Here is a 57,671-nt window from a genome sequence, read left to right as displayed (position 1 = left end):
GTGGTGGGAAGCGCTGCCGCGCGCGCGCCGCGTGGTGCTGTTCGAGGCCGTGCTGCGGGAAGTCCACCTCGACCATCCGCACGCCGCGCCACGTACCGCCCACGGCTGAAGGCCTGGTCCTTGTGCTAATGTAGCGGGCGCCGCCCACGACACGCCCAAGGATATCGATGACGTCATTCCCAGTCCGCCTCGCGCCGCTCATCGGTGCAGTGGCGCTCGCCGGTTTCGCGCACGCGCAGACGGCGCCGCAGTATGCGGAACTCCCTTCCGAGACCCCGGCCGAATTCAGGGCGCCCGACGCCGGCTTCAACTACGTGAAGCGCACCGTGATGATCGCGATGCGCGACGGGACGAAGCTGAACACCATCATCATCGTGCCGAAGGGCGTGCAGAACGCACCCATCCTGCTCACGCGCACGCCCTACGATGCGTCCAGCCTCGTGAACCACGCGGACAGCGCCGACCTGGAGACGATCCTGACCGGCTACGACAACGCGGCCGACGTCATCGCCGGAGAAGGCTATATCCGCGTCGTGCAGGACGTGCGCGGCAAATACGGTTCCGAAGGCGACTACGTGATGAACCGCCCGCTGCATGGCCCGCTGAACCCGACGCCCGTCGACCACTCGACCGACACGTACGACACGATCGAGTGGCTGACGAAGAACGTCCCCGAGACGAACGGCCGCGTGGGCATCATCGGCATTTCGTACGACGGCTTCCTGCCGCTGATGGCGCTCGTGAATCCGCACCCGGCGCTGAAGGTCGCGGTGCCGATGAATCCGATGGTGGACGGCTGGAAGGGCGACGACTGGTTCCACAACGGCGCCTTCCGGCAGATCAATATGTCGTACATGCTAGAACAGGTCGTCACGCGCGCGAACACGGCCAAGTGGCCCGTCACGAACTACGACGACTACGACATGTACCTGCGCGCCGGTTCCGCGGGCGCGCTGGGCCGCGAACGGGGCCTGGAACAGAGCGGTTTCTGGAACAAGGTCGTCGCGCATCCGGCGTACGACGCGTTCTGGCAGCAGCAGGCGATGGATACTATCCTCGCGCGCCAGCCCGTCACGGTGCCGACGCTCCTCGTGCACAGTTACTGGGACGCGGAAGACATCTACGGCGCCGTCGCCGTGTGGAAGGCGATCAAGCCGCACGACACGGAGAACAAGGTGTTCCTGTCGCTGGGCCCGTGGTCGCACGGCGGCGCGATCGGCGACGGCGCGACGCTCGGCACCCTGAAATTCGGCAGCGACACGGCGTTGTACTGGCGCCAGCAGGTCTTGAAACCGTTCCTCGCGCGTTACCTGAAAGGCGATGGGAGTGTACCCGCGATCCCGACGGTGACCGCGTTCGAGACCGGAACGAACAAGTGGCGCAACCTGGCCGCGTGGCCGAGCGGCGCCGTCGAACCCGTCGCGCTGCGCCTGGCCGCGAACCAGAAGGCCCAGCTGGGCGGCGCGGCCGATGCGAAGGGCTACGACGAATACGTGTCCGACCCGGCCAAGCCCGTGCCCTTCCGCCAGCGTCCGATTCCGCCGTACGGCTACGACGAAGCGAAGGGGCAGACGTGGCCGCGCTGGCTCGTCGACGACCAGCGCGAGGCGTCGGGCCGCACGGACGTCGCGACGTTCGTGTCCGACCTGCTGACGGCGCCCGTGAAGATCAGCGGCGAGCCGGTCGCGCACCTCGTCGCGTCGACGAGCGGCACGGACTCCGACTGGGTCGTGAAGCTGATCGACGTGTACCCGGACCAGGTGGGATCGCAGCCGGCGCTGGGCGGCTACCAGCTGATGGTCGCGGGCGACATCTTCCGCGGCCGCTACCGCGAAGGCTTCGACAAGCCGAAGGCGCTGGCGCCGAACAAGGCGCTGGCGTACCGCATCAAGCTGCCGACGGCGAACCACGTGTTCCTGCCCGGCCACCGCATCATGGTGCAGGTGCAATCGAGCTGGTTCCCGCTGTACGACCGCAATCCGCAGACGTTCGTGCCGAACATCTTCTTCGCCCAGCCGGGCGACTACCGCAAGGCCACGCAGCGCATCTACCACAGCAGCTATGTCGAACTGCCGCTCGTGAAAGCGGCGCAATGACGGGCGGCGTGCGCACCTGGCACGGCAGCTGCCATTGCGGCGCCGTGCGCTTCGCGGCCGACATCGACCTCGATCGGGGCACGATCGTCTGCAATTGCAGTCTCTGCACCAAGCAGCGCAACTGGGCGGCGATCGTGCCCGCGGCCGCGTTCCGCCTTCTGCATGGCGCCGGCGCGCTGACGGAATACCGCTGCAACACGCGCACGGAACGCCACCTGTTCTGCGCCACGTGCGGCATCCGGCCGTTCGGCACGGGCACGTCGCCGCGCTGGGGAGAGTATGTGGCGGTCAGCGTACACTGCCTGGACGACCTGGCGGCCGACGCACGCGCCGCGCTGCCCGTCACGTACCTGAACGGCCGCGATGACGACTGGGACAACCCGCCCGTCGACGTGCGTCAGTTATAATTCCATTTTTTCGAAGAAATCCTTCTGTTTACTTCGCTTTTCCAAGATGCCTCCTTGTCCTATCCTTCGCCTTGACCACGGCCGCTTGCGCCGCGATTCTTGTTATTGATGAGAGATACGACCATGAAACGCATCCTGCTTTTCCTTGCCACCAACCTCGCCATCATGCTCGTGCTTGGCATCACGGCGAGCCTGCTGGGCGTTAACCAATACCTGACGGCCAAGGGCCTGAACCTGGGCGCCCTGCTCGTCTTCGCCGGCCTGATGGGCTTCGGCGGCGCCTTCATTTCGCTGTGGCTGTCGAAGCCCATCGCGAAATGGTCGACCGGTGCGCGCGTGATCGCGCAGCCGTCCAACCCCACCGAGCGCTGGCTGCTCGACACCGTCGCGCGCCAGGCGCAGAAGGCCGGCATCGCGCTGCCGGAAGTCGCGATCTACGAAGGCGCGCCGAACGCATTCGCGACCGGCGCGACGAAGAACGCGTCGCTCGTCGCCGTGTCGACCGGCCTGCTCACGTCGATGACGCACGATGAAGTGGAAGCGGTGCTCGCGCACGAAGTGGCGCACGTCGCGAACGGCGACATGGTGACGCTTACGCTGATCCAGGGCGTCGTGAACACGTTCGTGATCTTCCTGGCGCGCGTCGTCGCGTACTTTGTCGACCAGTTCCTGCGCCGCGACGGCGAGGAGCGCGGTCCCGGCATCGCGTTCACGATCACGTCGGTCGTGTGCGACCTGCTGTTCGGCCTCGTGGCCAGCATCATCGTGGCCTGGTTCTCGCGCCAGCGCGAATACCGCGCCGACCGCGGCGCCGCCCGGATCATGGGCACGCCGCGCCCGATGATCGCCGCGCTCCGTCGCCTGGGCGGCCTGGATCACGCCGACCTGCCGAAGAACCTGGCCGCAGCGGGTATCGCCGGCGGCGGCATGCTGGCCCTGTTCAGCAGCCACCCGTCGTGCGAGGACCGCATCGCGGCCTTGCAGCAGGCATGACGGACCGGCGCGCCCCCAGACTTCTCGTGCCGGCGCTGTTCGCGCTGGCGCTGGCCGTCCTCCTGCAGCACTTCCTCGGCGCGCTGGCCTGGGCCGGCCTGCTCGCCGTGATCACCTGGCCCGCGCACGTCCACCTGCAGCGCCGCGGCTGGCCGCCGGCCGCCAGCGCGGCCTGCCTCGTGGGCCTGCTGATCCTCGGTTTCGTCGGTCCATCCATCCTGTTGCTGAATACGCTGGGCGGCGAACTGGCCGGCGTGCAGCGCCTCCTGGCCCGCGCCAACGAGACGGGCATCCCCGTCCCCGTCTGGATCGCGCACCTGCCGATGGTGGCCGAACACGCGGTCCAGTGGTGGAACGAACACCTTGCCCTGCCCGGCGGCTTGAACCGCCTCGTCGGCAGCGCGGCCGGCGATTTCGCCCCGCACCTGACGGGCGCCGCGCGCCTGTGGGGCTCGACGATCCTCGCGAATGCGCTGTACCTGTTCCTCGCCCTGCTCACCCTGTTCGTCCTGTACCTGCACGGCCCCGCCGCCATCCACCACGTCGACACGGCCGGCATGCGCGCGCTGCCGCGCCAGTATCCGATGCTGCGCCGCGTGTTCCCCCTGTCCGTGCGCGGCACGGCGCTGGGCCTCGTCTCCGTCGCCATCCTCGAGGGCTGCGTGCTCGGCGCCGCCTACGCCATCGCGGGCGCGCCGGCGCCGGCGCTGCTGGGCGTGCTCACGGGGTATTTCGCGCTCGTGCCGGGCGGCGCGCCGCTGTCGTTCTCGCTCGTCTCGCTGCTGCTGCTGGGCCAGGGCCATTCCGGCGCCGCGCTGGGCCTGTTCTGCTGGGGCGCGTTCGAACTGTTCCTCGTCGATAAATTCATCCGCCCGAAGCTGATCGGCCGGCGCGTCAACCTGCCGTTCCTCGCCGTGCTGTTCGGCCTTCTCGGCGGTGTCTCGACCCTGGGTGTGATCGGCCTGTTCGTCGGTCCGTTCATGATGGCGATCCTGTTCGAATGGCTGCGCGACAATACCGCCTTCAATACCAATTCATCAGTCAACATGGATGTCTACAGCAGCACGGACGAGACCAATTCCGCCTCTGCCGACCGGACCGACAATACCAATTAAATACCTGTTGACAAGCCTATCAGTGCTGCCTATAGTGCCCTGACCTTCCCGGCACAGCACTCATATGATCGACTATCTCATCGGCGTCGACGGCGGCGGCACCGGCACCCGCGTGCGCCTTGCGCGGATTTCTCCCCACGGTGTCGTCGAACTGGCCCAGGGCGCCAGCGGCCCGTCCGGCCTCGGCCTGGGCATCGCCCGCGCCTGGGCTTCCGTCCAGGACGCCGCCGCCCAGGCCTTCGCCGCGGCCGGCATCGAACAACCTTCGCTTGACCGCATCGCCATCGGCCTCGGCCTCGCCGGCGTGCACAATCGCCAGTGGGCGCAGGCGTTCGTGGACGCCGATCCCGGCTACGCCGCGCTGCGCCTCGAAACCGATGCTTTTTCTACCCTTTTGGGCGCGCACGGCGGCCGTCCCGGCGCCATCGTCGCCATCGGCACGGGCAGCGTCGGCGAAGTGCTGCAGCCCGACGGCACGCGGCGCGAAGTGGGCGGCTGGGGCTTCCCCGCCGGCGACGAAGCGAGCGGGGGCTGGATCGGCCTCGCCGCCATCAACCATATCGAACAGGTGCTCGACGGACGCCGGCCCGGCAGCGCGTTCGCCGACGCCGTTATCGACGCCTGCGGCGGCAACCGCGCCGCGATCCAGGTCTGGCTCGGCCAGGCCACGCAGACGACGTACGCCACGCTCGCGCCGCTCGTGCTGCAGCACGCGGACGATCCGGCCGCGCGCGCCATCCTGGTGAAGGCCGGCGAGGAAGCGGCCGCCATCGCCCGCGCGCTCGACCCGGACGAGCGTCTCCCCCTCGCGCTGTGCGGCGGCCTGGGGAGCGCCCTGCGCGACTGGCTCCCGCCCGCGCTCGCGGCCCGCGCCCGCGCGCCGGAAGGCGATTCCGCGCGCGGCGCATTACGGATGATCGAGCTGCACGTCGCGGCATGAAAGGACCCACCATGCAAGGCAATATCCTGACTCCGGACGGCTGGATCCGCGGCCGCATCGTCATCGAAGACGGCACGACGACGATCGCCGCCATCGAAGGCGACGCGGCCGATCCGGCATCGAACAAGGACGACTACATCCTGCCCGGCTTCATCGACCTGCACGTGCACGGCGGCGCGGGACGCGACATGATGGAAGGCGGCGACGCGCCGCACGTGATCGCCCGCTTGCATGCGCGGCACGGCACGACGAGCCTGCTGGCCACGACGATGACGGCGCCGCTGGACGACATCGACCGCGCGCTCGCCGCCATCGGCACCGCGTGCGAGCAGCGCGGCAAGGACGAAGCGCGCATCCTCGGCGTGCACCTGGAAGGTCCGTACATCAACTCGGGCAAGCTGGGCGCGCAGCCGCCGTTCGCACGCGAAGCGACGATGGCGGAAGTGGAGCGATTCAACGCGCAGGCACCGATGCGGCTGATCACCGTGGCGCCCGAGATCGACGGCCACCTGCCTCTCGTGCGGCAGCTGGCGGACGCCGGCATCCGCGTGCAGATCGGCCACACGAACGGCAACTACGACGACGGCGTGCGCGCGCTGGAGCACGGCGCGGCCGGCTTCACGCATTTGTTCAACGCGATGCCGGGCCTGCACCACCGCGATCCCGGCATGGTGGGCGCCGCGCTCGCGCATGCGCAGTACGCGGAGATCATTCCCGACCTGTTGCACGTGCATCCGGGCGCGATCCGCACGGCGCTGCGCTGCATCCCGCACCTGTACTGCGTGACGGATTCCACGGCCGCCGCGGGCATGCCCGATGGCCAGTACATGCTGGGCCGCCAGGTCGTCCACAAATGCATGGGCGGCGTGCGCCTCGCGGACGGCACACTGGCAGGCAGCACGCTGACGATGGACCAGGCGCTGCGCAACCTCGTCTCGATCGGCCTCGATCTCGCCGACGCCGCGCGCCGCGTGTCGACGAACGCCGCCGACTACCTGGGCGAAACGCGCCGCGGCCGCATCGCGCCGGGCTGCTTCGCCGACCTCGTCGTGCTCGACCGCGACCTGAACCTGAAAACCGTTCATATCGAAGGAGAACAGTGTGACCTCGCTGATGCTTGAAGAAGCCGTGTCCGCGGCCGACTGCGTCGCCCTGCAGCTGGCCAACGACGCCGACCGCTACGCCGCGCTGGGCCACCACCTGCGGGGCGCCTCCTTCCATAACGCGGTGACGGTGGCGCGCGGCAGTTCGGACCACGCGTCCAGCTACCTCGCCTACCTGATCATGGCGCGCATGGGCCGTCTCGTGACGTCGCTGCCGATGTCGCTCGTCACGTTGTACAAGGCGCCGCTGCAGGCGTCCGGCACACTGGCCATATCGATCTCGCAATCGGGCCAGAGCCCGGACGTCGTCGAACCGATCCGCTACTTCCGCCAGGGCGGCGCGACGACCGTGGCGCTCGTGAACGACATCGATTCGCCGCTCGCACGCGCGGCCGAATGGGCGCTGCCGCTTCGGGCCGGGAAGGAGCACAGCGTCGCCGCGACGAAGAGTTTCATCACGAGCCTGACGGCCGGCGCGCGCCTCGTCGCGGAATGGCAGCAGGATGCAGAGTTGAAGGACGGCCTGGCCGCCCTGCCGGACGCGCTGCGCCAGGCCGCGCGGACCGACTGGTCGGCGGCACTCGAGGTGTTGGCGCCGGCGCGCAACATCATGGTCGTGGGCCGCGGCATCAGCTTCCCGATCGCGCTGGAAGCGGCGCTGAAATTCAAGGAGACGTCGGCGCTGCAGGCGGAAGCGTTCTCCGGCGCGGAAATCAAGCATGGCCCGATGGCGCTGATCGACGAGGGCTATCCGCTGCTGATCTTCGCGACGCGGGGCCCGGCGCAAGCGGGTCTCGTCGCGCTGGCCGACGAGATGCGCGGCCGCGGCGCCCGCGTGCTGCTCGCGGCGCCGGCCGACATCGCCTCGCGCGACCTCGACCTGCCCGTGTCGACCTGCGCGGACCTCGACCCGATCGTCGCGATCAACGCGTTCTACGTGATGGCGGCGCACCTGTCGAAAGCGCGCGGACTCGATCCGGACAAGCCGCGCCACCTGAACAAAGTCACGAAAACACACTGAGCCGCACTGATGCCCACGAACGACCTTCGCCAGCTGGCCGGCCGCCTGATCATGATCCGGCTGTTCGGCACGGCACTCGACGCCGACACGGCCGACTTCATCCGCGCCAACCGCATCCGCGGCGCGTGCCTGTTCCGCCAGAACATGACGGACGCCGCGCAGCTCACGCGTTTCACGAGCGACTTGAAAGATGCGATGGGCGAGCACGCGCTGATCGCGCTCGACCAGGAAGGCGGCGCCGTCGTGCGCGCGCTGTGGGTGCCGCCGCCGCCGTCCGCGATGGCGCTCGGCGCGGCGGGCGACGAACCGCTCGCGCGCGACGTGGGCGCGGCCGTCGCGCGCGCGATCCGCGCGCTGGGCTTCAACTGGAACTTCGCGCCCGTGCTGGACCTGAACAACAACCCGCGCAATCCCGTCATCGCGGAGCGCTCGTTCGGCGCCGATCCGGATCGCGCCACGGCCCTCGCGCTCGCGTGGATGGCCGGCAGCGACAGCGAAGGCGTGGCCTGCTGCGTCAAGCACTTCCCCGGCCACGGCGACACGCACGTCGATTCGCACCGCGACCTGCCGACGGTCGACAAACCCTTGCAGGAACTGGAGCGCTTCGAATTCGCGCCGTTCCGCACGGCCGCGCCGCACGCGCCGGCCGTGATGACGGCGCACATCGTCTACCCCGCCCTCGACGCCGACAATCCGGCCACGATGTCGCGCGCGATCCTGCACGACCTGCTGCGCACCGAGTGGCGCTACGACGGCGTGATCATCACGGACGGCATGGACATGCACGCGATCGCGCACCGGTACGATGCCGGCGACGCCGCCGTGAACGCGCTGAGGGCCGGCGCGGACATGGTGATGGCCATCGGCAGCCGCGACACACAGGAACGCACGATCGCGGCGATCGCGGCCGCCATCGGGGACGGCCGCCTGCCGCTGGCCGACGTGCATGCGCGCCTGGCACGCCTGGACCGCCTCGCGCGCGCCCATCCGGCCGGCGCCGTGCAGTACGCGACCGAAGACGCCGACCGCGCGCTGATGGCGGACGCGTGGCGCCGGGCGCTCACGGCGCGTGGCAATCCACAGCGTCCCGCACCGGGCAGCAAGGTGCGCCTCGTCGCGCGCCAGGACGTGGTCAGCGACGGCGTGTCGGAAGCGGGCGTGCCGGCCAGCGCCATCGCGGCGATGCTGGCGACGCTGTTCGACGTGGACCTCGTGACGTTCGCGGATGCGGAAACGTTCGACTGGCATGCGCTGCCGGACGACGGCCGCTTCACGATCCTCGCGTCGACGTCGCGCCGCCGCTACGGCGCGCACGCGCGAGCCACGTGGACGCCGGATCTGCACCTCGCGCTGTGGAATCCGTACCAGGCGCTCGACGTCGCGGCGCCCGCGCTGATGACTTATGGCTTCGCACCGCCCGCGCTGGACGCGGTCCGGTCCTGGCTGGCCGGCGACATCGAGGCGACGGGGCAGTGTCCGGTGCCCGGCTTTTGACCGCGTCGGGTAACCACTTGTAACGCCGCATACCGACGTCGCACGGCTGGGGCACAATTGCCACGCCCGTCAGCAGTTTGTGGGACAATGCACGCTTTGTCCGAGATCGGCACCAGCACCGTCGGCGTATGCATTTGAAGCCATTACAGCCACTGAGCGGTGCAATTTTATCGTCATTAAGAGAGGATTTTTCAATGTCCCAATTCCGTTTCGCCCGCCTTGCCATGATGCTGGCCGCCCTTGGCCTGAACGCCGCGCCGGCCCTGATGCACAGCGCGTCGGCGCAGGACAAGAAAGCCGAGGCGCCCGCGCCGAAGCCTGACTCCGTCCGCCCGGAACTGTACAAGCTGCTCGACCCGGCGCAGATCAAGCCGCTGATGGACGCGAAGAACTATGGCGAGGTGAAGAACCGCATCACCCAGGCCGAAGCGTTCCCGGACAAGACGCCGTACGAGACCTATGTGCTGAACCGTATGAAGTTGTCGCTGGGCACGTCGACGGGCGACGACCAGATGGCGATCGGCGCGCTGGAAGCGATCCTGGCGTCGGGCAAGCTGCCGGACGCGGACAAGGGCAACTTCACGCAGGCGCTGGCCACGATGTATTACAACGCCAAGAATTATCCGAAGGCGATCGAGCTGTACAAGCAGATCCAGGCATCGGGCAAGTCGACGGACCAGATCAACTCGGCGCTGATCCGCTCGTACTACCTGAGCGGCGACTACGCGTCGGCGCTGAAAGCCCAGGAACCGGTGCTGCAGGCAGCGGAACAGGCCGGCAAGACCCCGACCCAGGAAGACCTGCGCCTGTACGCGTCGGCCGCGAACAAGGTCAAGGATGACGCCGCCTACCTGCGCGGCCTGGAAAAACTGGCCGCCTACTACCCGACCGACGATTTCTGGACCGACCTGATCAGCCGCGGCATCGTGCGCAAGCCGGGCTTCCAGGACGCCAACATTCCTGACGTGCTGCGTCTCGAATTCGCGGCCGTCAAGCAGATGTCGTCGGACGCCTACACGGAACTGGCCGAGCTGGCCATGAAGGATGGCTTCCCGACCGAAGCGAAGAAGGTCGTCGACGCGGGCTTCGCCGCCGGCGTGCTGGGCACGGGCAGCGGCGCCGCCAAGGACCGCCAGCTGCGCGACCGCGCCACCAAGGAAGCCGCAAGCGATGCGAAAAACATCGCCGCGGGCGAAGCGGGCGCCGCCAAGGCCAAGACCGGTGCTGGTCTCGTCAACCTGGGCTGGGCGTACGTCACGATGGACCAGTTCGACAAGGGCATCCCGTTCATCCAGCAAGGTATCGCCAAGGGCGGCCTGAAGTCGCCGGACGAAGCCAAGCTGCGCCTGGGCATGGCCTACGCGAAAGCCGGCCAGAAGGACAAGGCCATCGAGACCTTCCAGCAAGTGAAAGCGGGCGGCGGCCTGTCCGACACGGCCAAGTACTGGATCCTGCTGCTGAACCACCCGACGGGTGCGATGGCGGCCAAGTAATCCCGGCCGGATCACCGGCAGACAAGGCGGCGCGAACTACGGTTCGCGCCGCTTTTTTTCGTCTGTGTGAATTACCGTACGGGCAGAGCCGGAGCATGCGGCCGATAATCGCCGCAACTCTACTGAAAAGGGCGGCCATGACGACCGTACGCAAGGGCCAGGCGCCCGCGAAGCTCACCCGCGACGAGTTCCACGTCGTTTTTTCACGCGACTTCTACGATCCCGCCTACCAGGCCGTCGCCAAGGAACTGGCAGCCGTCGAAGAGGTCGCGTGGCGGGCCTACGTCGATTCGCACAAGGCGCCGATCACGGTGAAGGCCGGCCCCGGGTTCGCCGACCCGGACTACGATTTATCCGTCGAATGGAAAGAGGCGCACGACCGCCTGCTGGCCGCCGAGGCCCGCCAGAAAGATCCCGCGACGCCGAGCCGCATCCTCTTGATTAATGGCGCGGCGCGCAACGACGGCAGCTGCCCGGGCGAGATCTCGAAGACGTGGCGGCTCGCGACGCTGTGCGAGGCCGCCATCGCGGCCGAGGGCATGGAGACGGACCTGCTCGACCTGTCGCGCCTCATTTCCGACTACGACCGCCACATCCACCCGTGCAAGGCCTGCGTGTCGACGGCGATGCCGCTGTGCCATTGGCCGTGCAGCTGCTACCCGAACCATTCGCTGAACCAGGAAAACGACTGGATGAACGAGATCTACGAGCGCTGGGTGGCCGCGCACGGGGTCATCATCCTCACGCCGACGTACTGGTACCAGTCACCCTCCGTGCTGAAGCTGATGATCGACCGCCTCGTGTGCGCCGACGGCGGCAACCCCGATCCCACCTCCACGCACGGCAAGAAGGCGGAAGAAGCGAAGGCGCTGGAGCAGGACTGGCACTATCCGAAGCATCTCGCGGGACGCGTCTACGGTCTCGTCGTGCATGGCGACGTGGCCGGCATCGAATCGACGCGGCGCTCGCTGTCCGACTGGCTCGACTGGATGGGCCTGATCGACGCGGGCCCCACCGCCCTGCTCGACCGCTACGTCGGCTATTACGAAGCGTATGCGGACAGCCACGCCACGCTCGACAAGGACACGGCGTTCCAGGACGAGGTGCGCAACGTGGCGCGCTCGGTGTCGGCGGCCGTCGCCGCGGTGCGCTCGGGCAAGCTGTTGCAGCCGGACCGGAAGCTGGCCAATCCCCGGCCGAAGTGACGGGCGGTCTTTTTTTGGTATCATCCGGGGATCGCTTGCCAATGAACCCCGCCGCATGTCCCACCTCGCGCAGCTGATGCACCAGCTCTCCGCCACCAGCAACCTGCCGCTCTACCAGCAATTGCAGCGCGCCCTGCGCGACGCGATCGACCGGGGCGTCTACGGCCCGGCGGAAGCCTTGCCGGCCGAGCGCCAGCTCGCGGCCGAACTGGACGTCTCGCGCATCACGGTGCGCAAGGCGATCGACGGCCTCGTCGAGGAAGGCCTGCTCGTGCGCCGCGCGGGGTCAGGCAATTTCATCAACACGCGCATCGAAAAGAATTTCGCGAAGCTGACGTCGTTTTCGGAAGACATGCGCTCGCGCGGCCGTACGCCGCGCAGCGTCTGGCTCAAGCGCTCGGAAGGATTGGTGACGCCGGAAGAAGCGCTGCGTCTCGGTCTCTCGCCGGGCGCCGCCGTCTATCGCTTCAACCGCATCCGCTACGCCGACGACATGCCGATGTGCCTGGAATACGCGACCATTGCCGCGTCCGCCCTGCCCTCGCTGGATGCGGTGGACGTGTCGATGTACGAAGCGCTGGAAGCGAACGGCAAGCGCCCCGTGCGCGCGCTGCAGCGCCTGTCCGCGCTGCTGCTGAACGCCGAGCAGGCGAAGCTGCTGCAATCGCGGGAAGGCGATGCGGGCCTGTGCGTGGAACGGCTGGGCTTTCTGCCAGACGGCCAGGCCGTGGAATTCTGCCGCTCCTATTTTCGGGGCGACATGTACGACTTCGTGGCCGAGCTGAGCGCCGGCTGATCAACTTTTACAACAACAACGCCATGACCAACCTGACCTACGAAGCCTATCTCGACGAAGTCGCCACCCTGCTGACCGAGCTGTACGACCTCGACGACGCCACCGCCATCAAGCTCGTCGTCGACGCGCAGGCGGCCGAGTATTTTTCGCCGCACGACGACCATCCGGACATGCGGACGCTCACGCGTGCGCGCGAGGATGCCGTGGCGTTATACAAGGCACGCCAGGCCCGGGTGAGCACGCAAGCGAAGCAACAGCGCGCCACCCACAAGAAACGGTAGGCAAACGCCCGTCAGATCGCCGTCAGGCCGCCATCGATGGCCAGTTGGTGGCCGGTGACGAACGACGCCTGCTCCGAGCATAGCCACAGCGCCGCGTTGGCGATTTCGGACGGGTCGGCGATGCGTCCCATCGGATGCGCCGCCTTGAGCCTCTTGTCGCGCCCCGGCTCGCGCTCGAGCATGCGCGCCAGCATCGGGGTCTTGACGGCGCCCGGGCACACGCTGTTGACGCGGATGCCGTCCTTGGCATATTCGACGGCCGCGCTCTTCGTCAGGCCGACGACGGCGTGCTTGGACGCCGAGTAGATCGCGCGGTGCGGTGCCGCCACGAGGCCGCCGGCGTCCGCGATGTTGACGATCACGCCGCCGCCTTCCTGCTTGAGCATCTGGCGCAGCTGGCTCTTCATGCACAGCCAGACACCCTTGACGTTGACGCCCATGATGCGGTCGAACTGGTCGTCCTCGCCTTCGGCCAGCGGCAGGTATTCTTCCTCGACAGCGGCGCCATTGACGGCGCAGTCGATGCGGCCGTAATGGCCGACCGCCTTGTCCATCAAGGCCTCGACGTCCGCCGCGACCGTGACATTGGATTTCACAAACAGCGCCTTGCCGCCCGCTTCGACGATCAGGGCCGCAGTCATGTGGCCGCCGTCGACCGACGTGTCGGCGATGACGACACAGGCGCCCGCGCGTCCGAATGCCAGCGCCGTCGCCCGGCCGATGCCGCTGGCGCCCCCGGTTACCAGCACTACCTTGCCTGCATACGAAATGCCGCTCGGAGTCTGCTTGGTCATGCCCTTCATCATGCTTCCTTTTCAATATCCCGACGCAAGCTTTGCTTCCTACAAGCAATACTGCGCTCAGGCAACATGATAGCGCCCGTCCCGGGCATTGACCAAGTTTCTCAGCCATTCTGCAAGTTAATGAACGGCCGAGTGTTGCAATCAGGGTGCAGGTTTCACTTTTGCCTTGTCTCCAGCCATGACGACGGACATCTTCGCGGGGTCGACCGCCTTGCGGAATGCTGCGTTCAGCTGGGGCAAGGTGACGGCCATCAAACGCTGCTCGAACTCGGCCGACCACTCGAACGTGCGGCCGCGATACATGTACGACGTCCAGCCGGCGGCCAGCGCGCCGTCGTCGGCACGGTTCTGGATCCTCTGTTGCATCAGACCCGACTTGGCGCCGGCGAGTTCCGCCGTCGTGAAGCCATCCTTGAGCACGCGCAGGAGTTCCTCGCGCACGGCGGCGTCCACCTTGGCCAGGTTCTGCGGCGCGGCGATGGCGCTGATCGCGAACATGCCGGCACGGTCGAGGTCGCCGGGGACAAGGTTCGAACCACCGCCATACGACAGCCCCTCTTTCTGGCGGATGCGGTCCATCAGGCGCGAGCGCATGCCGCCCCCGCCGAAGATGTAATCGGCCAGCATCAGCGCCGGATAATCCGGATCCTCGACGTTGAGATCGACGTTGATCCGCGCCGTATAAAAACCGTTTTCCTTGTCGGGCGTATTCAGGAACGTATGGATGGGCGCGATGTCGCCGTTCTTGCGCAGCACGGGCGCCACGTGCATCGGGGCCTTCCACCCGCCGAACAGCTGGTCGACGAGCGGCGCGATCGCCTGCGCATCGAAATCGCCCACGATGGCCATCTCGGCCGGCACGGTGCCGTAGTAGTCGCGGTGGAAGGCCTTGACCTGGTCCAGCGTCGCGCCCTTGAGGTCCGCAAGATCTTCCTCGAGCGTCGTTTCGTGGCGGATATCGCCCTTGGGATAAACATCAAAATGCTCGTTCAGCGCGCGCGATGCCACGTTGGTCGGCTCGCTGCGGCTCGCTTCCAGCCCGACGATCGATTGCTGGCGCAATTGTTCGAATTCGGCAGCCGGAAAGCTCGGTTCGCGCAGCACGTGGGCGACGAGTTTCAGCGCTTCGGGCAGGTTGTCGCGCGTCGTCTGGAAGTGCGTGAGGCTGCCGGAAATCTTGAGCTTGTCGAAGGCGTCGGCCAGCTGCACGCGGTCGTACTTCGTCGTGCCGCGCATCAGCATCGCGTTCGTCAGCCCCGGCAGTGCCGCCTTGCCGAACAGGTTCTGCTCGTCGCCGATGTGCTGGCGCAGGTCGACGGTGACCGTCTGGCCGCGGTTCTTCTTCGGCAGCAAGGCCAGTTTCACCCCGCCCGCCGTCGTCAGCGTCGTGCGTTTCATGATGTTGGCCTGGCTCGGATCGAAGTCCTCGGCGCTCAGGGTGGATGCCTGCGGCTTGAAATCCTTGAGCAGGCTTTGCACGCTGGGCGCGGGCGGGATGACGGCGCGTTGTGGATTGTCGTCCGGGATGAACTCGCCCGTGACGCGGTTATCGCGCTTGAAATAGCGCCCCGCTGCCGCGGCAACCTGTTCCGACGTAATCTTGTTGACGCGGTCGCGGCCGACGAAGAACAGGCGCCAGTCGCCCAGCGCAATCACTTCCGACAGTGCGACGCCGACCTGCTGCGGATCGTTCAGGCTGCGCTCGAATTCGTTCAGGAAGGTGCGCTTCGTGCGCTCCATTTCTTCCGGCGTCGGCGGGTTCTTGGCAAACTCTTCCACGGCCTGCGTGAGGGCGGCGCGCACGGGTTCGAGCGGCGCGTCCTTCTTCACCACGGCGCCGAAGTATTGCAGGCCGGGCGCATAGCCCGTCTGGCCATAGGCGAATACCTGGCTCGCCTTGCCCGTCTCGACGAGCAGCTTGTGGAGGCGGCCCGTCGGCGAATCGCCGAGGATGGTCGAGGCGAAACTCAGCACGTCGCTGTCGTCGTGCAGGCCGGACGGCACCTTGTAGCCGAGCGCGACGATCTGCACGTCGCCCTGGCGCCGCACGGTGAACGTACGGTCGCCGTCCTGCGTGGGCTCGACCGTCCAGAATTCCGGCAACGTGCGTTTCGGCTTCGGGATCGCGCCGAACAGGCGGTTGATCGACAGCAGGGTTTTCGCGGGATCGAACTTGCCCGCGACGAGCAGCACGGCATTGTCCGGCTGGTAATACGTGTGATAAAAATTCTGCAGGTTCGAGATCCCGACGTTCTCGATGTCGCTCTTGTTGCCGATCGTCGAGCGGCCATACGAATGCCAGTCGTAGGCCACGCTCTGCATGCGCTTCATGAGGACGGCACCCGGCGAGTTCTCGCCGTTTTCGTACTCGTTGCGCACGACCGTCATTTCGGAATCGAGGTCCTTCTTCGCGATGCTGGAATGCGTCATGCGGTCCGCTTCCATGCCCAGCGCCCAGTTGAGGTTATCGTCCGACGCCTGGAACACTTCGTAGTAATTCGTGCGGTCGAGCGACGTCGTGCCGTTGAACTGCATGCCGCGGTCCTGGAACTGGCGCGTGATGTCGGGGTGCTTCGGGCTCCCCTTGAACATCAGGTGTTCCAGCAGGTGGGCCATGCCCGTCTCGCCATAATTCTCGTGGCGCGAGCCGACGAGGTACGTGACGTTGACGGTGACGGTGGGTCGCGACGAATCGGGGAACAGCAGCACTTTCAGGCCGTTCGGCAGGCGGTACTCCGTGATGCCTTCGACGGACGGGCCTTGCACGACGCCCTTGGGCAGGTCGAAAGCGAAGGCGCTGCCGGCCGCGATGAACGTCAGGCCGCCCGCGACCGTATAAGCGGCCAGGCCGCGCTGGAAAAACGTCAAGCTCATGTCACTCCGTCAGTTACTGTTGTCCTCGGGACATGGTAACAGACGGGTACTTAGGCCAGGCTTACCATTATTGCCGCACCCGGCGTTCGTGCTGTTGCTGGTAAGGGCTGATGCGGGCGAGGTCTTCCATTTCCTCGGCCAGGAAGCCGAGCAGGTCGTCCGCGCTGACGATGCCCGCGAGGCGCCCGCCCTCGCCCACGACGGGCACGCGCCGGATGCCGCGCAGGCGCATGCGTTCGATGGTGACGGAGACGTCGTCGTGCTCGTCGGCCGTGAGCAGGTCGTCCGTCATGATGTCGCCGACCTGCAGGCCGGCCGGATCGAGGCCGAGGGCGACGACGGAGACGACGATGTCGCGGTCCGTGACGATGCCGGCGGGCGTGCGTTCGCCATCGACGTCGTCGACGACGACGATGTCGCCCACGTGATGTTTGCGCATGAGTAAGGCCGCACCCTGCACGCTTTCATCGCGGGCGCAGCAGACGGTGTCGACCGTGCAGAGTTTTCCGACTTCCATGGCGAGCTCCAACGTCAAACGTTCAAGCTACCCATGGTGCATCGATGAGGGTTTGAGGTAGATCAGGACTTCTTTTTTTCGTCCGCCGGCGGGACGAAGCACGCCTCGACGACTTGCAGGTCGTTGTCTTTGGCGAAATTGCACACGAAGTGGTAGGCCAGCGGTTCGATGCTTTTGAGGGCATTGTTCACGACGACCGCCTTGACACCGTTCACGACGGTCGGGTGCACGTAGGGCGAGAACTTCAGGTGGGCGTTCGGGCCACCGCTGCCGGCCGGCCGGAAACACGACATGACGCCGCACAGACGCTCGGCCCAGTCACTCGGGCGGAATTGCCTGCCCTTACTTGTCACGCCGAGAATGAAGAATTCGTCGGCGCCTTTCCCGGTTTGCGGTGAGTCGGCCATAGTGCGGCTTCTGAAACAAAGGCGTGGATGAGAACAACCCGACTATTATATCTTATAGAAGACCTGCGGACGAGCCCCATGTGCCGGCTCTTGTCGAACCGGCACGATGGACATCAACCGAGCAGGACTGCGCCCGACAGCAACAGCAGGAGCAGCATCCATAATAACAGCGCGCGCCAGACCAGGCCGACCGTACTTTGCAGTGCGCGCACGCTCGGCTCGTCGCCGGGCAGCATGTCGTCCTCGCTGGCGGTGCTGTCGACCGTCGCCGCGTCGGCCGGCAGGACGTGCGGCGCGTTCTCGGCCGGGCTGCCGAGGCGCACGCCCATCGCGCCGCCGCCCGCGGCCAGGATGATGCCTTTCGATTCGTCGGTCCAACGATTGGCGAAATTGCGCCACGCATAGATCGCATCCTCGAAATTGCCGACCACGGCAAACGCGATCGCCGTCAGGCGCACTGGGATCCAGTCGATCCAGTAGAACGCACGGGCCGCGAACTGGCCGAATGCCTCGTTGCGCATATGATCCGGTTCGTTCCACGCGCGCGCGAGGTATTCGGACACGCGGTACATGACGGCGCAGGCCGGGCCCAGCGGCATCAGGAACCAGAAGAACACGCCGAACACGTTGCGGTGCGTCGTGATCAGGGATTTTTCGACGGCGATGCGGGCGATCTCGGCGGTATCCATGCCGACCGTGTCGATCCTGGCCCACTCGGCCAGGAGTGTCCGCGCCGTCGCCTCGTCGCCCGCGTTGAGGGCGAACTGGATCGACGTGAAGTAATGGCTGTAGTGGCGGAAACCGAGCGTCAGGTAGACGATCAGCACGTTCCAGGCGAACGCGGCGAACACGAAGCGGTAGTACACGAGGACGCCGTAGATGACGGCCGTCGGCACCATCAGCGCGGCCATCATCAGGAACCAGCCCAGCCGGCCATGACTGACCTGGCCGGCATTGAACCAGCTCTCGATCTTCATGGCAAAGCGCTTGATCTCGGCGTAGATCTGGTTATCCGCGCGCAGCGGCTTCAGCTGTTCGATGAGCAGCGCGCACAGAATGGAGAAAAAAGTCATGCACGGTCCTTTGTACGTTGTTGCCTTACTTCATTTGCCCGCTAGGGTAGCGCAGAGACCGACCGGAGTCTATGCCCATTAAGGCACCTCGAAAAACCGTCACGAGCGGCAGCAGATTTGGCCGAGAAGCGCAGCTGTACGAAAGTACAGTGAGCATCGCAGGGCTAGGCGCCCCCGCCAATATGCAACGCGCAGCAGGTTTTTCGACGTGCCTGGTCAGGCGCGTAACAAATGAAACAAATTCCGGAGCATACCTGCTGTCGCTCCCCAGATGAAGAAGCGTTCGTACGGCATCGCATAAAAACTGCGGCGGCCGGCGCCGTCCGGCAGGTCGAACGACATGATCTGGTGGTTCATGCCGTCCATGAGGAACCGCAAGGGCACTTCGAAGATGTCGGCCACTTCGTTCGATTCGGCCGTGAGGTCGAACGGCGGCGTGACGAGGCCCACGACGGGCGTGACGATGTAGGCGGACGCGGTGACGTGGTCGGGCAGCACGCCGACGATCTCGACGTGGCGGCGCGTGAGGCCGATCTCTTCCTCCGTCTCGCGCAGCGCGGTCTCGATGGGCGACGAGTCGTCCTCTTCCGCACGGCCGCCGGGGAAGCTGACCTGGCCGGCGTGGTTGCTCAGGTGTTCGGTGCGCTGCGTCAACAAGACCGTGAGGCCGTCCGGCCGGCGCACGAGGGGCACGAGGACGGCCGCGCGGCGCAGCGTGGGGAAGCGCTCGCGCATGTCCTCGGGCAATTCCGGCACCCACGACGACGGATGGGCGAGGCGCTCGCGCAGCCAGGCCACCTCCAGGCGCTCGGCCGGCAACGCGGGCTCGCCGGCGATCGCGTCGACGGGCAGGCGCTTGGGATCGATATGCAATTTTGCCAAAGGCTGTCTCCAAAAGAAAAAGGCATCCGACCGGATGCCTTTTCCCTAGCACAGACGCTATTACTTCGCAGCAGCGGTCGTAGCGACTTTGCGAGTCGGCAGTTTCTCTTTGATACGTGCCGATTTGCCCGAACGCTCGCGCAGGTAGTACAGCTTCGCACGACGCACGTCACCACGACGCTTCACTTCGATCGAAGCGATCAGCGGCGAGTACAGCTGGAACGTACGCTCGACGCCTTCGCCCGACGAGATCTTGCGAACGATGAAGTTCGAGTTCAGGCCGCGGTTACGACGCGAGATGACGACGCCTTCGTATGCCTGGGCGCGCTTGCGGTTGCCTTCGACGACGTTGACGCTGACGACAACGGTGTCGCCCGGTGCGAAATCAGGGATGTTGCGGCCGAGGCGCGCAATCTCTTCTTGCTCGAGTTGCTGGATCAGATCCATTTGTATGACTCCTATTACCATCTTGCCGGCGCGTTCGATGCCCGGTAGAGGATGGGATTAAAACACGCGATACCCCGATGGGCACCGCCTTTATTCCGCGACCTTTTGCAAGGTTGCGAGAAACTGCTCGTCGGCCTTCGTCAGCAGACCGGCGTCACGCGTCTTGTCCAGCAGATCCGGCCGTTTCTTCGCGGTCGCCTCCAGCATACGCTGGCGGCGCCACTTCATGATCTCGGCGTGGTTGCCACCCATCAGCACGGGCGGCACGGCCACGCCTTCATAGACTTCCGGACGCGTGTAATGCGGCGAATCCAGCAGGCCGTTGACAAAACTGTCTTCGACCGCGGACGCGTCGTCACCCAGCACACCGGGCAACTGCCGCACCACGGCATCCATCAGCGCCATCGCAGGGAGTTCTCCGCCGGACAGCACGAAATCGCCGAGGGAGACTTCCTCGTCGACGACACGGTCCAGCAAACGCTGGTCGACCGCTTCGTAGCGTCCGCACAGCACGACGAGACCGGGCTCGTGCTTCAAGCCCATCACACGTTCGTGCGTCAGCGGTTTGCCTTGCGGCGACATGAACACGACGCGCGGTGCGGGCAAGCCCATGTCGATCTGGCGCTGCTTCGCCGCGTTGATCGTCGCTTCGAGCGGCCTGGCCAGCATCACCATGCCGGGACCGCCGCCATACGGGCGATCGTCCACGGTGCGGTGGCGGTCCGTCGTGAAATCGCGCGGATTCCAGATCGACAGGTTCCACAGGCCCTGCTCGTGCGCGCGCCGGGTCACGCCCGACTGCGTCAATGCGGCAAACATTTCGGGAAACAAGCTCACGACGTCAAACTGCATCGGGACCTCGCTTCAGGTGGACGGGATCAATAATCCAGGCCCCAGTCCAGGGTAATCACTTTGGCTTGCAAGTCGACCGTCTTGACGTACTGGTCCACGAACGGCACCAGCCGCTCCGGCGCTTTCGCATCGGGAGCGGCGTTCGGATCGGGCACGGGCGTGATCCGCAGGATGGACTGCGCGCCATTGTGCATCATGTCGGAGACCTTGCCGAGCGCTTCGCCCTGCAAGTTGACCGTATCCAAGCCGATCAGGTCGGTCCAGTAATACTCGTCTTCCGGGAGTTCCGGAAAGTCCGATCGCGAGACCTGCACCGTGGCACCCTTGAGCGCCTCGGCCGCTTCGCGGTCGTTCACATCGACCAGCGTGGCCGTCACGTCGCCGCTGTGGTACTTCGCGTTCCGCATTTGCACGGGACGCAGCGACGGCTTGTCGATCCACCAGGTTTTGACGCTCAGCAGCGCATCCGCATCCATCGAATAGGGCGTCACGCGGACGCCGCCCCGGAGCCCGTAGGCGCCGGTGATGTGGCCGACCTGGATCAGGTCGTCAGGCACCGCTTGCGCGGATGCCGATGTCGAATGTGCTGCAGAATCGGTCAAACCGTAAAACCTTCGCTGTATTAGGCAGCAGCCTTTTGCGTAGCCACCAGGCGAGCAACAGCCGGCGACAGCTGTGCGCCCACGCCTTGCCAGTACGACAGGCGGTCAGCGGTGACGTTCAGGGCGACTTCTTTGCCCGAAGCCATCGGGTTGTAGTAACCGATGCGCTCGATGAAACGGCCGTCGCGGCGATTGCGCGAGTCGGTTGCAACGATGTTGTAGAACGGGCGCTTCTTGGCACCACCACGAGCTAAACGAATAACGACCATAATATTTCCAAAAGTAAGCTGGACGGAGAAAGCCGACGATTATAGCGCGCTCTATCCTGCATCAGCAAGCATTTACATAAAAACCAAGAACGCTGGCGCGCAGTCCCGGCCGAATCCAAGATTATCGCCGATTTCGCGACACTCCGCCACTATGGAGGCCGCTTTTGGACGATACTGATGACTTTCCTTTCAACATTTATTCGATGTCGCAACACAAGAACAAGACATTCGCCACCGCCCTCGCCTTCCTGCTCGGCGGACTCGGCGCGCACCGCTTCTATCTCAAGGGCAGCGTCGACCGCCTCGGCCTGCTCCACATCTGCAGCCTGCCGGCCGCCGGCCTCGTGTACGGCCTCGGCCACGCGCCGAATCCGTTCTGGGTCCTGCTGCCCCTGATCCTGTCCTGGCTCGTCGGCTTCGGCGAAGCACTGATCCTCGGCCTCACGCCGGACGAGAAATGGGATGCCCGCTACAACCGCAACTCCGGCCGCCGCTCCGCGTCGCACTGGTTCGTGATCCTGCTCGTCGTGGTCACGATGCTGGTGGGCACGACGGCGCTCATCGCCACCATCTCGCGGCTGTTCGACCTGCTCTACACGGGCGGCGCGTACGGCTGACACGTTCGGCATCAGCGTCACAAGCCGGTCGCACCCCAGTCATACCGCGGCACCTGCGCTGGCGGCGTACCGGTCACGATCACGATCTCGCGGTGCGCATTCAGCGCGATCGTGGCCGGATCACCCGTGAAGCGCGTCACCGTTTCCTTGTCGATCACGTAATAGGTCGGCGTGCCGGGCAGCCCTGCCACCGCCGCGGTGCCGAGCGGCTGTCCCCATAACGCAAAGAACTGCCCCAGCGTGAACACCTTGGGCACATCCGTCTCGACGTGCAGGATGCCCGTGATGTCGTGGGTGTGCATTTCGTACGAACAGCCGCTGCCGCGCCCGATCGAATCCGGCAAGCCAAGCCGTATGCCGTCCTGGTAGATCGAGAGGAGCGCGTGGATGTGGTAATCCTCGTTCTTCGCGCACCCCACGCCATCGACGACGGCCGTGCCCGCATGGCTCCATGCCGGCCACTGCGGCCTGCTGTTCAGCGTCGTATAGAGCTTGGTATAGCCCGGCTCCAGCACGATGTCCTTCGGCGGCGCGGGATCGCCGGGCGGCTGCGGCGCCGGGGCGGGTGTCGGCGCGGGCGCGGGTGCCGGCGCAGGCGTGGGACTCGGCACCGCCGGCGGATCGTTCGCGACCGTCGTGGGGGTGGCGTCGCTGCCGCCGCCGCAGGCCACCAGCGCGGACAATGCGGCACAGGCGACGGCGATCGGTAATACCTTGCCAGGCTTCGGGGGATTCATGGGGCGCTCCTTCGATTGTGGATGCGACGAATCGATTCTAGGAGCGCCGCTTACCCGCCACGCATGACGGGCATCAAATGCAGAGCAGCGGTCGGCAGCACGCAACAAATCGCCTGCTGCGGCCCATGAAAAAAGCGGCCCGCAGGCCGCTTCGACAACACCTCCAGCCGTCAGAACTGCTCGACGTCCAGCGCCAGCACGCCGGCGGCACCGTCCACGATCGCGTGGCGCAGTCCGTCCGCCTGCGCCAGCATGTGGTCCGCGAAGAAGCGCGCGGTGGCGATCTTGGCGCGGTAGAACGCCGCGTCGCCGGCGCCGGCATCCAGCTTCTGGCGCGCGACGATGGCCGCGCGCGCCATCTGCCAGCCGCCCAGCACGATGCCTGCCAGCTTCAGGTACAGCACGCTGCCCGCGAACACGGCGCGCGGGTCGGCTTTCGTGTTCGTCACGACGTAGTCGACAACGGCTTCCAGCGCCGCGCTGCCCGCGACCAGCTGGCTGCGAATCGCCGTGAAGTCCGCATCCCGCACCTCCGCCAGCTGCGCCTCGGTCGCGCGCACCTGGGCCAGGATCGCCTTCGCCACGGCGCCGCCGTCGCGCACGGTCTTGCGGCCCACGAGGTCATTGGCCTGGATCGCCGTCGTGCCTTCGTAGATCGTGAGGATCTTGGCGTCGCGGTAGTGCTGCGCGGCGCCCGTCTCCTCGATGAAGCCCATGCCGCCATGCACCTGCACGCCGTCGCGGGCGACGTTCTCGCTCATCTCCGTCGACCAGCCCTTGATCACCGGGACGAGGTATTCGTACACGGCCAGGTTGGCCTTGCGGGTCGCTTCGTCCGGATGGCTGTGCGCCAGGTCCGAGAGGCCGGCGCCGACGTAGGCCAGCGCGCGCGCCGCTTCGGTCTGCGCGCGCATCGACATCAGCATGCGGCGCACGTCCGGGTGGTGGATGATGGCGACGGGGCCGGCGGAACCTTCGACGGCGCGCGACTGGACGCGCTCCTTCGCGAACGCGACGGCCTGCTGGTACGCGCGCTCGGCCAGGCCGATGCCCTGCATGCCGACGCCGAAGCGGGCCGCGTTCATCATGATGAACATGTATTCGAGGCCGCGGTTCTCTTCGCCGACGAGCGTGCCGATCGCGCCGCCATGGTCGCCGAACTGCAGCACCGCGGTCGGGCTCGCCTTGATGCCCAGCTTGTGCTCGATCGACACACAGTGCACGTCGTTGCGCTCGCCCAGCGAACCGTCATCACCCACCATGAACTTCGGCACGATGAACAGCGAGATCCCCTTCACGCCCGGGGGCGCGTCCGGCGTGCGCGCGAGCACGAGGTGGATGATGTTCTCGGCCATGTCGTGCTCACCGTAGGTGATGAAGATCTTGGTGCCGAAGATTTTATAGGTGCCGTCGCCCTGCGGCACGGCGCGCGTGCGCACGGCGGCGAGGTCGGAACCGGCCTGCGGTTCCGTCAGGTTCATCGTGCCGGTCCACTTGCCGTTGATCAGGGGCTCGATGAAGCGGGTCTTCTGCTCGGCGCTGCCGGCCGTCAGCAGCGCTTCGATGGCGCCGTCCGTCAGCAGGCCGACGAGGGCGAACGCGATGTTCGCGCTGTTGAGCATCTCGATGCACGGCGTGGCGACGAGCTTCGGCAGGCCCTGGCCGCCGAATTCGGCCGGGTGCTGCACGCCCTGCCAGCCGGCATCCGCGAAGCCGCGGAACGCTTCCTTGAAACCCTTCGACGTCGTGACCTGGCCGTCGTGCCAGTAGCTCGGCTCCTTGTCGCCCGATTGATTCAGCGGGGCGACGACTTCGCCGCAGAACTTCGCGTTCTCTTCCAGTACGGCTTCGACGGTATCGGGCGTCGCGTCTTCGCAGCCGGGCAGTTGGTTGATCTCGGACAGGTTGGCCAGTTCGTTCACGACGAACAGCATGTCCTTCAGGGGGGCGTTGTAGGTCACCGCAGTCTCCTAGTTTCTCTTTACGTTACGTAAACGTCAATCGCCGACCGCAAAAAAGGCGGGAACCCAATCGCCGGCGTGCCTGCTACGGCCAACGCCGGTCGTACGCTACGCAAATTGGGTTCCCGCCTGCGCGGGAACGACGGTTTTTATGCTGCCGCGATCAGCCCAGTTCCTTGACCAGCGCCGGCACGACCTCGAACAGGTCGCCGACGATGCCGTAGTCGGCCACCGAGAAGATCGGCGCTTCCGGATCCTTGTTGATGGCGACGATGGTCTTGGAATCCTTCATGCCGGCCAGGTGCTGGATCGCGCCCGAGATACCGACGGCGATGTACAGCTGCGGCGCGACGATCTTGCCGGTCTGGCCCACCTGCCAGTCGTTCGGCACGTAGCCCGCGTCGACCGCGGCGCGCGATGCGCCCATCGCGGCGCCCAGCTTGTCGGCCAGCGGTTCCAGGATCTTGAAGTTGTCGCCCGAGCCCATGCCGCGGCCGCCAGAGACGACGACCTTGGCGCCGGTCAGTTCCGGACGGTCCGACTTGGCCAGTTCGCGGCCCACGAAGCTCGACTTGCCCGAGTCCGCGACGGCGGCGACGGTGTCGACGGCGGCCGAACCACCTTCCGCTGCGGCGGCGTCGAAGCCGGTGCCGCGCACGGTGATGACTTTCACGGCATCTAGCGACTGCACGGTGGCGATGGCGTTACCGGCGTAGATCGGACGCTCGAACGTGTCGGGCGCATCGACCTTGGTGATTTCCGAGATCTGGGCGACGTCCAGCTTGGCGGCGACGCGCGGCAGCACGTTCTTGCCGAAGGCCGACGCCGGGGCCAGGATGTGGGAGTAAGCGCCGGCCACGGCCAGGATCTGCTCGGCGACGTTCTCGGCGAGGCCGTCGGCGAATTGCGGCGCGTCGGCGACCAGCACTTTCGCCACGCCCGCGACCTTGGCGGCGGCTTCCGCGACGGCGCCGCAGCCGCTGCCGGCGACGAGGATGTGGACGTCGCCGCCGCATTGCGCGGCCGCGGTGACGGTATTCAGGGTGACAGCCTTCAGGTGGGCGTTGTCGTGTTCAGCAATGACGAGTGCGACCATGGTTATTCCTTAATTAGATGACTTTAGCTTCGGTGCGCAGCTTCGCAACCAGGGTCGCCACATCGGGCACCTTGACGCCGGCCGAACGCTTGGCCGGCTCGGCGACCTTGACGGTCTTCAGGCGCGGCGTGACGTCGACGCCCAGGTCTTCCGGCTTGACGGTCGTCAGCGGCTTTTTCTTGGCCTTCATGATGTTCGGCAGCGTGACGTAGCGCGGCTCGTTCAGGCGCAGGTCGGTGGTGACGATGGCCGGCAGGCTCAGGGCCACGGTTTCCAGGCCGCCGTCCACTTCGCGGGTCACGGTGACCTTGCCGTCTTCCAGCACGACCTTCGAGGCGAACGTTGCCTGCGGCCAGCCCAGCAGCGCAGCCAGCATCTGGCCGGTCTGGTTCGAATCGTCGTCGATCGCCTGCTTGCCCAGGATGATCAGTTGGGGCTGCTCTTCGACGGCCAGCGCCTTCAGTACCTTGGCGACGCCCAGCGGCTCGATCTCGGCACCGGTCTCGACCAGCACGCCGCGGTCGGCGCCGATCGCCATCGCGGTACGCAGGGTTTCCTGGGCCTGGGCCACGCCGCAGGTCACGGCCACGATCTCGGTGACCTTGCCGGCTTCCTTCAGGCGCGTGGCTTCTTCCACCGCGATCTCGTCGAACGGGTTCATCGACATCTTGACGTTGGCGATATCGACGCCGCTGCCGTCGGACTTGACGCGGACCTTGACGTTGTAGTCGACCACGCGTTTGACGGGTACCAGGACTTTCATAGTGTGCCTTTGAAAAATGGGTGAAAGACTAAAAATGATCCGAATTATAAAAGCAAATTCCGTTCAGGTCAGAATTAAAGCACGATCGTGCGTTTTTCGGTTAGAGGAAATGCCCTAATCGTACTTGATTGTGCGTTAGCGGGTTTCCTTGCGGGTGCGGATGGATTGCCCGGCGTACCGGGCTTCAGGAGAAGGCTGTCGTTATTTCCGGCGCAGCCAGAACGTGAATTCGCCGTTGATGTGCGTATGCGCCAGCAGGGCGTTGCCCGTCTGCTTGGCGAACGCCTGGAAGTCGCGTACCGAACCGGTGTCGGTGGCGACGATGCGCAGCACCTCGCCACTGGCCAGTTCCGCGAGGGCCTTCTTGGCCTTGAGGATCGGCAGCGGGCAATTCAAGCCACGCGCATCCAGGTCCTTCTGGACCTCGATGGTGCCGGTGTCGATTATGGTTTCGCTCATCGATTGCCTGCTAGTTGGTAGGGCATGGACCCGATAGTACTCCAATTAACCCATTATGACGCGCCGCACCAAAATTTGGTATCCATGTTGCGTTGTAACAACGGCAATTACTTGACAGGCAGATAGAGATGAGGCGGAGATGACCGGAGGAGAGGGATGCAGGGCGAACGGCTGTGCCGCCCACTTACCCATCGAAACAAGAGTTGATTCAGCTCAAATCCCCCTCGATTTACAGCGCACGCGCCGCCACAACATGCATATTGCGGCGGCGCGGTTACAACGCGTGATTACGGTTATGCGGAGACGCGCTCGCCGACCCAGCCGGCGACGCCCGCCAGCGCCTGCGGCAGCGCCGCGGGATCGGTACCGCCCGCCTGGGCCATGTCCGGACGGCCGCCGCCCTTGCCGCCGACCTGCTTGGCGACGAAGTTGACGAGATCGCCCGCCTTGACCTTGCCCGTGGCGTCCGGCGTCACGCCGGCGATCAGGCTGACCTTGCCCTCAAGCACGGAGGCCAGCACGATGGCGGCCGTCCCGAGCTTGTCCTTCAGCTTGTCCATCGTCTCGCGGAGACTCCCAACGTCGGCACCTTCCATCGTGGCGGCCAGCACCTTGATGCCGTTCACGTCGATGGCTTTCGTCACCAGCTCGTCGCCCTGGCCGGCGGCCAGCTTCGACTTCAGCGCGGCGATTTCCTTCTCCAGCGACTTGACCTGGTCCTGCACCTGGGCGATGCGCGACGGCAGCTCATCCGGGCTCGTCTTCAGCGCGCCGGCCGCTTCGTTCAACTTGCGGTTGATCGATTGCACCAGAGCCAGAGCGCCCTCGCCCGTCACGGCTTCCACGCGGCGGATGCCGGCGGCCACGCCGGATTCGGACACGATCTTGAACAGGCCGATGTCGCCCGTGCGGGTGACGTGCACGCCGCCGCACAATTCCTTCGACGAGCCGATGTCCAGCACGCGCACGGTGTCGCCGTATTTCTCGCCGAACAGGGCCATGGCGCCATGCTTGATCGCGTCGTCCATCGACATGTGCTGGGCCTGGGTCGCGTGATTCTCGAGAATTTCGCGATTCACGATGGTTTCCACCTGGGCGATCTGCTCGGCCGTCAGCGGGGCGTTGTGACTGAAGTCGAAGCGGGTCTTGTCCGGGTCGACCAGCGAGCCCTTCTGCTGCACATGGCCGCCCAGCACTTCGCGCAGCGCCTTGTGCATCAGGTGCGTCGCCGAGTGGTTGCGGATCGTACGCGCGCGCTTCACTTCATCGACTTGCGCGTCGACCATGTCGCCCACTTTCAGCGAGCCCGACTGCAGCACGCCATGGTGGCCGAACACTTCCGCCTGGATCTTCAACGTGTCTTCCACTTCGAACACGCCGCCCTGCGCCTTCAGCAGGCCCTTGTCGCCCACCTGGCCGCCGGATTCGGCGTAGAACGGGGTCGTGTCCAGCACGACGATGCCGTCCTGGCCCGCTTTCAGTTCCTGGACCGGTGCGCCGCCCGAGTACAGCGCGAGCACGCGGCTGTTGTGCACGAGGGCGTCGTAGCCGACGAAGGTCGTCTTCTCGCCCGAATACTCCACGTTGGCGGCCATCTTGAACTTGCCGGCGGCGCGGGCGGTCTTCTTCTGCTGCTCCATGGCGGCAGCGAAGCCTTCCTCGTCCAGCTTGATGCCGCGCTCGCGGCAGATGTCCGCGGTCAGGTCGAGCGGGAAGCCGTAGGTGTCGTACAGGGTGAAGGCGGTGCCGCCGTCGAGGTTCTGCGGATCCTTCGCGAGCTGCGCTTCGAGGATCTTCATGCCGTGCTCGAGGGTCTCGCCGAAGCGCTCTTCCTCGGCCTTCAGGGTCTGCATCACGCGCTCTTTCGCGTCGTGCAGTTCCGGGTAGGCGGCGCCCATCTCGATGTCGAGGTCTTCCACGAGCTTGTAGAAGAACGGCTTGGTCTGGCCCAGCTTGTGGCCATGACGCAGCGCGCGGCGGATGATGCGGCGCAGGACGTAGCCGTGGCCTTCGCTGCTCGGGATGATGCCGTCGACGATCATGAAGCTGGCGGCGCGGATGTGGTCGGCGATGACCTTCAGCGAGTTGTTCGCCAGGTCGGTCGCGCCGGTTTCGCGGGCGGCGGCCTTGATCAGGTTCTGGAACAGGTCGATCTCGTAGTTCGAATGCACGTGCTGCAGCACGGCGGCCAGGCGCTCCAGGCCCATGCCGGTGTCGATCGACGGCTTCGGCAGCGGGGTCAGCACGCCGGCTTCGTCGCGGTTGAACTGCATGAACACGAGGTTCCAGATCTCGATGAAGCGGTCGCCGTCTTCTTCCGGCGAGCCCGGAGGACCGCCCCAGATCTCGGCGCCGTGGTCGTAGAAGATTTCCGTGCACGGACCGCAGGGGCCGGTGTCGGCCATCTGCCAGAAGTTGTCCGATGCGTAGCGCGCGCCCTTGTTGTCGCCGATGCGGATGATGCGCTCCGTCGGCACGCCGATTTCATTGGCCCAGATGCCGTAGGCTTCGTCGTCTTCGAAGTAGACGGTGATGGTCAGCTTTTCCGCCGGCAGGTTATAGACCTTGGTCAGCAGTTCCCAGGCAAAGTGGATGGCGTCGCGCTTGAAATAGTCGCCGAAGCTGAAATTGCCCAGCATTTCGAAGAACGTGTGGTGGCGCGCGGTGTAGCCGACGTTTTCCAGGTCGTTGTGCTTGCCGCCGGCGCGCACGCAGCGCTGCACGGTGGTGGCGCGCTTGTACGGACGCGTATCCAGGCCCAGGAACACGTCCTTGAACTGCACCATGCCGCTGTTGGTCAACAACATCGTCGGGTCGTTACCCGGCACGAGCGGGCTGGAGCGGACGATCGTGTGGCCTTTGGACTCAAAGAACTTGAGAAACTTTTCGCGTATTTCGGTGGATTTCATGTCGTAGGGGCGGATTCAGGCAGCTTGCTATATAAAGAAAATCGATTATAGCGTGGTATCGGCAGTTACCTGTACTTGTGCGATTTGCCGTTGCAGAAACGACAACGGCGCACGTCAGCGCAACAATGCCAGTACCGCCCTCGGCTCGCCATTGGCCTGGCTCAGCATGGCGGATGCCGCCTGCTGCAGGATCTGGGCGCGCGTCAGCCTGACCGCGGCCCCGGCGTAGTCCACGTCCTCGATGCGGCTCTTCGCCGCCTCCAGGTTCATCGACATCGTCTGGTTGTTGCTGGCCGCGGCGTCCATGCGGTTGCTGTAGGCCCCCACCTGCACGCGCTGCTCGTTGACGGACGCGAGCGCGTCGTCGATGTGCAGCAGCGCCACCGCCGGGTTGCGCATGTCCAGGTCCGCGAGGCCCAGCGCGCTGGCGTTCACGGCCGCGAACTCCATGTCGACAAGGTCTCCGGCGGAGGCACCGACCTGGATCTGCACCCGATGCCGGCCCGTACTCCCGCCGCCGATGTCCGGATACTCGACCTTGAAGTTGCGCAGCGGCCGGGCGGCCGTGCCGAAGCCGGATTCCGGCACGACGCCCCGCGCGTCGCGCGTCGGCCCGCCGTCCGCGTCGAGGCCGCCGATCGCGCCCGTGTCCGCATTCGCCAGGTTCATGCCCCCGATGAACCCGGCGCCATTGGCGGCGAAATCCGTCATGAAGTCGCCGGTGCCCTGGTACTGCCCGCCCGTGACGGCCTTCAGCGCCGTGTCCAGGTCGGTCCCCTGGTGCCCGTTCAGGTAAGTCATCAGGCCCTTCATGCCGCCGTCGACGCCCATCGATTTCAACCGGTCATGCAGGTAGCGCGAGGCGACGTAGCCGCCTTCGTAGCTGAAGCCGCCGCCCGTGATCGTGTCGACGATGCCCTGCGCCGTCTGGCCACCCGCCAGCGCGCCGGCCAGGCGCTCGTCGGCGCCATGGATCAGCTCGGCCGTGCCTTCGATGAACCACTGGGGAAGGTTCATGCCGGTCGAGTGCAGCATGATCGCGTGCACCATCTCGTGCGCAATGACACGGTCGTCGTACATCGGTCCGGTGCCGCCGTCCGGCGTGCTGATGTCGCTGAAATCGGCCATGTCGATGTTCAGCGTGACGTCGTTGCCGAGCCCCGACGCGCCCGTGACGGACGCAAGCACGCCACTCTTGCCATCCGTCGTGTCGAGGTTGATCTTCAGGGTCGAGCCATCGCCCTGCAGGCCGTAGTACTGCTGGACCATGTCTTCGGCGGCGCTCAGCCAGCCGGCCTTGAGGCTGTCGAGCACGGCACGCTTCTTCTTGTCCTCGCTACCGCTCTCGGACGCCGGCGAAAAGATCGCTTGGTCATTGAACGAGGCGCCATTGCCCACCTGGGTGATCTGGGACAGGATCTGGTCCGCTTCCGCCTGCAACGTGTTGCGGTCGCTGTCCGTGTACGAGCCGTTGCCGGACGCCACCGCCAGTTCGCGCAGGCGCTGCAGGCTGTCGCTGATGTTCGACAGCGCGCTGTCCGCCACCTGCAGCATCGACGTCGTGTCGTTGATGCTGCGCATGGCCTGGCGCATCCCCGTCAGCTGCGACCTCATGCGGCCCGTGATGGCCTGGCCGGCCGGATCGTCCGCGGCGCTCGCGATGCTGGTGCCCGAGCTCAGGCGCGCGACGAGGCGCGTCACCTCGTTCGTGTGCTCCGCCAGGTTGCGCTGGGCGTGCAGGGACAGGGAGTTGTTGTTGATCGATAAGGACATAAGGCCGTGACCGGGAGCCGAATGTCATTAACGACAAGCCGTTACAATTCTTGAGGAAAAACTTTCGCTTTAGAAAAAATCAGGCGGGATGAGGTCGATCCGGTCCGTGCACAACCCGTCCACGCCCCAGCCGAACAGTTCGCGCACGCGCGCGGGCGCGTTGACCGTGTAGCAGAACAGGCCGAAGCCCGCGGCTTTCACTTGCGCGGCGCCGGACGCCGTCAGACGCGTATGGTCGGTATGGATCGCGACGGCGTCCAGCGCCCGCGCACGGGGTTCCCAATCCGGCGGCAACGCCTCCGTCAGCCAGGCGCGCGGAACCCGGGGCGCGGCCTCCCGGGCCGCCGCCAGCGCGGTCTCGCTGAACGACGACAGCAACGGCACCTGCCCCACCCTGCCCGCGGCGATCTCGTCGGCGAACAGCGCGGCCGCCAGGCGCGCGACCACGGCGCCGGTCTCTGCGTCATGGCCGGGCACGGGCTTGATCTCGATGTTCATCCACACGCCGTGCGCCTTGCAATACTGCGCGAACTCGACGAACAGCGGCACCGGTTCGCCCTCGTAGTCCGGACCGAACCACGAGCCGGCATCGCGCGCGGCGAGGTCGAGCGCATCCATGTCCGCCACCGATCCCGTCCCGGCCACCGTACGGCCCAGCTCGGGGTCGTGCAGCACGACGGGGACGCCGTCGCGCGCCAGCATGACGTCGAATTCGATGGCGCGATAGCCTGCGTCCATGCCGCGGCGCACGCCGGCCACCGTGTTTTCCGGCGCCAGCGTGCCGCCGCCGCGGTGGGCCAGGATCCTGGGGTAAGGCCACATGGTATTCCTCCCGAACGGTATTCAGGCCGGCGCCAGCGCGCGCGCCAGCCAGCAGAAACCGGCCAGGTTGAGGCCGACGGTCAGCCAGAACCCCTGCCGGAACGGACGTTTGACGGTCTTGTGCCGCAGCCATTGTTGCGCCAGCAAGCCGCCCGGCCAGCCGCCGGCCAGCCCCAGCAGCAGCAAGTGCCGCTCGGGCGTGCGCCGGTCGCCGCGCCGCGCGGCCGCTTTGTCGCGCGCATACAGCGCAAAACAGGCGGCGCTCGCGAGCACGTACGCGCCGCCCACCGCGGCCGGCAGCCCGAGGGCCAGCGCGGCGTAGGCATACAGGGCGAAGAACAGGAGCAGCGGCGTATAGATCATGACGCCAGCTTACGCGCCGGCGCCGCGGGTGTCCACCGGGCAACCCCACCGTCAGGGCATGGCCAGGAAGTCCGTGACGTCGCGCGTAAACCGCTCGGGCGCATCGAGGTACAGGAAGTGTCCGGCGCCCGCGTATTCGACGACGCGCGCATGCGGCAACGCCTGGCCCAGCGCGCGCTGGGCCGGCAGGCCGATCGCATAGTCCGCGGCGCCGGCCAGCACGAGCACGGGCATCGTCAGGCGTTCCGGATGGGCGAAGCGGTATTGCGTGAAGCCGCCGCCGAACAGCGCGTTGCCCAGTTCGCCCGTGTTGCGCAGGCCGCTCTTCGCGTCGATGGCATCCTGGCGTTTGCCGATCAGCATGTCCGGGAACATCACCTCGTCGTTGACGCGCTGGTGCAGGTCCGGGCCGACGGTGTTGAAGGCGTAGAAGCAGGCGTCCGGCGTCTCGTTGCGCGCCTTCGCATCGGCGCGCGCCTTGTCGAGCCGGTCGCCGTAGTGCCGCGCGATGTAGTCCACGCGCGCCGCGCAGGCGGCCGGGATGTCCGAGGCGGCGCTCACGAGCACCATCTTCGCCACGTGTCCGGGGTACCTGGCCGCGTACTCGAGCGCCAGCGTGCCGCCGAACGAATGGCCCAGCAGCGCGAGCTTGTCGACGCCGAGCGTCTTGCGCAACGCCTCGATGTCGTCGACGAGGGCGGCGATGGAATACTCGCCGCGCCACGGGCGCTCGGAGCGGCCGCTGCCGCGCTGGTCGAGGTAGATCACCCGCAGCGTTTTCTCGAGCGCCGGTCCGGCCTGGGCTTCGAAGCTGTAGCTGTTGTAGCCGGGGCCGCCGTGCAGGAACAACAGCGGCGGCGCGCCCTTCGCGCCGTGGCCGGCGACCTTGTACCACAGGCGGACGTCGCCCACGACGACCTGGTGTTCGCCGGGCTGCATCGCGGCGGTGCCGGCGGCGTGGACGGAAGTGCACAGGACGGCGGCGGCGAGCGCGGCCGAACGGAAGATCGTATGCATAGTCTCTCTCGGGCAGTTGTTTTATTTATGTACCGCAATGCGGATTATAGATGCCGTCCGTCCGTTAGCGAGCGTACGGAGGGATGCCCCGCGAACGCCTACCCTTGCGGTTCGAGGTTTCAACGCGGAGAACATCATGAGCTTTGATTTGGGCAACCTGTTGCAACAATACCTGGGCGGTGCCAACCCGAACGCCAACCCGGCGCAGGCCGAGAACGATTTCGACCACGTGGCGCAGAACGTGCCGCGCGCCACCGTCGCGCAGGGCGTGACGCAGGCGCTGCGCTCGGACCAGACACCGCCGTTTTCACAGATGGTCGGCCAGCTGTTTGGCAACAGCAATCCCGACCAGCGCGCAGGCATGCTGAACCAGCTGCTGGCCAATATCGGCCCTTCCGTGCTCGCGTCCGTCGCGGGCGGCTCGCTCGGCAACCTGCTCGGCGCCGACCAGGCCCGCGTGTCGCCGGAACAGGCGAGCCAGGTGTCGCCGGAACAGGTGCAGGAACTGGCCGCCAAGGCCGAGCAGCAGAATCCCGGCATCGTCGAACGCATGGGCGACTTCTATGCCGAACACCCGACCCTGGTCAAGGCCATCGGCGGCGCCGCGCTGGCGATCGCGCTCGGCCACATGGCCCAGGGCATGCAACGTCATTGAGCGCATCCACCAACATCGAGAAGGAGTCGACATGGGTATCCTGAGCAATATCTTCCATAAAATCTTCCCGGGTTCGCATCCCGCCGCGCAGAACAGCAGCCAGGCGGCCCCGGGCGCCCAGCAACGCGCGCCGCAGCCGACCCAGCAACCCGCGCAGCCACCGGCACAGCAGCCCGCGCAACAACCGCAGGCCGCGCCCGCGGCAAGCGCGCCGGCGGCCGCACCGATGCAGCAGGTCGACGTGGAAGCCGTGCTGAACAACATGCAGCAGCAATCCGGCCAACAGCTGAACTGGCGCACGTCGATCGTCGACCTGCTGAAGCTGCTGGGCCTCGATTCCAGCCTGCAGTCACGCAAGGAACTGGCCGCCGAGCTGAACTATTCCGGCGACACCAGCGACTCGGCCAGCATGAACATCTGGCTGCACCGCCAGGTCATGAACAAGCTGGCGGCAAACGGCGGCAAGGTGCCGGCCGACCTGAAGGACTAATGATCAGTCCGCAAGACTGACGTTGGCCGGCGTGCCGCACGAAAAGCAGTAGCGCGTGAACGCGTTCTTCCGCGTGGTGCACGCCGGGCAGCGGTCGAACAGGCCGATGCCGCAGTGCGGACAATGGGCCAGGTGTTCGTCCTTGAAATTCGTCGCGCGCTCGCACGACGGGCAGACGTTCTTGGCGATGCGTTCCATTGCCACGTCGTAGCGCATCGTCGTACGGCGTTCGGCGTCGGGCATGGCCTCCGCGGCCCGCTGGCGTTCCAGCCACGCGTGCAGCCAGCGGATCGCGTAGCGGCCCACGACGACCGTCACCACGATGCCCACGCCGTAGCGCACATAGCCGCCGTAGCTGGGCAAGTAAGGCACCAGCTCGACGAAGAACGCGAACAACGCGAAGAAAATGAAGCCCCACGTGAACGGCCAGTACGTGCCGTTGCGCTTGTACTTGAACAGCGCCCCCGCCACCAGCAGCAGCGGCAGGGTCACGCCGAGGCGGATCAGGAAGACCTTGCGCGCGGCCCTGGCCGCGGCCTCGTTCGCGGCCTCGCGTGCCGGTTCCAGCAGCGCCTCGTAGGCCGCGGCGGCCTTCTGCTGGGCCTGTTTGGCGTCGAGTTCGACCTGCTCCTGGGCTTCGACCGCGGCGAGCGCGGCGCGTTCCGCTGCCACGAGTTTATCCAGCTCGCGGTTGCGCGCGATCAGTTCCGTGTCCTGGTCAGGGCGCGCTGTCACGTGGCGCGTCGCGATCCAGTTCTCGAAGGCGTCGCGCGCGCTTGTCGTGTTGGCCTGCGCCACGCGGTGTTTCTGCTGGGCCTGCTCCAGCGCCGCGTCCGCCGCTTCGCGCGTGTGCTGCGCCTGCTCGGACGCGGCCCGCAGCGGGCCCGCCTTGGCGGGATCGAGAAATTGTTCGGCTGGGGGCACGGGCTCCAGGTACATCACGTTGTCGACGACCTGGTTGCCGAGCCCGATCAGGAATCCGGCGAAGACGAAGGCGACGAGCCACAGCGCCCGGCGCATCCATTGTTCGGTCCAACGCAATCCTTTGCTCATGGTGCGGCTCCTCCATCGATGGCGAAAGCCGCAGCTTGCCATCAATACACGGAGCGGACCACAAGAAAGCGCAAGGCGATCACCTTGCGCTACCTCACGTCGCGTGGATCGCTACCCGATCCGGTTTAGAAATAGGACAACCCGAGGGCCTTGCGCACCTCGTCCGTCGTGCGCGCCGCCACCTCGCGCGCCTTCATCGTGCCTTCCTTGAGGATTTGCATGACCTGGCCCTTGTCCTTGGCCAGTTCCTCGCGGCGGGCGCGGATCGGCGCCAGCATGTCCTGCAGGATGCCTTCCAGGCGCTTCTTGACGACGGAATCGCCCAGGCCGCCGCGCACGTAATGCGCCTTCATCTCGGCCAGGCCTTCCTTGTCGGTATCGAACGCGTCCAGGTACAGGAACGCGACATTGCCTTCCAGGTGGCCCGGGTCGGACACCTTCAGGTGCAGCGGGTCGGTGTAGACCATCTTGACGGCCGCGCGGATCTCGTCGGCGGACGCGCCCAGGTTGATGGTGTTGCCGAGGGACTTGCTCATCTTGGCCTTGCCGTCGATGCCCGGCAGGCGGCCGACTTCGGGCACGATCGCCTTGCACTCGACGAGGATGTCGCGGCCGGCGTTGCGGTTGAACTTGCGCACGATCTCGTTGCACTGCTCGATCATCGGGATCTGGTCTTCGCCGACCGGCACGATGGTCGCCTTGAACGCGCTGATGTCGGCGGCCTGGCTCGCCGGATACGTGAGGAAGCCGGCCGGGATGTCGCGCTCGAAGCCGCGCAGGATGATTTCCTGCTTGACGGTCGGGTTGCGCTCGAGGCGCGCGACGGTCACCAGGTTCAGGTAATAAAAGGTCAGCTCGGCCAGTTCCGGGATCTGCGACTGGATCAGGATGGTCGATTTGGCGGGGTCGATCCCTACGGCAAGGTAATCGAGCGCCACCTCGATCACGTTCCGGTGTACCTTACCGATATCATCCATATTGTCCGTGAGCGCCTGGGCGTCCGCGAGCATGATGAACTGGCGATATTGGTCCTGGTAAGTGACGCGATTGCGCAGGCTGCCGACGAAGTGGCCGAGGTGCAGCGGCCCGGTGGGACGGTCGCCGGTGAGGATGATGGGCGTGGTAGCGGTAGGGGTTTGCAGACTCATCGAGTTTTCCTTGGGTGATTGACCGCCCTGCCTCGACCCTGCTGCGCCAACAAAAACGCCACCTTGGAATCGAGGCGGCGTTTCGGAATACCTATCCAATTCACTGGCCGCGCGCAATCAGCGGCGCCACCAGGTGAGAACAGGATGTGGATACGAAAAATTCATGGATGGCATGGTTGCAGGTTGACGCGCCGCTGTCAACCGCCGCCGCTCGAAAGCCAAAACGCTTCCCCGACTTTTTTGCCAGTTCGGGGCCATGCTGGATTTTTTGTTGCAATAAAACTAACACATTGGTGATTTATGAATTCCACGAAGAGCACGAACAGCCACGCCCGCCCTCTCGAACTGTGGGGCGGCCTCGAATGCACCGTCAACCGCGTCCGCGACGACTACTTCCACCAACTCGACCGTAACGGCCACGCCTCCCGGGCCGACGACATCGCCCGTTTCGCTTCCCTCGGCATCCGCGCCATCCGCTACCCCGTGCTGTGGGAACGCACGGCGCCGGACGGCGTCCACGCCGCCGACTGGTCCTGGCCCGACGAACGCCTCAACGCCCTCCGCGCCCACGGCGTCACGCCCATCGCGGGCCTGATCCACCACGGCAGCGGCCCGCGCCACACGAGCCTGGTCGACCCCGCATTCGCCGAGCAGCTGGCGGAATATGCCGGCGCCGTGGCCGTGCGCTATCCGTGGATCGAGTACTACACCCCCGTCAACGAACCGTGCACGACGGCCCGCTTCGCCGGCCTGTACGGCGTGTGGTATCCCCACGGCCGCGACGACCGCACGTTCGTGCAAGCCCTGCTGAACCAGTGCCGCGCCGTGGTGCTGGCCATGCGCGCGATCCGCGCCGTGAATCCGGACGCGAAACTGGTGCAGACGGACGACCTCGGCAAGACCTACAGCACGCCCGAGATGGCCACCGTGGCCGAGTTTTATAACGAGCGCCGCTGGCTCGCGTGGGACCTGCTGTGCGGCATGGTCGGTCCCGAGCACGCGCTGTGGTCGTACCTGACGAAGACCGGCATCCCGGCCGAGGAATTCCTGTGGTTCCGCGACAATCCGTGCCCGCCGGACGTCATCGGCGTCAATTACTACGTCACGAGCGAGCGCTGGCTCGACCACCGTCCGGACCGCTATCCGGCGCACCACCGCGGCGTGGCCGACGGCATCCCGTGCGCCGACATCGAGGCCTCGCGCGCGCTCGCGACGCCCACGGCCGGCATCGCCCCGCTGCTGCACGAGATCTGGGACCGGTACCACATCCCGCTCGCCGTCACCGAGGCGCACATCGACGCCAACCGCGAAGACCAGTTGCGCTGGCTGCTGGAGATCTGGGAAGCGGGCAAGGAAGTGCGCGCGAACGGCGTCGACCTGCGCGCCGTCACCGTCTGGTCGCTGCTGGGCTCGTTCGACTGGAACAGCCTCGTCACCTGCAACAACGGTTATTACGAACCGGGCCCGTTCGACGTGCGCACGCCGGAACCGCGTCCGACGGCCGTCGCGCGCATGATGCGGGAACTGTCGGCCGGCGCCCCGCTGTCGCACCCGGTGCTGCGCGGCCAGGGCTGGTGGCGCCGGCCGGGCCGCTGGCTGTGCACGCCCGTCGCGACGCCCGATGCGCTGACGTCGATCACGGCCGACGGCCACACGCTCGTCGGCAAGGATGCGGCACCGATCCTCATCACGGGTGCGACAGGCACCCTGGGCCGCGCATTCGCCCGTATCTGCCGCAAGCGCAACCTCGCGTACCGCCTGCTGTCGCGCCAGGACATGGACATCACGGACCCGGCCTCCGTCGACCGCGCGCTCGACAAATACCGTCCCTGGGCGGTCGTCAACACGGCGGGCTACGTGCGCGTGGACGATGCCGAGCGCGACGCCGAGCGCTGCTTCCGCGAGAACGCGATCGGCCCCGCGATCCTGGCCGCCGCGTGCGCCCGCCACGGCGTGCACCTGACGACGTTCTCCAGCGACCTCGTGTTCGACGGCGCGCTCGACCGGCCGTACGTCGAAAGCGATGCGGTCGCGCCCCTGAACGTCTACGGCCGCAGCAAGGCCGAGGCCGAGCTGCGCGTGCAGGACAAGCACCCGGGCGCCCTCGTCGTGCGCACGAGCGCGTTCTTCGGCCCGTGGGACAAGTACAACTTCGTCACGCTGGCGCTGCAGACGCTGGAGCGGGGCGAACCGTTCCGCGCCGCGCGCGACATGGCCGTCTCGCCGACCTATGTGCCGGACCTCGTGCACGCCTGCCTCGACCTCGCGATCGACGGCGAGTCCGGCGTCTGGCACCTGGCCAACGTCGGCACGCTGACGTGGGTCGAGCTGGCCGAGCAGGCGGCGGCGCGCGCGGGCGTCGACGCCAGCCGGCTGGAAGCCGTAGCGGCCGAGTCGTATGGCTTCGCGGCGCCGCGGCCGCGCTACACGGGACTGCACAGCGAGCGCGGGATCCTGCTGCCGTCGCTGGACCATGCGCTGGGCCGCTATCTCGAGTTGCGCAACGAGATCGACCAGGAGATGGAAGAAGTGATCCTGATGGCAGAGAGTCGGCAGGCCTGAAGGCGTGGCGCGTTAAAATTGCCGGGGTAACCATCCGATAAAGGTTCTACCCCGTGCAAGAGCAACACGCCTTCCCCTTCCTGCGCGAAATCCTGCTGTTCCTCGCCCTTGCCGGCATCCTGATCCCGCTGCTGCAGCGCCTGCGCATCAACCAGGTGCTGGGCTTCCTCGCCGTCGGCGCCCTGCTCGGCCCGTTCGGGCTCGGGCGCATGGCGCAGGATTTCGCGCCGCTCGGCCTGTTCACGTTCCCCAACAACGACAACGTCGCCATGCTGGCCGAGCTGGGCGTGCTGTTCCTCATGTTCATGATCGGCCTGGAGCTCTCGGCCGCGCGCCTGTGGGCGATGCGGCGCTGGGTGTTCGGGACCGGCAGCGCGCAGGTCGTGCTGTGCGCCGCCTTGATCGGCGGTGCGGCCTATCTTCTGCTCGACCAGCGGCTGGATGCCGCGCTCGTGCTGGGCCTCGTGCTGTCGCTGTCGTCGACGGCCGTCGTGATGCAGTTGCTGGCCGAGAGCCAGCGCACCGCGAGTCCCCTCGGCCAGGCCGCGTTCGCCGTGCTGATGCTGCAGGATCTCGCTGTCGTACCGATCCTGATCCTGATCGGGGCGCTCGGCAACAACGACGGGGGCGGTTCGAACGTGGCGCTGATCGCCCTGCTCGCGATGGCCAAGGCGGCGGTAGCCATCGCCCTCATCTACCTCGTCGGCGGCAAGGTCGTGCACCCGCTGTTCCGCGCGTTCGCCCGCCATCGCCAGCCGGACGTGTTCATGGCCCTGATCCTGCTGTCGACGTTCGGCATCGCCGCGCTGTCGCACCTGGCCGGCCTGTCGATGGCGCTGGGCGCGCTGATTGCCGGCTTGCTGCTGGCCGAGACCGAATTCAAGCACGAGGTCGAGCTGATGGTCGAGCCGTTCAAGGGCCTGCTCATGGGGCTGTTCTTCATGACGGTCGGCATGGGCATGGACGCGCTGCAGGTCCTGCACGCGCCGCTGTGGCTCGCGTGCGCCGTGCTGGGCCTCGTCCTGCTCAAGGGCCTCGTCGTCGCGCCGCTGCTGCGCCTCGGCGGCCTGCCGTGGGGCCGCGCGCTCGAAGGCGCCCTGCTGCTGGGCCAGGGCGGCGAATTCGCGTTCATCGTGATCGGCTACGCCACCGCGTCGAAGCTGCTGGACGGCGCCCTCGGCGCGCGCGTGATGCTGGCCGTCGGCCTGTCGCTGTTCATCACGCCGCTGCTGGCGCGCATCGGCCATGCGATCGGCGAGCGCTCGGCGGCGGAACCGCAGGGTGCGGCCGCGCATCTCGCCGACAACGAACTCGAGGCGGCGCGCGGCCGCGTGATCATCGCCGGCTTCGGCCGCGTCGGGCAGCAGCTGGCCAAGCTGCTCACGGCCCAGGGCATCCCGTACGTCGCGTTCGAGAACGATGCGAAGCTCGTCTCGCAGCTGCACGCGGACGGCGCGCCGGTCTTCTTCGGCAACGCGGCGCGCCCGGAACTGCTGCGCCGCGTGCATGCGGACGAGGCGCCGGCAATCGTGCTGACGATGGATCATCCAGCCTCCGCGCTGCAGGCCGTGCGCGGCATCCGGCGCGAGTTCCCCGACGTGCAGTTGTACGCGCGCTCGCGCGACGAAAAACACGCACGCGCCCTCAAGCGGGCCGGCGCCAACGTCGTCGTGCCCGAAACGCTGGAGGCGAGCCTGCAGCTGTCGGCCTTCGTGCTCGAAGGGATGGGACTGGACGAGCGCATGGTCGACGACATCGTCGACCGCGAGCGCGATGCGTTCGCCGCCGCGCTGGACGACGCGCGCTCGCGGGAGCGCGACGAACGCGACGTATAATCCGCGCCGAGAACAACTCATCAATCGGAGACCAGATGGCATTTCATCCGAACGGACCGCACAACGGTCCGGACAATCGCCTGCAGGGCGCGCTGGGCCACATCCGCGTGCTCGACCTGTCGCGCGTGCTGGCCGGGCCGTGGTGCTCGCAGAACCTCGCCGACCTCGGCGCCGACATCATCAAGATCGAGCGCCCCGGCGCCGGCGACGACACCCGCGCCTGGGGGCCGCCGTACGCGCCGGACGCCGCAGGCCGGCCGACCACGGAAGCCGCCTACTACCTGGCGGCGAACCGCGGCAAGCGCTCGCTGACGGTCGACATCGCGAGCGAACCGGGCCAGGCGCTGCTGCGCGAACTGGTGCGCCATTGCGACGTCGTGATCGAGAACTTCAAGGTCGGCCACCTCAAGCGCTACGGCCTCGATTACGACTCGCTGAAGGCCGTCAGGCCGGACCTCGTGTACTGCTCGATCACGGGCTTCGGCCAGGACGGACCGTACGCGCACCGCGCCGGCTACGACTTCCTGATCCAGGGCATGGGCGGGCTGATGTCGGTAACGGGCGAACGCGACGACCTGCCGGGGGGCGGCCCGCAGAAAGTCGGCGTCGCCTTGACGGACCTGATGACGGGCATGTACGCGACCGTCGCCGTGCTCGCCGCGCTGACCCACCGCGACCGTACCGGCGAAGGCCAGCACATCGACATGGCGCTGCTGGACACGCAGGTCGCGATGCTGGCGAACGTCGGCAGCAATTACCTCAACAGCGGCAAGCGGCCGACACGCTGGGGCAATGCGCACGCCAACATCGTGCCGTACCAGACGTTCGCGTGCAGCGACGGCCACATCATCGTCGCCGCCGGCAACGACGGCCAGTACCAGAAGTTCGTGGAAGCGGGCGGCCGTCCGGAACTGGCGCGCGACCCGCGTTTCGCCACCAACCCTGCCCGCGTGCAGAACCGCGATGTACTCGTGCCGCTGCTGGCGGACATGGTGCGCGAACGGCCGCGCGCGGAATGGATCGCGCTGCTGGAAGCGGTGGGCGTGCCGTGCGGCCCGATCAATGACCTGGACGAGGTGTTCGCCAACGAGCAGGTGCGCGCACGCGGCATGGAGATCGCCCTGCCGCATCCGACCGCCGGGCAGGTGAAACTGGTGCGCAGCCCGATGCGCATGTCGGCCACGCCGGCCACGAGCGACAAGGCGCCGCCGCTGCTGGGCGAGCACACGGATGAAGTGTTGCGCGACGTGCTGGGCAAGACCGACGCGGAGATCGCCGCCCTGCGCGAGGGCGGCGTCGTGTGAGGCGTGGTCAGTGCAGCTTGTGCTTCAGGTCCGACAGTTCGGCATGCACGCGGGTGACCGCGGCTTCGAGGTGGGCGGGCATCGTCGGCAGCGAGCGGCTGATGCGCTTGGCTTCGTCGCCCATGTCTTCCAGGCTGTCCACGCATTGCTGGATGCGCTGCTGGTCGTTCGACTGCATCACGCTCTGCGCCTGCCTGGCTTCGCGCGACAGTTTTTCGATGCAGTCGCGGATCTCGTTGGGCGCATCCTGCTGACAGGCCTGCTGGGCTTCTTGAATGGTTTGCTGAATATGAGTGAATCGCTGCTGGATTTCGTTTGCTTGCAACATGACGTACTCCTTGCATTGATGGCTCGATACCGCATCCGCACGGGATGCGGGGCTGGAGCGTCATGGTAGTCCTGATGGGAATCGGGGGGCGCACGAACCGTATCGACGGGCTGGGCGCCGCCCCCTTGAACTGCTGGATTTGACGATTACGGGTATTCGGCGTCGATCTCCGAGCCGGCGTAGTTCTCGAGCTCCACGAACAGCTCCTTCAGCGGCACCTTGCCCGCGATGTTCTGCAGGAGGATGCTGTTGCGGTAGCTCTGGATGCGGTCGGCGATGATGGCCTGGTGCGGTGCCGGGATCTGTTCCAGCAGCGCCGCCCAGCCCGCATCGAAGTCCGGCTTCGCCTTGCGGACCGTCTGCACGAAGCGCTCGAATTCCTTCTGCCCCGTGCGCGCGACGATGCGCCCGCCGCCCTCGATGCCGAAGATGATCGCGAGCGCGATCACGCCTTCCGCGTTCAGGTCCGGATCCTTGACGGGGCCTTCCCAGTGGTGCCGGCGCAGCCATTGCGCGGCGCGCACGATGGCCTGCACGTCCTGGCGCTGTTTCAGCTGGCCCAGGTAGCGTTCGTAGCCGGACCACGTCTCGCCCGGGTCGGCCGTGCAGATGTCGACGAACAGCTCCTTCAGCCGCCGCGCCGAGTACACGGGGTCGCTGTCGAATTCGCCGAGCAGCGTGTCTTCCGGCAGCGCCGCCAGGTCGCGGATCAGGCGGAAGCCCTGCTGGAACACGAATTCCGCGCCCTCGCCCAGCAGCACGTCGAGCGCGTCCAGGTCGCCCTGTGCGCCGTCCCGCATTTCCATCTCTTCCTTGACGAGGTGCTCCAGCCCCAAAGACACGCAGCCGACGCTCAGGAGCTGCGCGCGCTGGATGCCTTCGGCCGTGCGGTCGTTGGTGAACTTCTCGGCCACCATCGCCGTGATGCCGGCCAGCTCGTCGGCGAGGCCGGCCGCCTCGTCGGCGCTGGCGTTCCCCGGGATCAGCCGGATCGCGCGGATCAGCCGGGGCAGTTTTTCGATGACGATTGCCGGCAGCATCGATGCGCTCGCCCCCGTCACGAGAAGATGTCCGTGCCCATGCTGCGGCGGCCGCTGCGGCGCTGCAGGCTGCGGACGGACGGCACCTGCTTGCGCAGGCGGTACAGCAGTTCGCGCGTGCCGCGCTGCTGGAATTCCGTCTCTTCGTCCGGATCGTCCGGCAACTCGACGTCCGCGAGGTCGGCCGTGTTGCGGTATTCCGGGAACAGTTCCAGCAGCGAGCGCTGCCAGCCGTCCTCGCTGGCCTTGGCCAGGTCGACGGCGAGCGGCACGATGTCGCTGTCGGACGTCGTGTGCACGTTGATGTGGGGGCCGCGGTGGTTGATCTCGCCGGCCACTTCGAGGATCTCGCGCGGCGCCAGCGACCACACGATGGCGAACGCCGTCGCGCCGTAGTCGGTGGCCGTCGCTTCCGTCAGCAGCTCGCGGCGGCGCTCGTCGTCATCCGTCGCGTAGACGATGCCGTGGATGTGGTTGAACAGGTTTTCCGCGATGCGCTCGGGGTCGTCCTCGATCATGTCGTCCGGCCACGTGGCGGCGAGGTAGGCGAGGCTTTCGGCCCAGGCCTTCGGCGGCACCAGCAGGGTCGCGACCGACGTCTTGGCGCCGTCGAAGCCGGCCAGGTGCAGCGCCGTCACCTGCGGGGGCAACGTCGCCAGCACTTCGGCCACGGCGTAGTCGCCATGCTCGTCGGCGGCCTGCGACAGCGCCTCCTCGGCGTGCTGCAGCGAACCGGCCAGCACGAGCTCGCCGACCTGCTTGCTCAGGGCCGGCAGGTTGGATTTTTTGTCGTCGCTCATTCGCGCTCACCTCCGTCCTGGTCGAACATCTGGGTGAAGTCGTCGCCCGCTGCCGTCTCGTCGAGCTCCTCGTCGTCGCCTTCGTCGTCTTTCGCGAGCTGGTCGAGCGACTGGTCGTCGTCTTCCCAGCGGGCCTGGTTCTTGTACAGGAACGCCGTCACGATGGCCTGGCGCGCCAGGTCCGGATGGTTGTCGCAGATGGCGGCGTACATCGCGCGGCCCTCGTCGTCGCCGTCGCCGCCGTTACCATCGCAATTTGCCATGGCGAAGACCCGGGACGGGTCGTCGCTTTCGTAATCATAGGCTTCGCGGATGAGGCCTTTCGGGTCCGTGAAGCGGATGCGGTCGACGAGCGCGAACGCCATCATGTTGACGTCGTCGAGGCCGTCGCCGTTGGCGTATTCGGACACGAGGGCCTGCACCATCAGGTCGTAGTTCTTGCGGTTGGGCGGGTCACCCAGGGTGCCTTCGATCTGGCCTTCCAGCTCGCGCGACTGGAAGGCGAACTCCGGATGTACTTTTTTCATGATTGACTCGTATTCTGTTGGAACGTATTCAGGCAGGGAGGTTCACACCGCTCAGTGCAAAAACCGAGCGCCACAATTCGAACGCCTCGGCTTCCGCGTCGAGCACGATGCGGTGGTTCACGCTCTGGTCGTATTCCGCGCGCTTGACGGGGTCGGACAGGACTTCGTACGCCTTCGTGACGGCCTTGAAGCGCGCTTCCGCGCCCGGCGCCTGGTTGCGGTCCGGGTGGTAGCGCATGGCGAGCGAACGGTAGACCTTCTTGATGTCGTCGTCGCTGGCATTCGGCGCGACGCCGAGGATCGCGTATAAATTTTCCACTTGGAACTCTCCGGCTATGGCCGAAAAAACATTAAACCGAGATTATCCTATAGAAAGCGCCAACTTGACAGGCGCAGTATGCGGACTGCCCCGCGCGTGGACCGTGCGCTTGACCACATAGCGGCCCGCATGGCGTCTTCTACGGTAAAATGCCGGGAATCATACCCATCTCCAATAGGTTTCATGAGTAACGACAAGAACGCTGCGGCGGCCACCCCGTCGCCGAATTTTGTCCGCGCGATCGTCGAATCCGACCTCGCCGCGGGCACCCACACGCGTGCCGGCATGCCGTCCGTGATCACACGCTTCCCGCCGGAGCCGAACGGCTACCTGCACGTGGGCCACGCCAAATCCATCTGCCTGAACTTCGGACTGGCACGCGACTACCAGGGCCGCTGCCACCTCCGTTTCGACGATACGAACCCGGAAAAGGAAGACCAGGAATACGTCGACACGATCATGGACAGCGTCAAGTGGCTGGGCTTCACGTGGGAGCAAGGCGGGCAGGAATATCTGCACTACGCCAGCGACTACTTCGACCAGCTGTACGCGATGGCCGAATACCTGATCCAGAACGGCAAGGCTTACGTCGACAGCCAGAGCGCCGAAGACATGTCGCGCAACCGCGGCAACTTCGGCACGCCGGGCACGAACTCGCCGTTCCGCGACCGTCCGGTCGAGGAATCGCTGCAGATCTTCCGCGACATGAAGGCCGGCAAGTACAAGGACGGCGAACACGTGCTGCGCGCCAGGATGAGCGAGGACGCGATGGCGTCGCCCATCATGACGAACCGCGACCCGGCCCTGTACCGCATCCGCCATGCGCATCACCACCGCACGGGCGACAAGTGGTGCATCTACCCGATGTACGACTTCACGCATCCGATCTCGGACGCGCTGGAAAATATCACGCATTCGCTGTGCACGCTGGAATTCCAGGACCACCGCCCGTTCTACGACTGGCTCGTCGAGACGCTGGCGGCCGGCGGCTTCTTCGATCGTCCGGTGCCGCGCCAGTACGAGTTCGCGCGCCTGAACCTGACCTATGTCGTCACGTCGAAGCGCAAGCTGCGCCAGCTCGTGACCGAAGGTGTCGTGAACGGCTGGGACGATCCGCGCATGCCCACGATCGTGGGCCTGCGCCGCCGCGGCTACACGCCGGAATCGATCCAGCTGTTCTGCGAGCGCATCGGCGTCTCCAAGGCCGACGGCTGGATCGACATGAGCACGCTGGAAGGCGCCCTGCGCGACGACCTCGACCCGAAGGCGCCGCGCGCCGTGGCCGTGCTGCGTCCGCTCAAGCTCATCGTCGACAACTTCCCGGAAGGCGAAACGGTCGAGTGCAGCGCGCCCGTCCACCCGCACCATCCGGAATGGGGCACCCGTTCGTTCCCGTTCTCGCGCGAGCTGTGGATCGAGCAGGAAGACTTCATGGAAGTGCCGTCCAAGGGCTACCACCGCTTCTACCCGCCGATCGACGACAAGCCGGGCTCGCGCGTGCGCCTGAAATATGGCTTCGTGACCGAGTGCACCGGGTTCGACAAGGACGAGAACGGCAACGTCGTCGCCGTGCACGTGAACTATTTCCCGGACTCGAAATCGGGCACGCCGGGCGCGGACAACTACAAGGTCAAGGGCAATATCACGTGGGTCAGCGCGCAGCACGCGCTGGAAGCGGAAGTGCGCCTGTACGACCGCCTGTTCCTCGATCCGCAACCGGACGGCGGCGGCAAGGACTTCATGAGCGTGCTCAATCCGAACGCGCTGGAAACCGTCACCGCGTACCTGGAGCCGGGCCTGGCCAGGGCCGAGGCCGACCAGCGCTTCCAGTTCGAGCGCCACGGCTATTTCGTCGCCGACCGCGTGGATTCCGTCCCGGGCAAACCCGTGTTCAACCGCGTGACGACGCTCAAGGACAGCTGGGGCAAGTAACTCTCATTTGATCTGGCGCAAAAGCCCGGTTCGGCGACGAATCGGGCTTTTTCTTTGCTTCATTGGGAGCCCAGCGCCGTGCTGGATCGGCAACTCCCCGATCTGCTAGGTTCATCATGCACCCGAGACGCGTAAGTTGAATTAAGTCAACAATTCCTTGCCGTCGCGGTGCCTCATGTCGATCACGCTGAGAGACGCATTCTCCGTTACGCGGTTCTCGTTCTGGACCGGTGTCATGCTGTCGACGCTGGTCGGCAGCGTGCTGTACGTGGTCACGACGCGCTCCATCGAGAGCGACGTGCAGGAACGCTTCTCCCGCCAGGCGAAATACGCGCAGGCCGTCATCAACATGCGCATCAAGTCGTACACGGACCTGCTGCGCGGCGCGGCCAGCCTGCTGCAGAGCGGCGATACGATCAGCCACCGCCAGTTCCACGACTACGTGCAGGGGCTGCACCTGGCCAGGAATTACCCGGCCGTCGACACCCTGAACTTCGCCACCTGGGTGCGCGAAGACGAGCGTTCGCATTTCGAGGCGGAATTCGCGCGTGAACTGCAGGCCTTCCTCGGCCCGGGCGCGCGTCCGGTCGTCACGCCCTCCGGCCGCCGTCCCGCCTACCTCGTCGTCACCTACATCGAGCCGGACGCCACGAACACGCGGCTGTATGGCCTCGACCTGATGAGCAATCCGTATTTCCGCACGCAGCTCGCGCAGTCGCGCGACGACGGCAGGTTGCGCGCGTCCGGCCGGCCGATCGCGGCCCTGTCGGTGCCCAACGACAACCACCTCGGCATGCGCCTGCCGGTGTACCGGCACGGACCGCTGCTGACCGGCGCGGAACAACGGCGCGCGGCCTATCTCGGCTCGCTCGGGATCGCGTTCAGCCTGCCCAAGCTGCTGCACGGGGTGATGGACGAGATGCCGATTCCGGGCGTGCGCATGACGCTGTTCGACGTCGGCCCGCGCGAGGTGATCGGGCACGATACGACAACCTGGCCCAAGGTGCTGTTCGACAGCCATGGCACGGCCGCCAACCCCACGCCGCCGCTCGACGGCGGCGATGAGGTGTTCACGGCCACGCTGCCGCTCGATTTCAACGGGCGTCCGTGGCAAACCACGTACAGCGTGCCGAAAGCCCGCCTGCGCACGCAATTCGACGTCTATTATCCGAAGCTCATGATGGCGTTCGGCTTCATCGGCTCCGTCCTGCTGTACGCGCTGCTGCACATCCTGACCTCGTCGCGCCGCGCCGCCCTCGAACTGGCGCAGGAGATGACAAGCGAGCTGCGCGAAAGCCAGACCAGGCTGCAGTTGTCGCACCAGAAGCTCAGGCGTCTCGCCGACCATGCGTACCAGATCAAGGAACTGGAGCGCAAGCGCATCGCACGCGAGATCCATGACGACCTCGGCCAGAGCCTGCTCGCCCTGCGCATCGAAGCCGAACTGCTGGCGGGACGCACGCAGGGCACGCACAACCACCTGAACACGCGCGCCCGTTNCGACCTCGGCCAGAGCCTGCTCGCCCTGCGCATCGAAGCCGAACTGCTGGCGGGACGCACGCAGGGCACGCACAACCACCTGAACACGCGCGCCCGTTCCACGCTGCAGCAGATCGACACGACGATCAGGAGCGTGCGCCAGATCATCAACGACCTGCGTCCGACCGTGCTCGACCTGGGCCTTTCCGCGGCCGTCGAATGGCAGGTGGACCAGTTCCAGAAGCGCACGGGCATCCAGTGCGAGATCCGCGACGACCACGGCGAGATCGCCCTGCCCGACCATTGCGCCACGGCCTTCTTCCGCATCCTGCAGGAATCGCTCACGAACATCGTCCGCCATGCCAACGCGACCCATGTGAAGGTGGAGCTGCGCCTGAACGGCGGCTGGCTGTCGCTGACGATACGCGACAACGGCTGCGGCCTGCCGCCCGGCGGGCGCAACAAGTACGAGTCGTTCGGCCTGGTGGGCATCGAGGAGCGCATCGCGATCCTCGGCGGCACCTGCGCCGTCTTCAGCGAACCGGGCGGCGGCACGACCGTGATCGTGTCGGCGCCCGTCATCGGCGGGCCCGAGCCCGCCGTTCCCCTGCAGCAGGAACACGGACCGGGTTCGGCCGTCGTCTAGACACGCCCTTCGCAACGACCAGCGCCGCCCGGCCGGGCGACGCATCGTCACGCCTATTCCCCGCAAGTATCGCAACTTCGTAAAAAAGAAATTGCATATCCGTTTCAACAACAAATGTTGTTTCTTTGACAAATATCAATATCTCATCAGATTGCGTGAATTACATTGATTACGTGTAAGGCGCGCCAACGAATCGACCCATTTGTTGGCAGATGTCATCACGAACCTTGAGGAATTACTGTCCAGCGCTGGCCCGACAAGCCGACACAACCACAACTAGGGAAGCAGTCACAACGCAATCTTCAACAACCAATGGGGATGACCAACATGAACGCCAACGACCTGTTTAACGCCGTAATGCAACTCGACCTGGAACCGATCAAGATGAAGTTGATGCACGTGGAGTCGGGCGAAGGCTGGAGCCTGGACAAGGCCAATGCCGTGGAAAAGGAATACCGGCGCTTCCTGTGCCTGATGAAGATGTATCCCGACGAGTCCATCGCGCCCCTGGTCGACGTGGACACGTTCTGGCACTACCACATCCTCGACACGATGAAGTACGCGGCCGACTGCGAGCAGGCGTTCGGCTACTTCGTCCACCATTACCCGTACGTCGGCATGCGCGGCGGCGACGACGAGCAGTTCCGCATCGACAGCGGCGAGCGCATGCAGAGCCTGTACGAAGCGACGTTCGGCGAAGCCTATCCGGCGGCGGACGCGACGCCGATGGAAGCGTCCGGCACGGCCTATTGCGCCGGTCCGTGGGACAAGCAGGGCGCGCAGTCCGTCGCCCGCGGCGAAACCGCCTACTGCGCCGGTCCGTGGGACAAACAGGGCGCGCAGGCCGCGGCCCGCGGCGAGACCGCCTACTGCGCCGGTCCGTGGGACAAGCAGGGCGCGCAGGCCGCGGCCCGCGGCAAGACCGCCTACTGCGCCGGACCGTGGGACAAGCCCCGTGCCCGCGCCGCCGCCGGCGCCGGTACGGCCTACTGCGCCGGCCCATGGGACAAGCACGCCAACACGGCGTACTGCGCGGGTCCGTGGGACAAGCCGCATGCCCACGGCGCCGCCCAGGCCACGACCGCCTACTGCGCGGGCCCGTGGAAACAGGAGGGCGCACGGACCGGGACCAGTGCCGCCACCGCGTACTGCGCCGGGCCCTGGAAACCGGCCACTGCGACGTCGCCGCTGAACGTGTGAAGTACCGCCGGGGAGCGTGTTCCTCGTACGCACTCCCCGCGCATACGCATTGCCCGCTCCGGAACAGGCGCGGGCCTTTTTCTTTTGAGATAATTCTGCCAGTGAGCAACTCTTCGAATGACTAGGTGTCGCGCCGCATTCGAGACGAGTAAGTTGCAAATTACAAACTTTGTGTCGCCGAACGCGATTCGGCCGCACGCCTCTGGGAAGATTATGCAGGCCGTTCTGAGGGACGCATTTTCCGTTAACCGGTTCTCGTTCTGGACCGGCGCACTGGTGTCGACGCTCGTCGGCAGCGCCCTGTATGTGATGACCCAGCGGTCGATCGAAACGAATGCCCAGGAACGGTTCATCAACCATGCCAAATATGCGCAAAGCGTCATCAACGTGCGCATCAAGTCATATACCGACCTGCTGCGCGCGACCGGAAGCCTGATCCATAGCACCGACATCCTGAGCCACCGCAAACTTCACGAATACGTGCTCGGGCTGGACCTCGCCAACAACTTCCCCGCGGTCGATTCGATCAATTTTGCGCTGTATGTCACGGACGACAGGCGCCAGCCCTTCCTCAGCGACCTGCGCGAGGAAATGGGACGGCACATCCATGCCGCGGCGCCACTGGACATCGTGCCGCCGGGGCAGCGCGACGCCTATCTGATCATCAGTTATATCGAGCCTGACCAGTCGGGCCCGGGTCATTACGGCATCGACCTGATGGCCAACCGTTATTTCAGCAAGCAATTGGCCGAGTCGCGCGACAACGGCACGGTCTACGCCTCTGGCACGCCCATTCTTGCCTTGTCCGGCCCCAACGATACCCATCTGGGCATGCGCATGCCGATCTATTATTTCGGCACCATGCCGGACACCGTGGCGGCACGCCGCGCCGCCTATGTCGGGTCATTGGGCATTGCGTTCAGCGTGCCGAAACTCCTGTACGGTGTCATGGACGAGATACCGATCAAGGGGCTGCGCATGACGCTGTTCGACATCGGCCCCGGCCTGGACGTCCATGGCCATGAAACCGCGGGGACGCCGCGCACGCTATTCGACAGCCACGGTACCAGCAAGAACCCGATGCCGCCGCTCGCGGACGGCGACAAGCGCATGTTCAGCACGACGCTGCCGCTGGATTTCAACGGCCGCACCTGGAAGACGACCTACAGCGCGCCCAAGGCCGCCCTGTACACCGAATTCGACACCTATTATCCGAAGCTCATGATGGCCTTCGGCTTCCTCGGCTCGATCCTGCTCTATGCCCTGGTGCACACGCTCACGTCGTCGCGCCGCGCCGCCCTCGCGCTCGCGCGGGAAATGACGAGCGAACTGCGCGAAAGCCAGACCAAGCTGCAGCTGTCGCACCAGAAACTCAGGCGCCTGGCCGACCATGCGTACCAGATCAAGGAACTGGAACGCAAGCGCATCGCGCGCGAGATCCATGACGACCTCGGCCAGAGCCTGCTCGCCCTGCGCATCGAAGCCGAGCTGCTGGCCGGCCGCACGAAGGGCACGCACAGCCACCTGCACAAGCGCGCCCGCGCCACGCTGATGCAGATCGACACGACGATCAAGAGCGTGCGCCAGATCATCAACGACCTGCGCCCGACCGTGCTCGACCTGGGCCTGTCGGCGGCCGTCGAGTGGCAGGTCAACCAGTTCCAGCGGCGCACCGGCATCCACTGCGAAGTCCAGGACGACCACGGCGAGATCGCCCTGCCCGACCACTGCGCCACGGCCTTCTTCCGCATCTTGCAGGAATCGCTCACGAACATCGTCCGCCACGCCAACGCGACGCGCGTGAAGGTGGAGCTGCGCCTGAACGGCGGCTGGCTGTCGCTGACGGTACGCGACAACGGCTGCGGCCTGCCGCCCGGCGGGCGCAACAAGTACGGCTCGTTCGGCCTGGTCGGCATCGAGGAACGCATCGTGATCCTCGGCGGCACCTGCGCCGTCTTCAGCGAGCCGGACGGCGGCACCACCGTCATGGTGTCGGCGCCCGTCATCGGCAGCCCGGACCGCCCGCTGCCCGCGCCGATCGAGCACGGCTCCGGCTCGTCCGTCATCTGACTTCGCCCCTTCCTCTGCTTCCTTTCCCTCAGTTATTCTCTCTGGATACGCCTACCCTATCCAAAGGCTTTGGTGTATCCAACTAAGCAACAAATGTTGTTTCTTTGACAAATATCAATAACACGGTGAATTGCCTCAACTACATTGAGCACGTGTAAGACACGTCCCCAAATCTGACAAAGAATTGCCTGACGTCATCACATGCCTCATGGAAATGTTGTTCGAAAGCAGCAAATTCACCGCATAAAACCATAACTAGGGATAGCAGTACTTCACTAACTACTACGAGGATGACCATGAACACCAACGACCTGTTTAACACCGTGATGCAACTCGACCTGGAACCGATCAAGATGAAGCTGATGCATGCGGCATCGGGCGAAGGCTGGAGCCAGGAGAAGGCCGACGCCGTGGAAAAGGAATACCGCCGCTTCCTGTGCCTGATGAAAATGTATCCGGACGAGGACACGGCGCCGCTGGTCGACGTCGACACGTTCTGGCACTACCACATCCTCGACACGATGAAATATGCCGCCGACTGCGAGCAGGCCTTCGGCTATTTCCTGCACCACTATNTGCAACTCGACCTGGAACCGATCAAGATGAAGCTGATGCATGCGGCATCGGGCGAAGGCTGGAGCCAGGAGAAGGCCGACGCCGTGGAAAAGGAATACCGCCGCTTCCTGTGCCTGATGAAAATGTATCCGGACGAGGACACGGCGCCGCTGGTCGACGTCGACACGTTCTGGCACTACCACATCCTCGACACGATGAAATATGCCGCCGACTGCGAGCAGGCCTTCGGCTATTTCCTGCACCACTANCCTGATGAAAATGTATCCGGAGGAGGACACGGCGCCGCTGGTCGACGTCGACACGTTCTGGCACTACCACATCCTCGACACGATGAAATATGCCGCCGACTGCGAGCAGGCCTTCGGCTATTTCCTGCACCACTATCCGTACGTCGGCATGGGCGGCGGCGATGACGAGCAGTTCCGCCTCGCCAGCGGCGACCGCATGAAAGAGCTGTACGAAGCCACGTTCGGCGACACCTACCCGGGCGCCGTCGCCCAGGCCGCGGACGGCGCCAGCGCCTACTGCGCGAGCCCGCGCATCGAAGCCGCCTACTGCGCCAGCCCCCGCAAGGAAGCACGCGAAGGCGCGGTGGCGGCGACCGCGTATTGCGCCAGCCCGCGGATCGGCACGGCCTACTGCGCCAGCCCGCGCAAGGAAGCACGTGAAGGCGCGGTGGCGGCGACCGCGTATTGCGCCAGCCCGCGGATCGACACGGCCTACTGCGCCAGCCCCCGCAAGGAAGCACGCGAAGGCGCGGTGGCGGCGACCGCGTATTGCGCCAGCCCCCGGATCGACACGGCCTACTGTGCCAGCCCGCGCAAGGAAGCACGCGAAGGCRSGGTGGCGGCGACCGCGTATTGCGCCAGCCCCCGGATCGACACCGCCTACTGCGCCAGCCCGCGCAAGGAAGCACGCGAAGGCAGGGTGGCGGCGACCGCGTATTGCGCCAGCCCGCGCAAGGAAGCACGCGAAGGCAGGGTGGCGGCGACCGCGTATTGCGCCAGCCCCCGGATCGGCACGGCCTACTGCGCCAGCCCGCGGGTCGAGACGCAGCCCGGTCGCAGTGAAGCGGCCACCGCCTGAACGCCAGTGATCGGCGGGGGCCCGCCACACGCCACCTTTCAATTCCTGCAACATGCCTGCCCGCTCCGGTTTCCGGAGCGGGCTTTTTGCTGTGCAAAGGAGTTTGCGCGCCACTCGACACAAGTTTTGCAACAAATTAACATTGCATATCCAGCCGTGCTGGAACACATTCTTTAGGAAGCGTATTTGATGGCGACGACGCTGAAAGACACATTTTCCGTAACCCGGTTCTCGTTCTGGGCCGGAGCATTGCTGTCTTCGCTCGTCGGCGCGTTGCTGTATCTGTTCACGGCACGCTCCATCGAAAGCGACGCCGAAGCCCGTTTCATCAGCCATGCCAGGCATGCGCAAAGCGTCATCACGGTCCGCGTGAAATCGTATACGGACCTGTTGCGCGCCACGGGCAGCATGATCCAGAGTTCCGACGTCCTGACACACCAGGGCTTCCATGAATTCGTGACCGGACTGGACCTGGCCCGGAGCTTCCCGGCGGTCGACTACATCAATTACGCGGTCCAGGTGCCGCATGAGCGGCGCGACGCATTCGTTGCCGCACTGCGCACAGACGTGTCGCACATCTTTGGCAAGCCGGTCGACCTGGACATCATGCCGCCCGGCATCCGGCCGTCGTACCTGGTCGTCGCCTTCGTCGAACCTGCGCCGCCGGGCGCCCACTACTATGCGATCGACCTGAAAGCCAACCGCTATTTCGGGAACTTGCTGCTGCAAGAGCGCGATAGCGGCATGATTTTTTCGACCGGTACGCCGATCCCGCTGTTGTCGCGTCCGAACAATATCTATGTGGGAATGCGTATGCCGGTCTACCGCAAGGGCCTGCCGCTGCGCACGGTCGACCAGCGCCGCGAGGCCTACACGGGTTCGCTCGGCATCGCGTTCAGTATCCCCAAGCTGCTGAATGGCGTCATGGACGAAGTTCCAGTCGCGAACCTGCGCATGACGCTGTACGACGTCGGACCCGGCATCGACGCCCGCGGCCAACCCACGGTATCGAAGCCGCTCGCGTTGTTCGACAGCCGCGGCACGCGCGCCGAGCCGACGCCGGCGCTCGACGTCGGCGATGACGTCTTCACGACCAGCCTGCCGCTCGATTTCAACGGGCGTCCGTGGAAAACGACGTTCAGCGCCCCCAGGGCCGCGCTGTACACGGAATTCGACACCTATTATCCGAAGCTCATGATGGCCTTCGGCTTCCTCGGCTCAATCCTGCTCTATGCCCTGCTGCACACGCTCACGTCGTCGCGCCGCGCCGCCCTCGAGCTGGCGCGGGAGATGACGAGCGAGCTGCGCGAAAGCCAGGCCAGGCTGCAGTTGTCGCACCAGAAGCTCAGGCGTCTCGCCGACCATGCGTACCAGATCAAGGAAATGGAGCGCAAGCGCATCGCGCGCGAGATCCACGACGACCTCGGCCAGAGCCTGCTCGCCCTGCGCATCGAAGCCGAACTGCTGGCGGGACGCACGCAGGGCACGCACAACCACCTGAACACGCGCGCCCGNCGACCTCGGCCAGAGCCTGCTCGCCCTGCGCATCGAAGCCGAACTGCTGGCGGGACGCACGCAGGGCACGCACAACCACCTGAACACGCGCGCCCGTTACACGCTGCAGCAGATCGATACGACCATCAGGAGCGTGCGCCAGATCATCAATGACCTGCGTCCGACCGTGCTCGACCTGGGCCTGTCCGCGGCCGTCGAATGGCAAGTCAACCAGTTCCAGCGCCGCACCGGCATCCAGTGCGACATCCAGGACGACCACGGCGAGATCGCCCTGCCCGACCATTGCGCCACGGCCTTTTTCCGTATCCTGCAGGAATCGCTCACGAACATCGTCCGCCATGCCAACGCGACGCGGGTGAAAGTGGAGCTGCGCCTGAACGGCGACTGGCTGTCGCTGACGGTGACCGACAACGGCTGCGGGCTGCCGCCCGGCGGGCGCAGCAAGTACGGGTCATTCGGCCTGGTCGGCATCGAGGAGCGCATCGTGATCCTCGGCGGCACCTGCACCGTCTTCAGCGAACCGGGCGGCGGCACGACCGTCACGGTCTCGGCGCCTGTCATCGGCGGCCCGGAACCCGTTCTCTCCCAGGAACAGGAGCAGGGCGCGGGTTCGGCCGTCATCTGACATTTCACCGGCTCGCCCTACTCCACTATCGAGCTTCTGCATAGCCGTTCAAACAACTCATATTATTTGTTTGACAAATATCAAAATCTGGGTGAATTACCTCAACTACATTGAGGACGTGCAACACACGCCCGACCATTCCTGAACCCTTGACAAGGATGACCATGAACACCAACGACCTGTTCGACGCCGTAGTGCAACTCGACCTGGAACCGATCAAGATGAAGCTGATGCATGCGGCATCGGGCGAAGGCTGGAGCCAGGAGAAGGCCGACGCCGTGGAAAAGGAATACC

General features: G+C 65.9%; 51 protein-coding genes and 3 pseudogenes (1 of these 54 running past the window's edge). 27 read left to right on the top strand and 27 right to left on the bottom strand.

What is annotated here, in order from left to right; all coding sequences use genetic code 11:
* From ASD28_RS14605 to ASD28_RS14545, 13 genes are all read left to right on the top strand, one after another.
* A protein-coding gene (locus ASD28_RS14605) for a hypothetical protein (RefSeq protein ID WP_056129077.1) crosses the window boundary here: on the top strand, positions 1–109 show its 3' end. The gene continues 266 nt to the left of window position 1, outside the view; only the last 109 of its 375 coding nucleotides appear in the window; the start codon falls outside the window, past its left edge; the stop codon is at positions 107–109.
* A 58-nt stretch (positions 110–167) separates the two neighbouring features.
* On the top strand, positions 168–2,096 hold the full coding sequence (locus tag ASD28_RS14600; protein ID WP_056129074.1) for a CocE/NonD family hydrolase: 1,929 nt from the start codon (positions 168–170) through the stop codon (positions 2,094–2,096).
* Positions 2,097–2,104: 8 nt separating this feature from the next.
* Positions 2,105–2,503, top strand: a complete 399-nt coding sequence (locus ASD28_RS14595) for a GFA family protein (RefSeq protein WP_200949010.1) — start codon at positions 2,105–2,107, stop codon at positions 2,501–2,503.
* A 123-nt stretch (positions 2,504–2,626) separates the two neighbouring features.
* The gene (gene htpX / locus ASD28_RS14590; RefSeq protein ID WP_056129068.1) at positions 2,627–3,496 is read left to right on the top strand and encodes a protease HtpX; all 870 of its coding nucleotides are present in this window, start codon (positions 2,627–2,629) and stop codon (positions 3,494–3,496) included.
* Positions 3,493–4,611: an AI-2E family transporter gene (locus tag ASD28_RS14585; RefSeq protein WP_082577581.1), complete on the top strand. Its 1,119-nt coding sequence runs from the start codon at positions 3,493–3,495 to the stop codon at positions 4,609–4,611. Before htpX ends, ASD28_RS14585 begins: the two co-directional genes overlap by 4 nt.
* A gap of 64 nt (positions 4,612–4,675) precedes the next feature.
* Positions 4,676–5,551, top strand: coding sequence for a BadF/BadG/BcrA/BcrD ATPase family protein (locus ASD28_RS14580; protein ID WP_056129065.1), 876 nt, complete (start codon positions 4,676–4,678; stop codon positions 5,549–5,551).
* Between the two features lie 11 nt (positions 5,552–5,562).
* Positions 5,563–6,672, top strand: a complete 1,110-nt coding sequence (gene nagA / locus ASD28_RS14575; protein WP_229412272.1) for an N-acetylglucosamine-6-phosphate deacetylase — start codon at positions 5,563–5,565, stop codon at positions 6,670–6,672.
* On the top strand, positions 6,665–7,675 hold the full coding sequence (locus ASD28_RS14570; RefSeq protein WP_200949017.1) for an SIS domain-containing protein: 1,011 nt from the start codon (positions 6,665–6,667) through the stop codon (positions 7,673–7,675). Before nagA ends, ASD28_RS14570 begins: the two co-directional genes overlap by 8 nt.
* A gap of 9 nt (positions 7,676–7,684) precedes the next feature.
* Positions 7,685–9,169, top strand: coding sequence for a glycoside hydrolase family 3 protein (locus tag ASD28_RS14565; protein ID WP_056129061.1), 1,485 nt, complete (start codon positions 7,685–7,687; stop codon positions 9,167–9,169).
* A 194-nt stretch (positions 9,170–9,363) separates the two neighbouring features.
* Positions 9,364–10,662: a tetratricopeptide repeat protein gene (locus tag ASD28_RS14560; protein WP_056129057.1), complete on the top strand. Its 1,299-nt coding sequence runs from the start codon at positions 9,364–9,366 to the stop codon at positions 10,660–10,662.
* Positions 10,663–10,799: 137 nt separating this feature from the next.
* Entirely contained in the window at positions 10,800–11,867 is a 1,068-nt protein-coding gene (locus ASD28_RS14555) for a flavodoxin family protein (RefSeq protein ID WP_056129055.1), read from the top strand.
* Positions 11,868–11,922: 55 nt separating this feature from the next.
* Complete coding sequence (locus ASD28_RS14550) at positions 11,923–12,663, top strand: GntR family transcriptional regulator (RefSeq protein ID WP_056129052.1); 741 nt, start codon at positions 11,923–11,925, stop codon at positions 12,661–12,663.
* Positions 12,664–12,686: 23 nt separating this feature from the next.
* On the top strand, positions 12,687–12,944 hold the full coding sequence (locus ASD28_RS14545; protein ID WP_371764848.1) for a hypothetical protein: 258 nt from the start codon (positions 12,687–12,689) through the stop codon (positions 12,942–12,944).
* Between the two features lie 11 nt (positions 12,945–12,955).
* Here ASD28_RS14545 and ASD28_RS14540 read toward each other — a convergent pair whose 3' ends face one another.
* From ASD28_RS14540 to rpsP, 10 genes are all read right to left on the bottom strand, one after another.
* Positions 12,956–13,738 carry an SDR family oxidoreductase gene (locus ASD28_RS14540; protein ID WP_056129166.1) on the bottom strand — a complete coding sequence of 261 codons (783 nt, stop codon included), beginning with the start codon at positions 13,736–13,738 and terminating at the stop codon, positions 12,956–12,958.
* Between the two features lie 150 nt (positions 13,739–13,888).
* Positions 13,889–16,621: a pitrilysin family protein gene (locus ASD28_RS14535; RefSeq protein ID WP_056129049.1), complete on the bottom strand. Its 2,733-nt coding sequence runs from the start codon at positions 16,619–16,621 to the stop codon at positions 13,889–13,891.
* 67 nt (positions 16,622–16,688) lie between these two features.
* Entirely contained in the window at positions 16,689–17,138 is a 450-nt protein-coding gene (locus ASD28_RS14530) for a CBS domain-containing protein (RefSeq protein WP_056129047.1), read from the bottom strand.
* Between the two features lie 62 nt (positions 17,139–17,200).
* A complete protein-coding gene (locus ASD28_RS14525; RefSeq protein WP_056129044.1) occupies positions 17,201–17,545 on the bottom strand; it encodes a DUF3579 domain-containing protein in 345 nt (114 codons plus the stop codon).
* 113 nt (positions 17,546–17,658) lie between these two features.
* A complete protein-coding gene (locus ASD28_RS14520) occupies positions 17,659–18,618 on the bottom strand; it encodes a CobD/CbiB family protein (RefSeq protein WP_056129041.1) in 960 nt (319 codons plus the stop codon).
* Between the two features lie 216 nt (positions 18,619–18,834).
* Positions 18,835–19,500: a CoA pyrophosphatase gene (locus ASD28_RS14515; RefSeq protein WP_056129038.1), complete on the bottom strand. Its 666-nt coding sequence runs from the start codon at positions 19,498–19,500 to the stop codon at positions 18,835–18,837.
* A gap of 60 nt (positions 19,501–19,560) precedes the next feature.
* Positions 19,561–19,947, bottom strand: a complete 387-nt coding sequence (gene rplS / locus ASD28_RS14510; RefSeq protein ID WP_056129035.1) for a 50S ribosomal protein L19 — start codon at positions 19,945–19,947, stop codon at positions 19,561–19,563.
* Between the two features lie 90 nt (positions 19,948–20,037).
* Complete coding sequence (gene trmD, locus ASD28_RS14505) at positions 20,038–20,799, bottom strand: tRNA (guanosine(37)-N1)-methyltransferase TrmD (protein ID WP_056129032.1); 762 nt, start codon at positions 20,797–20,799, stop codon at positions 20,038–20,040.
* Positions 20,800–20,825: 26 nt separating this feature from the next.
* Positions 20,826–21,356, bottom strand: a complete 531-nt coding sequence (gene rimM / locus ASD28_RS14500) for a ribosome maturation factor RimM (protein ID WP_229412273.1) — start codon at positions 21,354–21,356, stop codon at positions 20,826–20,828.
* 65 nt (positions 21,357–21,421) lie between these two features.
* The gene (rpsP, locus tag ASD28_RS14495) at positions 21,422–21,670 is read right to left on the bottom strand and encodes a 30S ribosomal protein S16 (RefSeq protein WP_036238507.1); all 249 of its coding nucleotides are present in this window, start codon (positions 21,668–21,670) and stop codon (positions 21,422–21,424) included.
* Positions 21,671–21,873: 203 nt separating this feature from the next.
* Here rpsP and ASD28_RS14490 point away from each other — a divergent pair, with 203 nt between their 5' ends.
* On the top strand, positions 21,874–22,287 hold the full coding sequence (locus tag ASD28_RS14490; RefSeq protein WP_056129164.1) for an NINE protein: 414 nt from the start codon (positions 21,874–21,876) through the stop codon (positions 22,285–22,287).
* A 17-nt stretch (positions 22,288–22,304) separates the two neighbouring features.
* Here the strand turns inward: ASD28_RS14490 and ASD28_RS14485 are convergent, their stop codons facing one another.
* From ASD28_RS14485 to ASD28_RS14440, 10 genes are all read right to left on the bottom strand, one after another.
* Positions 22,305–23,024, bottom strand: a complete 720-nt coding sequence (locus tag ASD28_RS14485; RefSeq protein WP_056129026.1) for a hypothetical protein — start codon at positions 23,022–23,024, stop codon at positions 22,305–22,307.
* A 170-nt stretch (positions 23,025–23,194) separates the two neighbouring features.
* A complete protein-coding gene (locus tag ASD28_RS14480) occupies positions 23,195–24,985 on the bottom strand; it encodes an acyl-CoA dehydrogenase (protein WP_056129022.1) in 1,791 nt (596 codons plus the stop codon).
* 163 nt (positions 24,986–25,148) lie between these two features.
* Complete coding sequence (locus ASD28_RS14475) at positions 25,149–26,081, bottom strand: electron transfer flavoprotein subunit alpha/FixB family protein (RefSeq protein ID WP_056129019.1); 933 nt, start codon at positions 26,079–26,081, stop codon at positions 25,149–25,151.
* A 13-nt stretch (positions 26,082–26,094) separates the two neighbouring features.
* Positions 26,095–26,844 carry an electron transfer flavoprotein subunit beta/FixA family protein gene (locus ASD28_RS14470; RefSeq protein ID WP_056129015.1) on the bottom strand — a complete coding sequence of 250 codons (750 nt, stop codon included), beginning with the start codon at positions 26,842–26,844 and terminating at the stop codon, positions 26,095–26,097.
* A 201-nt stretch (positions 26,845–27,045) separates the two neighbouring features.
* Positions 27,046–27,273: a sulfurtransferase TusA family protein gene (locus ASD28_RS14465; protein WP_036238555.1), complete on the bottom strand. Its 228-nt coding sequence runs from the start codon at positions 27,271–27,273 to the stop codon at positions 27,046–27,048.
* Positions 27,274–27,596: 323 nt separating this feature from the next.
* The gene (gene alaS / locus ASD28_RS14460) at positions 27,597–30,212 is read right to left on the bottom strand and encodes an alanine--tRNA ligase (RefSeq protein WP_056129012.1); all 2,616 of its coding nucleotides are present in this window, start codon (positions 30,210–30,212) and stop codon (positions 27,597–27,599) included.
* 114 nt (positions 30,213–30,326) lie between these two features.
* Complete coding sequence (locus tag ASD28_RS14455) at positions 30,327–31,985, bottom strand: flagellinolysin (RefSeq protein ID WP_056129008.1); 1,659 nt, start codon at positions 31,983–31,985, stop codon at positions 30,327–30,329.
* A gap of 69 nt (positions 31,986–32,054) precedes the next feature.
* Positions 32,055–32,807 (bottom strand): glycerophosphodiester phosphodiesterase, encoded by a 753-nt coding sequence (ugpQ, locus tag ASD28_RS14450; protein WP_056129005.1) that lies wholly within the window; start codon positions 32,805–32,807, stop codon positions 32,055–32,057.
* A 21-nt stretch (positions 32,808–32,828) separates the two neighbouring features.
* Complete coding sequence (locus ASD28_RS14445) at positions 32,829–33,170, bottom strand: DUF1294 domain-containing protein (protein WP_056129002.1); 342 nt, start codon at positions 33,168–33,170, stop codon at positions 32,829–32,831.
* 51 nt (positions 33,171–33,221) lie between these two features.
* Positions 33,222–34,187: an alpha/beta fold hydrolase gene (locus ASD28_RS14440; protein WP_056128999.1), complete on the bottom strand. Its 966-nt coding sequence runs from the start codon at positions 34,185–34,187 to the stop codon at positions 33,222–33,224.
* Positions 34,188–34,323: 136 nt separating this feature from the next.
* Between ASD28_RS14440 and ASD28_RS14435 the strand changes: the two genes are divergently transcribed.
* Together ASD28_RS14435 and ASD28_RS14430 are read left to right on the top strand one after the other, a co-directional pair.
* Positions 34,324–34,842, top strand: coding sequence for a hypothetical protein (locus ASD28_RS14435; RefSeq protein ID WP_229412274.1), 519 nt, complete (start codon positions 34,324–34,326; stop codon positions 34,840–34,842).
* 31 nt (positions 34,843–34,873) lie between these two features.
* On the top strand, positions 34,874–35,332 hold the full coding sequence (locus ASD28_RS14430; RefSeq protein WP_056128996.1) for a DUF3597 domain-containing protein: 459 nt from the start codon (positions 34,874–34,876) through the stop codon (positions 35,330–35,332).
* A gap of 3 nt (positions 35,333–35,335) precedes the next feature.
* Here the strand turns inward: ASD28_RS14430 and ASD28_RS14425 are convergent, their stop codons facing one another.
* Together ASD28_RS14425 and trpS are read right to left on the bottom strand one after the other, a co-directional pair.
* A complete protein-coding gene (locus ASD28_RS14425; RefSeq protein WP_056128993.1) occupies positions 35,336–36,385 on the bottom strand; it encodes a zinc ribbon domain-containing protein in 1,050 nt (349 codons plus the stop codon).
* 125 nt (positions 36,386–36,510) lie between these two features.
* Entirely contained in the window at positions 36,511–37,533 is a 1,023-nt protein-coding gene (trpS, locus tag ASD28_RS14420) for a tryptophan--tRNA ligase (protein WP_036238519.1), read from the bottom strand.
* Between the two features lie 300 nt (positions 37,534–37,833).
* Between trpS and ASD28_RS14415 the strand changes: the two genes are divergently transcribed.
* Genes ASD28_RS14415 through ASD28_RS14405 form a run of 3 tightly spaced genes read left to right on the top strand, consistent with a single transcriptional unit; the run spans position 37,834 to position 43,234 of the window.
* Positions 37,834–40,095, top strand: a complete 2,262-nt coding sequence (locus tag ASD28_RS14415) for a family 1 glycosylhydrolase (RefSeq protein WP_056128990.1) — start codon at positions 37,834–37,836, stop codon at positions 40,093–40,095.
* A 53-nt stretch (positions 40,096–40,148) separates the two neighbouring features.
* Positions 40,149–41,930: a cation:proton antiporter gene (locus ASD28_RS14410; RefSeq protein WP_056128987.1), complete on the top strand. Its 1,782-nt coding sequence runs from the start codon at positions 40,149–40,151 to the stop codon at positions 41,928–41,930.
* 35 nt (positions 41,931–41,965) lie between these two features.
* A complete protein-coding gene (locus tag ASD28_RS14405) occupies positions 41,966–43,234 on the top strand; it encodes a CaiB/BaiF CoA-transferase family protein (RefSeq protein WP_056128983.1) in 1,269 nt (422 codons plus the stop codon).
* A gap of 7 nt (positions 43,235–43,241) precedes the next feature.
* Here ASD28_RS14405 and ASD28_RS14400 read toward each other — a convergent pair whose 3' ends face one another.
* The 5 genes from ASD28_RS14400 to ASD28_RS14380 form a co-directional block, all read right to left on the bottom strand.
* The gene (locus ASD28_RS14400) at positions 43,242–43,562 is read right to left on the bottom strand and encodes a hypothetical protein (RefSeq protein ID WP_056128981.1); all 321 of its coding nucleotides are present in this window, start codon (positions 43,560–43,562) and stop codon (positions 43,242–43,244) included.
* A 146-nt stretch (positions 43,563–43,708) separates the two neighbouring features.
* Positions 43,709–44,602, bottom strand: a complete 894-nt coding sequence (locus tag ASD28_RS14395; protein WP_056128978.1) for a hypothetical protein — start codon at positions 44,600–44,602, stop codon at positions 43,709–43,711.
* Positions 44,603–44,619: 17 nt separating this feature from the next.
* The gene (locus ASD28_RS14390; RefSeq protein ID WP_056128975.1) at positions 44,620–45,402 is read right to left on the bottom strand and encodes a hypothetical protein; all 783 of its coding nucleotides are present in this window, start codon (positions 45,400–45,402) and stop codon (positions 44,620–44,622) included.
* Positions 45,399–45,929 carry a hypothetical protein gene (locus ASD28_RS14385; RefSeq protein WP_056128972.1) on the bottom strand — a complete coding sequence of 177 codons (531 nt, stop codon included), beginning with the start codon at positions 45,927–45,929 and terminating at the stop codon, positions 45,399–45,401. The genes ASD28_RS14390 and ASD28_RS14385 overlap by 4 nt, the downstream gene beginning before the upstream one ends.
* Positions 45,930–45,957: 28 nt before the next feature.
* Positions 45,958–46,248: a DnaJ domain-containing protein gene (locus tag ASD28_RS14380; RefSeq protein WP_056128969.1), complete on the bottom strand. Its 291-nt coding sequence runs from the start codon at positions 46,246–46,248 to the stop codon at positions 45,958–45,960.
* Positions 46,249–46,431: 183 nt separating this feature from the next.
* Between ASD28_RS14380 and ASD28_RS14375 the strand changes: the two genes are divergently transcribed.
* The 8 genes and pseudogenes from ASD28_RS14375 to ASD28_RS32780 all read left to right on the top strand — a co-directional run bounded on the left by ASD28_RS14375 (position 46,432) and on the right by ASD28_RS32780 (position 57,377).
* Positions 46,432–48,180, top strand: coding sequence for a glutamine--tRNA ligase/YqeY domain fusion protein (locus tag ASD28_RS14375; RefSeq protein WP_056128967.1), 1,749 nt, complete (start codon positions 46,432–46,434; stop codon positions 48,178–48,180).
* Positions 48,181–48,355: 175 nt separating this feature from the next.
* Positions 48,356–49,679: pseudogene (locus tag ASD28_RS32800) on the top strand (CHASE domain-containing protein); the annotation flags it as partial.
* Between the two features lie 17 nt (positions 49,680–49,696).
* On the top strand, positions 49,697–50,305 hold the full coding sequence (locus tag ASD28_RS32795) for an ATP-binding protein (protein WP_267873819.1): 609 nt from the start codon (positions 49,697–49,699) through the stop codon (positions 50,303–50,305).
* A 327-nt stretch (positions 50,306–50,632) separates the two neighbouring features.
* Positions 50,633–51,505 (top strand): glycine-rich domain-containing protein-like, encoded by an 873-nt coding sequence (locus tag ASD28_RS32790; protein ID WP_162252939.1) that lies wholly within the window; start codon positions 50,633–50,635, stop codon positions 51,503–51,505.
* A gap of 213 nt (positions 51,506–51,718) precedes the next feature.
* Entirely contained in the window at positions 51,719–53,575 is a 1,857-nt protein-coding gene (locus ASD28_RS14360) for a CHASE domain-containing protein (protein WP_056128961.1), read from the top strand.
* Between the two features lie 576 nt (positions 53,576–54,151).
* Positions 54,152–54,398 (top strand): annotated as a pseudogene (locus tag ASD28_RS33335) (glycine-rich domain-containing protein-like); the annotation flags it as partial.
* Between the two features lie 1,028 nt (positions 54,399–55,426).
* A pseudogene (locus tag ASD28_RS32785) lies at positions 55,427–56,751 on the top strand (CHASE domain-containing protein); the annotation flags it as partial.
* A 17-nt stretch (positions 56,752–56,768) separates the two neighbouring features.
* On the top strand, positions 56,769–57,377 hold the full coding sequence (locus tag ASD28_RS32780; protein ID WP_307168018.1) for an ATP-binding protein: 609 nt from the start codon (positions 56,769–56,771) through the stop codon (positions 57,375–57,377).
* Positions 57,378–57,671 lie beyond the last annotated feature (294 nt).

The sequence above is a fragment of the Massilia sp. Root133 genome (assembly GCF_001426525.1).
In the GTDB taxonomy this organism is placed as follows: Bacteria; Pseudomonadota; Gammaproteobacteria; order Burkholderiales; family Burkholderiaceae_D; genus Telluria; species Telluria orientalis.
This window is presented reverse-complemented; position numbering and strand designations above follow the sequence as displayed.

Excerpts from the sequence above, each read along its gene's own strand:
- ASD28_RS32790 (WP_162252939.1), top strand. The coding sequence starts at position 50,633 with ATGAACGCCAACGACCTGTTTAACGCCGTAATGCAACTCGACCTGGAA.
- nagA (WP_229412272.1), top strand. The coding sequence starts at position 5,563 with ATGCAAGGCAATATCCTGACTCCGGACGGCTGGATCCGCGGCCGCATC.
- ASD28_RS14435 (WP_229412274.1), top strand. The coding sequence starts at position 34,324 with ATGAGCTTTGATTTGGGCAACCTGTTGCAACAATACCTGGGCGGTGCC.
- ASD28_RS14525 (WP_056129044.1), bottom strand. The coding sequence starts at position 17,545 with ATGGCCGACTCACCGCAAACCGGGAAAGGCGCCGACGAATTCTTCATT.
- ASD28_RS14535 (WP_056129049.1), bottom strand. The coding sequence starts at position 16,621 with ATGAGCTTGACGTTTTTCCAGCGCGGCCTGGCCGCTTATACGGTCGCG.
- trmD (WP_056129032.1), bottom strand. The coding sequence starts at position 20,799 with ATGCAGTTTGACGTCGTGAGCTTGTTTCCCGAAATGTTTGCCGCATTG.
- ASD28_RS14405 (WP_056128983.1), top strand. The coding sequence starts at position 41,966 with ATGGCATTTCATCCGAACGGACCGCACAACGGTCCGGACAATCGCCTG.
- rpsP (WP_036238507.1), bottom strand. The coding sequence starts at position 21,670 with ATGGTCGTTATTCGTTTAGCTCGTGGTGGTGCCAAGAAGCGCCCGTTC.
- ASD28_RS14490 (WP_056129164.1), top strand. The coding sequence starts at position 21,874 with ATGTCGCAACACAAGAACAAGACATTCGCCACCGCCCTCGCCTTCCTG.
- ASD28_RS14520 (WP_056129041.1), bottom strand. The coding sequence starts at position 18,618 with ATGACTTTTTTCTCCATTCTGTGCGCGCTGCTCATCGAACAGCTGAAG.
- ASD28_RS14445 (WP_056129002.1), bottom strand. The coding sequence starts at position 33,170 with ATGATCTATACGCCGCTGCTCCTGTTCTTCGCCCTGTATGCCTACGCC.
- ASD28_RS14600 (WP_056129074.1), top strand. The coding sequence starts at position 168 with ATGACGTCATTCCCAGTCCGCCTCGCGCCGCTCATCGGTGCAGTGGCG.
- ASD28_RS14440 (WP_056128999.1), bottom strand. The coding sequence starts at position 34,187 with ATGCATACGATCTTCCGTTCGGCCGCGCTCGCCGCCGCCGTCCTGTGC.
- ASD28_RS14430 (WP_056128996.1), top strand. The coding sequence starts at position 34,874 with ATGGGTATCCTGAGCAATATCTTCCATAAAATCTTCCCGGGTTCGCAT.
- ASD28_RS14540 (WP_056129166.1), bottom strand. The coding sequence starts at position 13,738 with ATGACCAAGCAGACTCCGAGCGGCATTTCGTATGCAGGCAAGGTAGTG.
- ASD28_RS14400 (WP_056128981.1), bottom strand. The coding sequence starts at position 43,562 with ATGTTGCAAGCAAACGAAATCCAGCAGCGATTCACTCATATTCAGCAA.
- ASD28_RS14585 (WP_082577581.1), top strand. The coding sequence starts at position 3,493 with ATGACGGACCGGCGCGCCCCCAGACTTCTCGTGCCGGCGCTGTTCGCG.
- ASD28_RS14545 (WP_371764848.1), top strand. The coding sequence starts at position 12,687 with ATGACCAACCTGACCTACGAAGCCTATCTCGACGAAGTCGCCACCCTG.
- ugpQ (WP_056129005.1), bottom strand. The coding sequence starts at position 32,807 with ATGTGGCCTTACCCCAGGATCCTGGCCCACCGCGGCGGCGGCACGCTG.
- ASD28_RS14395 (WP_056128978.1), bottom strand. The coding sequence starts at position 44,602 with ATGCTGCCGGCAATCGTCATCGAAAAACTGCCCCGGCTGATCCGCGCG.
- ASD28_RS14375 (WP_056128967.1), top strand. The coding sequence starts at position 46,432 with ATGAGTAACGACAAGAACGCTGCGGCGGCCACCCCGTCGCCGAATTTT.
- ASD28_RS14475 (WP_056129019.1), bottom strand. The coding sequence starts at position 26,081 with ATGGTCGCACTCGTCATTGCTGAACACGACAACGCCCACCTGAAGGCT.
- ASD28_RS14425 (WP_056128993.1), bottom strand. The coding sequence starts at position 36,385 with ATGAGCAAAGGATTGCGTTGGACCGAACAATGGATGCGCCGGGCGCTG.
- ASD28_RS14415 (WP_056128990.1), top strand. The coding sequence starts at position 37,834 with ATGAATTCCACGAAGAGCACGAACAGCCACGCCCGCCCTCTCGAACTG.
- ASD28_RS14390 (WP_056128975.1), bottom strand. The coding sequence starts at position 45,402 with ATGAGCGACGACAAAAAATCCAACCTGCCGGCCCTGAGCAAGCAGGTC.
- ASD28_RS14555 (WP_056129055.1), top strand. The coding sequence starts at position 10,800 with ATGACGACCGTACGCAAGGGCCAGGCGCCCGCGAAGCTCACCCGCGAC.
- htpX (WP_056129068.1), top strand. The coding sequence starts at position 2,627 with ATGAAACGCATCCTGCTTTTCCTTGCCACCAACCTCGCCATCATGCTC.
- ASD28_RS14580 (WP_056129065.1), top strand. The coding sequence starts at position 4,676 with ATGATCGACTATCTCATCGGCGTCGACGGCGGCGGCACCGGCACCCGC.
- ASD28_RS14565 (WP_056129061.1), top strand. The coding sequence starts at position 7,685 with ATGCCCACGAACGACCTTCGCCAGCTGGCCGGCCGCCTGATCATGATC.
- trpS (WP_036238519.1), bottom strand. The coding sequence starts at position 37,533 with ATGAGTCTGCAAACCCCTACCGCTACCACGCCCATCATCCTCACCGGC.
- ASD28_RS14560 (WP_056129057.1), top strand. The coding sequence starts at position 9,364 with ATGTCCCAATTCCGTTTCGCCCGCCTTGCCATGATGCTGGCCGCCCTT.
- ASD28_RS14455 (WP_056129008.1), bottom strand. The coding sequence starts at position 31,985 with ATGTCCTTATCGATCAACAACAACTCCCTGTCCCTGCACGCCCAGCGC.
- ASD28_RS14385 (WP_056128972.1), bottom strand. The coding sequence starts at position 45,929 with ATGAAAAAAGTACATCCGGAGTTCGCCTTCCAGTCGCGCGAGCTGGAA.
- ASD28_RS14470 (WP_056129015.1), bottom strand. The coding sequence starts at position 26,844 with ATGAAAGTCCTGGTACCCGTCAAACGCGTGGTCGACTACAACGTCAAG.
- ASD28_RS14530 (WP_056129047.1), bottom strand. The coding sequence starts at position 17,138 with ATGGAAGTCGGAAAACTCTGCACGGTCGACACCGTCTGCTGCGCCCGC.
- ASD28_RS14570 (WP_200949017.1), top strand. The coding sequence starts at position 6,665 with ATGCTTGAAGAAGCCGTGTCCGCGGCCGACTGCGTCGCCCTGCAGCTG.
- ASD28_RS14360 (WP_056128961.1), top strand. The coding sequence starts at position 51,719 with ATGCAGGCCGTTCTGAGGGACGCATTTTCCGTTAACCGGTTCTCGTTC.
- rplS (WP_056129035.1), bottom strand. The coding sequence starts at position 19,947 with ATGGATCTGATCCAGCAACTCGAGCAAGAAGAGATTGCGCGCCTCGGC.
- ASD28_RS14550 (WP_056129052.1), top strand. The coding sequence starts at position 11,923 with ATGTCCCACCTCGCGCAGCTGATGCACCAGCTCTCCGCCACCAGCAAC.
- ASD28_RS14485 (WP_056129026.1), bottom strand. The coding sequence starts at position 23,024 with ATGAATCCCCCGAAGCCTGGCAAGGTATTACCGATCGCCGTCGCCTGT.
- alaS (WP_056129012.1), bottom strand. The coding sequence starts at position 30,212 with ATGAAATCCACCGAAATACGCGAAAAGTTTCTCAAGTTCTTTGAGTCC.